The sequence below is a fragment of the Microcoleus sp. B3-D7 genome (assembly GCF_036705305.1).
Lineage (GTDB): Bacteria > Cyanobacteriota > Cyanobacteriia > Cyanobacteriales > Microcoleaceae > Microcoleus.
In genome coordinates, this window is record NZ_JAUBUE010000036.1 from 1 (window position 1) to 57,671 (window position 57,671).

Sequence of the window (57,671 nt, forward strand, 5' to 3'; positions counted from 1 at the left end):
GTTGCTCTTCCTACCTTAAATATGGCGGCAGCTTTCGTTATACTCCCTCCATTTTCCACATAATTGACTACTTTTTGCCGATAGTCTAGACTGTAAGCCATTTTTTTCTAATTAACTACTTTTATCGATTTTATCATGATCTTACCTCTGTCTCACATTTATTTGAAATGACTATAATTGCTGACTAATGACTACAGTCCGAGACGCAAAAACTGGGATTACTCAAGAGAATTGAAACTGAAATGCCCAATCTTCAGTTAGGCTTTCTTGCAAAATTGTTTGGGTCTTACGCGCCCAACTAATACAGCATTTTTATAATCTTATGACTTGCGTAACGAGCTATTTAAAACGCGATCGATCTTCTTCAGACTGGCATTCTCCGCCCCGCATCTATATTCTTTTGGCAATTGTCAAAGCTGAGATTGGTGCCGCATCCCCATCGCATCGACCTACCACGGGGGGATTACCCCTACCAAACACTATCTCATCACTAATGATTTATTACTAAGTAGGTGGAAATAAACATGGCTTGGGGGAGGCAGAGCTTTGGATTAATAATAAAGTGGTGGCTAGTATAGATCATTAGCTTACCAGCCCCTAAAATATTTTATTTTTGGTTGCGTATGCCTACTTTTTAACTAATGACTTTTGACGAAAGCCGCTTCTTCTCAATATATTGCTGGTGGTAATCCTCTGCCATATAAAATTCACCAGCAGGTTTGATTTCGGTGGCAATGTCTTTGTCGTATTTACCGGAAGTTTGCAATTTTTGTTGGGAGAGGCGAGCTGCTTTTTCTTGTTCGGAATTGTGATAAAAAATTACCGACCTGTACTGTTCGCCTCTGTCAGGGCCTTGGCGATTGATTTGGGTGGGATCGTGACAGTTCCAGAATACATCTAGCAGTGCTTCGTAACTCACCTGCGATCGATCGTACTCTACGAGCACGGCTTCAGCGTGACCGGTGACTCTGGCGCAAACATCTAGGTAGCAGGGATTCGGCCAGTGACCTCCTGTGTAGCCCGCAGCAGTCGAGACGACACCCGCAACGGCGCGAAACTTGTGTTCAACTCCCCAAAAACAACCGGCGGCAAATGTGGCTTTTTCCATTGTGTTACTCATCGTATTGCGCTCAAAATCGGCACTAAATTATGCTTGACATATTCCCATTAGTGTGCATTCCCAAACCAATCGCGGCTGTACGTAGTTTAGCAAATATTGTCGTGCTTTCTCCAAGGGTTCTAAGGGCGATCGACTAATTTCCCCTGCCAAAAATTGCTGCCAGTAACAGTGTTGTAAATAATCGATTAACCACAACTGAGATTCAGTATCTAAAGTTTTATCAATTTCCTTGGCCAATTCCAAAGCAGACCGCAGGTTTTGAGGCAACTGCTTCACCTTTTGCAGCAAATCCTCGGGTATTGATTGCAGTTGCTGCCAAATAGAAATTGCCTCCCCAGGACTTCCTTGAGCCATCCCCATTACCTCGGGATGATCTAAAATCTCCGCGAATCCCGCTTGCTGCAAAACTTGTGCCATTGCTTGGGGATTCAGCCGAGAAAACTGGATTTTTTGACAGCGGGAAATTAAAGTCGGCAGCAAAGCTTCCACAGTCGGAGCAATTAAAACGAGCGCTGCTTTTCCCGGTTCTTCTAATGTTTTCAACAAGCCGTTAGCGGCTCCCTCACCCATTGTTTCTGCTTGTTCCAAAACTACGACTGAACGCGCAGCTTCTAGCGGCGGTCTGCTGAGAAATTCACCGATTTCTCGAACTTGTTCTAAGCGAATTTGTGGCGGTGCTTTCCGCTTTAAACCGGCTTCCTCTGCTTCCTTTGGCGACAGCCGTTTGCCTTGGTTCATGTAAGTTGGTTCTACCCAGAGTAAGTCTGGATGATTCCGCTGCCGCACGCGAGTTTGCACGGAGGCTATTAATCGGGTTTCGGCAAGATTGGCTGAGAATAAAAGCTCGATGAAAGACTGAGCGGCTAAACTTTTGCCTATGCCGTTAGAGCCGACAAATAAATAACCCGGAGCAATTCGGTTGCGCTCGACTGCTTGTGTTAGCAATTCTACTGCTTGCTCTTGTCCGATTAATGAGGTGAAATAATTCATGTGACAGTTGACAGTTGACAGTTGACAGTTGACAGTTGACAGCTTGCCCGAAGAGCGCAGTCGAAGGGTTGACAGTTGACAGTATTCAGTTGACAGAAGGAAGTTATTGTAGGGTGCGTCAGGGGCGCTGAATGTAATGACTACCTATTCAAGAATTTTGCCCTGATAGCTACCCTATGGTGAGTTAGTTACAACGAAAAAACCGGGTTTTTCCTCGAACTTGAGGATTTTTAGCAAATATTTCGTAAAAAACCCGGTTTCTGGCTATCTATGTAAGCTTACTTTTCAGAATTGGTATTATTTAAATATCCCCAAGCTTCTAACCTGCTAGTTACAATAGTTTGAATTTCCTGAGCGACTTCATATTCAGGGCGATCGGCATTTATCCGGACAATTCGAGATTTATTTTCCTGGGCTAACTCCGCAAAACCTTGCTGCACAAGGCGGTGAAACTTCAAATCAGCTTGCTCGATCCGATCGCACCCTCCCCGGGTCCTTACCCTCGCCAAACCCGCTTCCACATTAATATCCAGCCACAAAGTCAGATCGCTTTCCAAGCCTCCGGTGGCAATGTCATTCAACTGCTTAATTAAATTAAGCTTAAGACCGCGGCCGTAGCCCTGATAAGCAATCGTAGAGTCAGTAAAGCGATCGCATAAAACAATCGTTCCCTTGGATAACTCGGGTTTGAGAAAAGTTTCGACGTGTTGAGCGCGATCGGCAGCGTACATGAGTAATTCTGCTCGATCGGATACAGATTCGCCCCCATCTTGTTTCAGCAGCAGATGTCGCAGTCCCCTTCCCAGCTCAGTACCCCCCGGTTCGCGAGTAGCCACCAAGCGGACTGTCAGAAAGCAACTTGCTTGCAGGAACTGTATCAAGCGCTGCATTTGCGTAGTTTTACCGGCACCTTCCACTCCCTCAAACACAATAAGTTTGCCTTTCATTGCCCTAACTTTCCACCTGAATAAAATAAATTCATATTGTTCTGTGCATCTGTTCTAGGTTCGGTATGATAATAAAGTCTCAATGCCTCACGGCTGGAGTTTTTTATGGCTCGCTATACTGGTTTTTTTATCGTTGCCGTTCCCATCGACCGTCTCCGTCAGTCCCTGATTGAAATTTTAGAGTCCTGCAATCTTGATATTATCTACAATACAGGAGACTCCGTAATGGCTCGCGAGCTTCCCGGTCAAGTTTCCCTTGCCAAACTTGTCACCGCAGAAGTCTTAATTGAGAAAAACACGGCTACCGACTCAGAGGTTCGCATGAACTTCGTGATTAAAAACGAGGAACTGCCCCTGCAAACCAACAACCACTGTCGTCAAATGTTCGAGCTAGTGAGTCGTTCAATTATGAACAACAATAATTGGCGACTCTTGGAAAGTATGGCACTCTAGCCATCAGTCAGTTGATTGTACATTGTAGATTTTAGAGTGACTCCACAGATAAATCTGGGGCCTCGAATTAACGTCGAAACTTCTTTGGTCTCGACTCATGGTGTGGGGGGCTTGTATCCCTCTTGGGATGAGGTCATTAGTCATTAGTTTCTAGCTAATGACCGATGACCTCCGACTTTTATCTGCAATTCCTAAATTTAAGCTCGAAATCCGCGTCGCAGCAGCAAAGAATTTGTAACCACGCTAACAGAACTAAAGGCCATAAATGCTCCGGCCGCCGCAGGACTGAGTAGAATTCCGGTTGCAGGCAGCAAGATACCCGCTGCCACGGGAATTCCCAGAGTATTGTAACCAAAAGCCCAAAATAAATTTTGGCGAATCTTATTAAAAGTAGCGCGCCCCAGCTCGATCGACTCAACAACATCCATCAAAGCATTTCGCATCAGCACAATTTGAGCTGTCTCAACTGCGACATCAGTACCGCAGTGCAAACCGATACCGACATCAGCTTGAGCCAAAGCCGGGGCGTCATTGATGCCATCCCCCACCACAGCCACTTTACAGCCTTGGGCTTGCAAAGCCGCGATCGCCCTCGCCTTCCCCTCCGGCCGCACCTCTGCCAAAACATCAGCCGCCGTCAAATCTAGCTGCTGCGCCGTCGCCGCCGCCGCAGACGCCGTATCCCCCGTCAGCATCATCACCCGCAATCCCATGCCCCGCAAACGTTCCACCGCAGCCTTAGCATCCGGCCTCAGAGTATCTTTTAGCCCGATTACCCCCAGCAAAACGCCCCCAGAAGCCACGTAAACCGCCGTTTTGCCTTGCAAAGACCCCGACAATTCCGTCGCCACAGCAACACCCTGCTGCTTCATCCACTCAGCATTCCCCGCGAACACCCGTCGGCCCTCCACCAAAGCAGAAACCCCGAATCCCGGTTCCGTGCAGAAATCCTCAGCAGCTAGCAGCGGCAAACCTTGTTGTTGAGCTTCCAGCAAAATCGCTGCGGCGATGGGATGACAAGCGCCCCTTTCCACCGCCGCCGCAATTTGCAGCAGTTTTGAGTCAATTGTGGAACAGGCATCTTGCCTGTTGCCAGAAGCCCCATCAATTGTGGAACAGGCATCTTGCCTGTTGCCAGAAACTCCCTCAATTGTGGAACAGGCATCTTGCCTGTTGCCAGAAACTCCCTCAATTGTGGAACAAACATCTTGTTTGTTTCCAACATTAATATCTGAGTTCAAATCCCACTCCGAATTCTGGAAAACCGGCAAATAATCTGTGAGTGTGAGATTTCCGGTTGTCAGAGTGCCAGTCTTGTCAAAAACTACCGTATCTAATTGATGCACCCGTTCTAAAACATCACCACCGCGAATTAAAAGTCCGCGCTCCGCCCCGATGCCAGAACCGACTAAAATTGCAGTTGGGGTAGCCAGTCCCAAAGCGCAAGGACAAGCGATGACTAAAACTGCGATCGCCAATTTCAAACTTAACAGCAAAGGCGATTGGTAATGAGTAATTGGTAATTGGTAATCGGTAATTGGTAATTGATTTCCCATGCCCCATGCCCCATGCCCCATGCCCGAGGCCCCATGCCCCATATCGTGTCCTAAAAGCACAGAAGGCCAAATATGAGTGCCGGCAAAATACCAAAATAGGAAAGTTAAAACCGATATCGCCATTACCCCATAGACAAAATATCCCGCGACAGTATCAGCTAAATTTTGAATCGGCGCTTTGCGAGTTTGGGCGGCCTGCACCAAAGCCACCATTTGAGCTACAGTTGTTTCCTTACCAGTGCGAGTTGCGCGCATCACAACTGCCCCGGATTTGTTGATAGTTCCGGCGGCAACTGTATCTCCTGGTTGCTTCAAAACCGGCATCGATTCGCCAGTCAGCATCGACTCATCTATTGTTGTTTGGCCTTCGCAAATTTCGCCGTCTACCGGTATTTTTTCCCCGGGCAAAACTTGCAGCCATTCTCCGACTCGGACGCGATCGGCAGGAATTTCAATGTATTGTGGATCGTAGACCTCTGATGTCGAGTTTAAAGGCAATTCTTGCGATCGCAAATCTAAACTCGAAAGTTTAAAATCAACTAAGCGGGCTTTCGCCGGTTGCAATGCGATTAAAGCTTGCAAAGCTGATGCAGCGCGGCGTCTGGCTTGCTGTTCGAGAGTTTTGCCCAACAAAATAAAGCCCAGCAGCATCACCGGTTCGTCAAAAAAGCACTCCCATCCCATGAGTGGAAACAGCAGGGCCGCGTTGCTAGCCGTGTAAGCTGTGACAGCGCCTAAAGCTACCAAAGTATTCATGTTGGGTGCATTTCGCCACAAACTGCGGCACCCGTCAACGATAATCGGGCGACCCGGTAGCAGCAAAGCTAGGGTGGCGAGTCCCCAGTGAAACCAAATATTGCTGAGAATTGGGGCTTTTGTGCCGAGTACGTGACCTAAACCGGATAAAATAATTAGGATAAGGGCGATCGTCAATTGCTTGATTTGCTGTCGAATTTCTTGTCGCCGCCGTTCAATTGTTGTCGCTTCTGCTTCCCACTGATTTTCACCTGAACGAGACTGAGAGGGAAATCCATTATCAGTCAACTTTTTCGCTAAAGCCTCTGCATCGACCGTCCCCGGTTGACACTCAACCGTTGCGACTTCTACGGCCAAGTTAACGCAAGCTGAAATTACGCCTGAATACTGCATGAGTTGGCGTTCCACAGCTTTCGCGCAGCCGGCACATTTCATACCGCCGACATCGAAAGTAACAAGTTCTGGCGGTGATTCTTTAACTGATATGATTTCTGGTTGAATTTCGGGGATTGTTTTGGGCAAAAATTGCATGGTTTTGGTTGGTATTGATTAGAATATTTCGGTGCTTGTGAAATGGTTTAATGAACTGTTTAGACAAATGTCTATATTTTTATCATAGATAAATTTTGTGGCATCTTCCGAAAGTGTTAGTTTTTTTTAATTCTTATTAGTTGCAGGCGGTTAAATCCGCAGTCCGGGAGGGGTTTCAACTACTGTTGGACGGCGAGTTTAATGCTAAGACACACTTGGGACACGGCATTGCCGTTTCCCTATTTGATATAATGAGCCAATTGCCTAGTTAGTATCAAGCTTTTATTTGACGAATTTAGCTATGACAGAAACACCAAAATTTTATATTGTCAAACGTCCTGCGGGGAATTGCGAAATTTTGCCGTTGGCGGAGCCCTCGCAGAGGATCGCGCAACTTGAAGAACAAAACCCCAGTATTATTGAAAAGTGGGGTCCTTACGATTCTGCCGAAGATGCCATTGCCCGCCGCATCGGATTAATTCGCGCCGGCAAATGCCAGCCGCAATGACGAATTACTATTACTTTCCTCCGCATCGCGAAAGCTAACGTGATATCAAATCTGTTAGCAGCCGAATTCTTCCGATATTTCTTCTCGACATCTGCGTGAATCTGCGTCAATCCATTGTCATCTGCGGTTTACATTCTCTTCTTTTAACCGCAGATGAGGGCAGATAAACACAGATTAACGCAGATGAATTATATAAATTTCGGTTGCACCGGACGAATTGCCAAAAACAGCGAAGCATTCGAGTTTAAAATCTTGGCTTTTAGCCGTAAATCTTCCCCCGAATGCTTTTTTTAAACTGGAACCTTACACAGGTTTTCTACTTAGATTTAGAAGGTGCTGCACTCGGTTTTGCCTGCGCCGCATTCGGTTTAGGGGGCGCTGCATTCGGTTTCGACTCCGCCTTATTGTTCCCTGTTTTACCAGTAACTTGCTGTGCCAAAACTTCCATAGCTTTTGCGTACTGCGGATCTGCCGTTGTAGCGATTTTATCGCGATCGCGCCTCAATTCCTGTTTTTGAGCCTCGGTGAGTTCTACCTTAAAATCCGGTTCAATCCCGGCCTTGTTGATATCAGTGCCCTTGGGAGTAAAATACTTGGCAATTGTCACCGCCAAACCGGCACCATTTCCCACGCCGCGTACTGACTGAACTAAACCTTTACCAAACGTCTTTGTTCCCACCAAAACCGCGCGTTTGTTGTCTTGCAAAGCACCGGATAGAATCTCGCTAGCACTTGCTGAACCGCCGTCTACCAGTACAACTAACGGTTTGTCTGTGAGTTCTCCCTTATTTGCCGTTTGTTTATCGGCCTCACCGACTCGATCGACCGTCGAGACGATCGTACCTTCTTTGAGCCACATCCGAGCAATTTCAATACTTCCGTACAGCAACCCGCCGGGATTGGAACGCAAGTCTAAAATATAGCCCGTTACCTTTTTCTGTTCCAAATCCTTAATTGCCGTTCGCATTTCCGATGCAGCATTCGCACTGAACTGATTTAAGCGAATATAGCCGACTTCTCCGATCGGAGTTTTCTGCACCGACTTCCGCACGGGATGAATTTCTATTTTAGCGCGTTTCAGCTTAAATTCTAATTCCTTGCTTCCCCGCAAAATAGTTAGCGTCACCTCAGTATCCACCTGGCCGCGAATCAAACTTACCGCTTGATTCGTATCCATGCCTTCTGTGCTCTTGCCGTCAATCTTAGTAATGATATCTTTTGCCAGAATACCAGCAGTAAAAGCAGGGGTATCTTCGATCGGCGAAATGACCACCAACTTTTTGGTTTCCTCATCTTGAGTCAACTGAATCCCAACTCCTGTCAGTTCCCCAGAAGTGTCAACCTGCATATTTCTGAACTCTTGAGGGTCCATAAACCGCGTATAAGGATCGTCCAGCTTCTTCAGCATTTCCCGAATTGCTTTGTAAGCTTCCTCGTCGCTGGTATAAGTCCGGTTCAAATATTCATTCCGCACCGCTTTCCAGTCAACCTGGTTAAAAGTGCCATCTACATAACTTTTGTCAATAATTTGCCAAACTTCATCAACCAACTCTTTAGGGCTTCCCCGAAAAGAAGCCAGAGATTTAGAACTGCAACCAGTGTTCGCAAGAGTTACAGCAGTGAGTACCACTGCTGCTGCACTTAGAACAAGCCCTCGTTTTGTTATAACCATTTGTCTGACGCGCGGGAGGAAAAGAGTTCAGAATAATTACGCTCAATCTAACACAGGCAAGGCCGGCTCGCGTTTGGCGTACATATATTATTCCACTTTGCCGAGTTTTGTTCCCTTTCGCCACAGGCAAGATGCCTGTGCCACAAAAAACTCTTGTGGGGTGGGCATCTTGCCCGCCACAGGCAAGATGCCTGTGCCACAAAAAACTCTTGTGGGGTGGGCATCTTGCCCGCCCCCAAACTTCAAAACTAAATCCAGCAAAGCCTACTCTGGTTCAACCCAGCGATCGTCCGATTTAATCAAATCAATCAATTCTTGTACACCTCGGTCTTCCGGCACTTTTTTAATTTCTTCCCGGCCCCGGTACAGGGAGATATAACCAGGTTGCTTCCCGACGTAGCCGTAATCAGCATCAGCCATTTCTCCTGGCCCATTGACAATACAGCCCATTACTGCTATATCCAAACCCGTGAGATGCTTCGTCGCCTCTCTCACTTTGTGTAACACTTCTTCTAAATTAAACAAAGTGCGACCGCAGGAAGGACAAGCGACATACTCAACCATCGTTTTCCGCAGTCCCAAGGCTTGCAGAATGCTGTAGCAAACGGGAATCTCCTTTTCAGGGGCCTCTGTCAGCGAGACGCGGATGGTGTCGCCGATGCCGTCAGCTAACAAAGGTGCCAGGCCTGCGGTGGATTTGATGCGGCCGTATTCGCCGTCTCCTGCTTCCGTGACGCCCAAATGCAGCGGGTAATCCATGCCGAGTTCGTCCATCCGGTGCACCATCAAGCGGTAAGCAGCAACCATCACCGGCGCGCGGGAGGCTTTCAGGGAAATTACGATATTTCGGAAGTCTAGGGATTCGCAAATTTTGATGAATTCCAGGGCGGATTCTACCATGCCTTCGGGGGTGTCGCCGTAGGTAAACAGCATCCGTTCGGCGAGGGAACCGTGATTGACGCCGATTCGCAAAGCTTTGCCTTGGTCGCGCAGGGAAATCACCAGAGGTTCCAGGGTTTCGCGGATTTTTTCGCCAATTTCGGCGAATTCGCTGTCGGTGTATTCGCTTCTGTCGGCTTTCGGCTTCTCGAACACGTAAAGTCCGGGATTGATTCTCACTTTGTCTACGTGTTTGGCCACTTCCAGGGCAATTTTCATGCCGTTGTGGTGGACATCGGCCACGAGGGGCACGGGTTGGTAGGTGGCGTGCAGTTTTTGCTTGATTTCGGCTAATGCTTTGGCGTGGGCCATGCTGGGCACGGTGACGCGGACGATTTCGCAGCCAATCTCGTGCAAGCGCCGAATTCCTGCGACTGAACCGTCGATGTCGAGGGTGTCTTCGTTAATCATCGACTGTACGACGACGGGGTTGCCGCCGCCGATGGTGACGCTACCGACTTTGACTGGTCGGGTTTTGCGGCGTTTGATGGTGGTGTCGAAGATGGGTTGGCTAGATGCGCTTTTAGTTGGATTTGGTAGAGTTTGCATAAGTGATTGCTAGTGTTCTGTTACCAAGCTCTATAAAATTCTGTTTCCTATTTTTCAGGTTGCCATAGAAAGCGTCTGTTTGGACAAAGAGGTTTTGGGATTTAGGAATTGGGATAAAAATGCTCGCCTACCTCCCACTCACATGATGTCTGTTGGGTTCGTCGTGTTACGCAGGCATCACCGGGAACGCGAAGATAGGTTAATGAAGATTTTGGCTGCAATTTCTCGTTAGAATATAAGTTAGAATATGACAAAATTATATAAATACTTTGGAGTTTTCAGCAGTTATGCCAGATGAAACGATTAGGATTGTGAGCAGCGATATTCCGGGCGAGTCGCCTCAAATTGAGCCGGATGTTCCCCTCAAATCTGAGCGGGGAGTAGACTACACTAAGTTGCGCGATTTACTGGCAACTCGAAAATGGAAAGAGGCGAATCGGGAAACGGAAATAAAAATGCGGGAAGCAGCGGGGGGTCCATATCTCGATCGATTGCCCTGTGAAGACTTACGAACTATTGACCAACTTTGGGTAAAATACAGTAACGGACGTTTCGGCTTTTCGGTGCAGAAACGCATCTATGAAAGTCGGTGGAGGCATCGATGGGATAAGGAGCGAGAAATTTTCGAGGAGTTCGGCTGTATAATTGGTTGGGTTTGGTGGCATCCTAGTTGGGTCGTCACCTCAGAGATCGAGGATGGAACACCTCCGGAACACATCCTGGGGGGACACCTCCCAACATACTACATAGAGGAGTACAGTTTCAAAGAATTAAGGCAGCGCCTCGAGACTTGTAGAGTTTAACATCTAAGCGTTTCAGGTTTTCATAAAGATTTATTACAAAGGCAAAAACCATGAAACCACGCCAGTTCTACGTTTCCGATACCTGGCACTGCTAACCGGACTCGGCTAAAATGCTACCAGCAACTTGTGGGTTGTAACAATTAGCGAAGATAAATTTTTCTGCCACCGCCAAAATTTCTGGGTCTTCCGCCTCCCACTCTCCCCAAGGCAAACTCATCTGTCCCGGTGAAGCCTTTTTCGACTTTCCCTTAACTTTCAACCCCACTAACAAACGACTTCCCCAATGATTTTTTGACTCAGGTTTCGGTTTTGGGCGATACTTCTTGCAAAATTTGCGGTAGGCTGCGGCACATTCATCTAAAGTTTTACCCAAAGCCAAAAACGCCGGATGCCATTGAGTAATCCCATCATCACTAAGCCTGTCGTGAATGCCATAATTGCTGAAATCATAAAAAAATCCTTGCTGCATTCCGGCCGCTTTCGGATTAGCATGAATGTAGCGCAAAGTATTTAAAGCTCTACGCTTGTCAGTATTAGCAAAACCTGTACTGTGATAGCGTTTTTCCCAGAAATGTCCTGTACGGTTGAGCATCCGGTTAAAACACATAGCAGTGTACCAATTTAACCAGTGCATAATTTTAGGTAAATCTCCCGGTAGTGTTGGTTCTAGGAGATAATGAACGTGATTGCTCATAATGCAGAGAGCATAGAGTTTAAAACTGTATTTGTTTTGAGCTTTCTTGATAGCATAGAGGAAAACTTGGCGGCATTCGGAGCGAGTTAAGCGAAACTCGCGGTTATTGCAGCGAGTAGTAACGTGGTAGGAGTATTGGGGCTGGAGTTGACGAGGTTGGCGAGGCATTGTCTGAACAGACTACTTTATGCAAATATGTTGAAGTTTAACTTAGAAACACAATTTGTAGTTTGCATTAACAATCAAGATTATCAAGCATCATTGGAAGTGCGAAAAATCTACCAAATAATACCGGATAATCACGCTGGGGAACATCAATTTATCCGAGTTATTGATGAATCCGGCGAAGATTATTTGTATCCAGTCGCATATTTCGTGCCGATAGAATTGCCGAAAGCCGTAGAAGCCGTATTTGCCTAGGATAAATTAACAATGATATCTGTATGAAAATTCCCAAGTTGCGGCGGTGAAATAGTTAGAAAAGAAGTGGATAAACTTTTAGGAGGTGGCAAGCAGACTGCTATATTAAAAGTATCCGCTGAAGTTTGCCTAAGCTGTGGAGAACGGTTGTACTCTGTGGAAACAGTTAGGAAATTTGCCAAAATTAGACAGCAGCTACAGCGAGAAGAGACTCAAGAATTTCAAGCGATGGGGCAATCTTTTCGAGTAGGATAAGTTAGACGGGGATAATTTGTTTAAAAAGATCGATCGCACTTTCCAATCATCCATCAAAAATCAAGGCGCGTTAGCGAAGCCCTCGAAGAGGATCGCACTTCACTCCAGAAATCTATCTCGCGGATGATGCGATGCCCGCCCTCCCCAGCAAAACTACAAAATGTACTGGCAAATCCCTTCACATACCCAGGCTCAGCAGTTAAATAATCTGAGGTTTTCCATTGGACGATCGCACCAACCAACCAACCACCGCAGCTAACAACCGCCGACCTCTAATTATCGCAGGAATTCTCCTCGGTATCGGTCAATCCGGCTTTTTTGACGGCATTGTACTGCACCAACTCCTGCAGTGGCACCATATGTTTAGCAGCGTTAAAACCGATGCTACTGTTGCCGGTTTAGAATTAAATACCCTCGGAGATGGATTGTTTCACGCTGCTGATTGGTTGGTAACAGTGGCGGGAATCTTCTGTTTGTGGCGTGCGGTGAAGCGCAAAGATGTTCCTTTGTCAACTCAAACTTTTTTGGGTTCCATATTAATTGGTGCTGGATTGTTTGACTTTGTTGAAGGCATTGTTGACCATCAAATTTTGGGAATCCACCACGTCAAACCCGGTATCAACGAGTTAGCTTGGGATTTAGGATTTCTCGCCCTCGGTCTTATTTTAGCGTTCTTAGGTTGGATGCTGCTACAGAGTGAAGTTCCCGCAGATACTAAAGTTTAAATGAATGCAGAGATTGGGAATTTTACCAAATCCGCGTTACAAATCTCCCACTCTCTTTTTAACTCATCAGTGCATCCCGCCGCAGACTCCAACCACGCGATCAAATCCTCCTTACTCCTAAAATCCAACAAAGCTTCTCCCCAATCATCTAACTGTTCCGCAGATAATCCCTGGATGCGAGTTTGAACTTCCAGTGTAACATCACCCACCCGCAGCACGATCTGACGCATAATTAATCCTATTTTCGCCTCAATTTTACCCCTTTCGATTACTTGTTCGATTCCTTGGCGGCAATGTTGAGTACCTGAATTTCCACAACCACGGTTTTGTTGCCGATCATCTTGGCCTTGACATCCAGGTAAGTGTCTTTCAAGCCTGTAAAGCTTCCTGCTGAATAAGGGTCAATGATTTGTATTTCTTGGATGGTTGGTTCTCCGTTATACAGCATTGCATTTAGGAAGCGGATTAAAATTTCAGGATGTTCGGAAGATTAGAATATTCTTTTGAATGCAAAGTCTGCTTTGGGGCTGATGAAACGCATCTTGTAGAAGGAAGAAGGAAAATGCAATATCTTAAGGATTTTTAGGTTGGTAGTTGCGCTTTACCACCCTTAGCGCAACTACGAAGTTTTTCAATTATCAGCCTGTTGCTTCAGTAGTAGTTGCAGGCGACATAACTAGCTTTCCAGTTATATCCATCGTCGCTAGCTTCAGCACTTCATTAAAAGCTAAACCCCGAATTTTGAGTTCCCACCGAATGCCTTTTGCTTTCATTCGCTTGGCTTTCCGCATATCGACATCAGCAGCTTTTTGATGCAAGAGCAAATATTTCATTGCTGCTGTAGCTTCTACTTTTGTGGGAAATGCAATATAAGTGATAAATCCGCCGTCCCAATGATTGGCGTTGCGGACACTGCTGATAGTCGCAACTCTCGGACTAAAGCGGTTCCAGTACAAGTCGCCGTAGCCGATCGACTGTGTATTAACTTGGAGTTTGTTTGCCATTTGACTTAACTCCTATAACCTTGTGTGCGGGGTTAGCAGCACCAATTTGCTGCTATTAACTATTATAGCAAATTACTGAAAAAGTGGTAATTGTTGGCTGTTGGCTTTGGGCTGATGCCTAAAACCTCAATTCATATTCGGCAGTGACGCGATTGTCTCCTTGAAAATTACTCGAACTTCTGAGTAAAATTTTATCGCTCAATCGATAACGCACAGTAAATTCAGTCGGTTGATTTGCTGACAAAACTCGAATGATTGAGGCTGAAATATTGCGCGTGATGTCAAACCCAACTTCTAAACCTAAACCGAGAGAACCCGCACCCGAACTGGAACTAGCTGTTTGTGCTTCGTTGCCTCTAATGCGAGTGGGAAATAAGCGAAATTCGCTCAATCCTGTGGCGTTAGTAATCGCAGATTGAAGGTTATTCAATAAACCCGCACCCGCTAAATTTGCGATCGCCAGTGTACTGTCTCCCTGTCCCAAAGTCTGCACGAAACTGCCGCCCAAGAGCGCTACAATCTCTGTTTCCGATCGACTCGGAGAACTCCTCAACTCCAGACTTTCCGCCAACTGAGAAGCCCTTCCCTGCACTAACGCTTGAATTCGGACACTCCGCACATTGCCGAAACTTGTCGGTTCGTCTGCGATTTCAGAGGCTACAGATGTGCCGGGAGTGCGGAACCGCGTTACTTCCTGCACCGAAGTTGCTAATCTCACATCCAGCGTCGGATCGAGTCCTTGTGTTGGTACAAAGATCGCAGTCTGTGAGTATCCTCGATCGAGTCTAAACTCTGTCGTAAACAAATTCACCGACCCGGAAGTCAACCGAATCGTACCCTCTGGGCGAAGGTCATCTAAAGTTCCATTCACCGTCAAGCCCCCAGTCGCCTGAAAACTCAATATCGGCGCACTTGTGACCCGAATTCCCCGGCCCAAATTCAGCCGCAAATCGTTCAATCCAACTTCAAAGGAAGGGGAAGTCGCAGTCGCAGGAGAAGGAGAAACCTCAGTTGTAGGGGAAGCAGAAACGTCAGTCGCAGGGGAAGCCGAAGATGTAGAAGGAGAATCGGAAGCAGAAGAGGAAGAAGCTAACTCAGTTGTGCCGCCGCCGGGACTCCGGAGAAATACTTCACCGTTGTAGAGTTCAATATTACCGCTCAACTGCGGGCGTCTAGCCGTGCCCCTTGCCTGCACTTGACCGACAACGCCGCCGCTGTACAATCCTCTGAGGTTCACTGCTAACTTGTCGAGATTCACAGCCAGGGGATTATCCGCATCGACATCGCCCTCCGCAAAGGGCACAGACAGCGGAATTACACCCTGGGCCACAACTTGTCCCTGACTCAACTGTCCCCGAATTCCCTCTACTCGAATACGATCGCCCTCGAAGCGCACCGTCCCAGTTAGCCCTGTCAGCGGTTCTGGGAAGGCTTGCGCGCGGACAGTTGCATTTTCAAAATTTGCAATTCCTTGCGCTATAGGGTCTTGCAGCGTTCCTCCCACGCGAATTTGCACCTGTCCCTGACCGCTGACCCACGCCACTTGCGGAGTCAATACATTAATAATTGCCAAACCTTCATTTTGCAAATTCGCCCTCACATCAATTTGATTGCTATCAGCTTTCACGGCTGCAAACGGCAACTCAAAAGGCAAACTTCCCTGCACTTCAATCGGTTCGGTTTGAGTTACCAAAGCGCTGCCGCCAAAATTCAGGCGGGCATTGCTATAACTGAAACTGCCGTCGGCTTGCTTAATCGGTTCTCCGTTTAGCGTACCCTCAAGCAAACTCAATTCTCCCGTGGCTTGCGGGTTTTCCAAACTGCCGGCCAAATTCGCCCGCAAATTCAAATTTCCCGTGACATCCACAAAAGGCAATTCCACCAGTTTTGCCAACTCTTCCACGGGGACATTTTCTACCCGCAACTGCCCGGATTGAGCTTTTTGCCCGAGTTGTCCCGAAAAGCCGATCGCACTTTTGCCCGATCGAATTTCCAAAGGCAAAACAGTTAAGATCCCCTCCTGAAAACTGCCTTCAATGCTGAAATTTTCAGCGACATATCTTCCCCACTGCCAGTTATCGCCTTTCACGTTAAATTGAGCTTGCACACCCGTTTGCAAAGAACCGGCGACAGCAATTTCCGCGCCAAAAGTGCCTTGCAATTGAGATAAGGGAGGCAATTTTTCTGATGATTTAACTGCCTGCTGCTGCTGCAAAATAGTTTCAATTTCTGCCAAGCGGCGCAACTGTACAATTAGCGGGGCTTCTGGTTCTCCCACTGCTACAGTTTGCACGTCGCCGCTGTCACCGTAAACAGGAGGTTTTAAGCCTCTCGCCAAGTCGCCTAAATTGAAATATTGCAAAGCGGCTAAAACCTGCTGCAAATTGCCTTGCTGGACGTTAACTTTCCCGGCAAATTGCGGGTTGGCGCCTGTTTGAACATTGCCGGAAATTAAGTATTGACCGCTGCCTTGGCGGAATATGCCATTTGTGAGAGTGGCGCTGCCGTTAGCGTAGCTGAATTCGCCTTGGAAACTGTCACCTTTAATGTAGCCGATCGCCGGTTGGGCGATCGCAATTTGTCCGCTTGCTTGCAAAGTCGCCGGATTTAACGGCATCTTCCAACCGGGCACATTTACTTGTCCCGAAACCGTACCGGTTATCGGCCCCAAACCGACCTCTTTACCGGGTGATAGATTCAAAGCAGCGAGGGGAAAATCGCTTAAATTAACTCGCAAAGTTTCTCCCTCGGTTTGGCCCCTAGCCACGGATTCCCCGCGTTGAATTAAGAAAGATGTCGGCAGAAAAGATTGATTTAAAGCTACTTCAATTTTGTCGCTGGCGCCGGCCAAACGCAAATCTACACTTTTCCCAGCATCCGCATTCACACTCCCCGCCAGTACCGGGTCAAAAGCGATTTGATTTACTGCTAAATCCCGCACTTCCACGTCGCCAACTAAGCTGAGGGCGGCGAGGGTTCCGGTGAGGCTGCCGGTAAAATCGACATTGCCGCGCAGGGGTGGGCTTTGCTGTGAGGAATTTTTGTCCCCAATTGCAGACAAAAATCCTAGTTGTTCTGCGGGTAAGGCTTCCAGGTTAAAGTTGGCGAGTTTGACATCCAAATCTAAGTTGGAAATTGACGGCCCTCCTTTACCTCCGAGTTCGACGTTAACAAAGCCGTTTGCTGTCAAACCGGGAGTTGTGGCGTTCTCAATTTCCACCCGTTTGCCGTCCCAATTAAATACTGCCTCAAAAGGTTGTTTCAAAAACGGCAATTCCGAGATGCGGAAACTGCCACCGGCGCGAACATTTTGTAGGGGCGGTGCCCCCGTGCCCGCCCCAATCGGGCCGGATAAATTGATATTGCCGTTAAACAGTCCTACAAGCTGGGGGAGATTTTGGGAACCAGAGACTCCACCTCCGGTTTGCAAGCTTTGTCGCTGCGACTCAAAGGCTTGCTGGAAGCGACTTAGAGCAATTTGCTCGCCCTCGATTGACGCGCGCCAATTCCCCGATGCGGCGCTGCCTTTAGCATTGACAATTCCTCCGCCGTTGGCGAGTCGAATTTGTCCGTCCCCATTGGCGGTGATGCCGTTGGCGGTTAGATTATCTACTGTTCCCAAAATGCGAACTTGGCCGTCGAGGGTTCCCTCAATTTCTGGCGGTAAATCCGCTGTCAGCAAACCTGTTTGTTTGAGGGTTTGTTCTAAATTACTGACGGCAATTCCGTTCGTTTCCAGCAATGCTTGCAAGTTGCCGTTTTCCAATTTTGCCGTAGTATCGATCGCCCCGAGTCGATCGACCACAATCACTCCCTCTCCGCTACCACTAATGCCCTTGGCTGTCAAGTTATCCAAACTGCCCGCTGCTTGGAATTCGCCCTTAACTCTGCCGTCAAATCCTTTAGGCAAAGTCGCCGTCAGCGGAAACAGTTGGAGATTGCGAACAGTTTGTTCTAAGCGGCTGAGAATAACTCGATCGGCATCGGCGAAAGCTTGCCAGCGTCTGTCTTCTAATTTACCTCTAAAAGCAAGAGTACCGTCCCCTATATTGAGTTTGCCGCTGCTGCTGACGCCTATGTCAGCGGCTGTTGAATTATCAAGACTGCCGCTGGCTTGAATTTGATTGGATATTTGTCCGTCAAGCGATTGGAGATTTTGGATTTTGGATTTTAGATTGTTGATATTGGCGACTGTTTGGGGATTGTCAGCAGCGAAAGCTAAGCCAACATCTAACAGGGGCAATCCTAAATCTCCTAAGCGCCGGATGGAAGTGCGATCTGTTTCTGCTGTTGCTTGCCAGTTTCCCGCTACCAATTCTCCTTTTAAATTAACATTGCTGCCAGCAAGATTGAGTCTGCCGCTGCCGCTGGCATTGATGCTGCTACCCGTCAAATTGTCAAGACTTCCCGATGCTGTAATTTGACTCGATAGCAGTCCGTCAATCGATTTGAGATTTTGGATTTTGGATTTTAGATTGTTGAGATTAGCCGATTGCTGATTTTCGGGATTGAATGCTGAAGCCACATCTAAAATCGGCAGTGTCAAATCTACCAAGCGGCTGATGGAAGTGCGATCTGTTTCTGCTGTTGCTTGCCAGTTTCCCGCTACCAATTCTCCGTTTAAATTCACATTGCTGTCGGCAAAATTGAGCCTACCGTTGCCACTAACATTGATTCCGCCAGCAGTCAAGTCGTCAACATTTCCCGAAGCTTGAAATTTACCTGCTAGCTGTCCGTTTAACGTTTTAAAGTTTTGGATTTTAGCTTCTAAATTCTCCCGATTGGCGGGCGTTCCCCGTGTTAATAACGGCAACCCAATATCAATCAATTGATTGACAGCAACTTTTTCAGTGTTGCCAAAAACTTGCCAGCGGCCCGATTCTAGTTCGCCATTAACATCAACAATACTGTCAGCAATATTCAGCGTTCCTTTGCCCGTCGCAGCGATCGCATTTAAACTCAAATCGTCTAGAGTTCCCGCAGCTTCGGCGGTTCCGCTGACCAAACCCGCTAGTTCAGGAGGCAAATTAAGGTCTGGCAGAACTTGCTGCAAACTGTTGAGGGCAACGCGATCGCCCTCGATGATAGCTTGCCACTGACGGTCTTTTAGCGCAGCATCCACGTTAACAGAAGCGTCGCCAATTTTCACAACTGTATTTTGCAAATCCGCCGAATTCCTTGCGGCTCGAATTTCGCCCGCTGCGGGAAAAGTTCCTTGCGGTGCTTGCCATTGAACTCTCGCTTGAATGTTGTCTAACGGGCCGAAAATTTGAGCTTTTGCGGAGACACTGCCAATTGTAACAGTAGCAGGAATTGGGAGAGCGTAAATTTGGGCGAGATTATCTGCAGGCAAGTTTTCAGCTTGCAAGTCAAACACCAAACCAGATGGATAATTGCTACTTTTTAAAGCAATATCAACTTGACCTTTACCGCCAAGTTTACCCCCCGCCGCCGGCACTACCAAAATATCGCTCAAAGTCAAAGCTAAAGAGGAAAAAGGGGGAATAGAAGATTGAGAATTGGGAGTTGGGGTTTGAGCCATTCTCCCGCGTTCCAATTTGAAATTAGTGCTAATATTGTTTAATTGCAGCCGATAGACTGTAGCGGGTTTTGTCGAGGCGATCGCACCTGTCACCACCGGTTGATCGACGGTTCCAGTTAGCTTGACATCCGCCTTGACTTCCCCGGCAACAGCAACGGGTAATACTACTTTCTGCCCTAACTCTGTCTCCACCGCACTGACAACACTTGCAAAAGCCACTGGTTGCACGCTCGTTGCCAGATTGAAGCTAGCGTTCTCCAAATTAAAATTAGTTCCAGTTGCAACTGTTCCTGCTATTCTCAGCGGAATTAGACCGTAATTAGCCGCCAGACTATCGACAATCACATTAGTTCCCTGAAACCGCAACTGACCGCTGCTATTTTGTACGATTTGTTTCAAGGGAGAAATACTCGCTTGCACTCCTGCAAAACTAGCGGTTCCGGTAATTCCCGATACTTTATTCTCTCGCACTTGCACGGTCAAATTGCCATTAGCAAGACCTTTTTGTAAAGAAATGCCGGAAAGTTTCAGCAAGCGAGCGAGGTCGGACAAAGGCAAATTTTGACCTTGCAACTGCAGGTTAGTTTGAGCTGCAGGTAACATAGAATCAGCTTTAAGTATAAAATTATCGCTGTTAGTAAACTGACCGTTTACTTCGTAGAGAACGCGCTGGTTTTGGTCGCGAAATAGAGCACTGCCATTTTTCATATTTACAGAAATAGGAGCCGAAGTTGTCTGCCCGACTGCGGGGCGCGGTACCAAAACTGCGACGGTATTTTCAGCTCGAATTGCTTCAACTTCAGTTTTAAATAAACCCGGAGATTTCTGCTCCGCAGTTGGAATATTAACCCAGCGGCCTTTAGCATCCTGTTCGATATAAGCGCTGGCTTTAACTAAGGTAATATCTAATTTGAGATTGCGGGTGAACAGCAGTTGCAAAACCGAAAACTTTACTTCAACTGCTTCTGTAGAAGCATAATCCGGATCGGTAGGAGTTGCAGGTAAAGTCGATCGGCCAAACCGCAAACTTGTGGGAGAAAATCCCTCCAAACGTCCGAGTTGCACGGGCCGCTTCAGCAACTGACTGACTTCAGTTTCCACCAAAGGAGCTAACTTTTCCCGCACCCACTGGTATCCTACCGCCGCCGCAACCAAGGCGAGAATACCCAATCCCGTACCGCTAAGCAGCAGCAGACGCCACCAGCGGCGGTGGGGACGGGGTGCGAGTTGATTTTTGTTATCGTCGGAGTTAGTCATGGGTGTTTCTCAGAAATCAGAGAATTCAGGAATTAAGGGAATCAGCCGATTTTAGACAGGTATAATTTCTGTGATTCGCCAGCGTGGCTTCTGCCTTTGGTAGACTCAGAATTTAGGTCGGAAGTGCCGATCATCGGGCGCAGCGAAGGTCGAAGGCACGCCCCCACTCCAGGGTAGACTCCAGAAACCTTTACCGAACTTAATCAAAACACGCAACATCGCCTAAAACCAAGTCCTCCAACTCCCCCAAATCCTCTAGGTTTCCCCCGCTGTGCAGGATCGGCGGTCAATCTAAAATCTCAAATATCAAACCAAGCCGTCCAAATGCCCCTATTCCTTTCGATCCCGCCAGTGCAGGATCGCTGGTCAATCTAAAATCTAAAATATAAAATTTAAAATCGGTTGCCCGATCGCTTCTAAGATAAAAAAACGGTGGTTAAGAAGGTCTTTAAAACTTATGCGAGTGTTCGTCTTACTCTTCAATGCCCGCACCGAGAATGAGGGAATTCATACCATTCAACTCGGCGATCGCAATAAAGTTCTGATGTTTGAGTCAGAAGACGACGCCACCCGCTTTGGCGTGATGTTGGAAGCTCAGGATTTCCCAGAGCCCACTGTCGAGGCGATCGACGAGGAGGAAATTAAGGATTTCTGCAACAGTGTTGATTATGATTGGGAACTCATACCGGCGGGGGCGCTGGAGATTCCGCCAGAAAACAATGTAACACAAACTCAGTGGCAGCCGGAGCCGGAGCCGGATCTCGATCTGGATTCTGAGGTGTCCCAAAACGAACTGGATTCTATTCGCCGCCGACTCGAAGGACTTTTGTAAAAGGAAGGTTCGGGAACGGATTGTGTAGCGGAGCTAACGGATGGATATTGAGATTCGAGGCTCGATGTGAAGAAGGAAGAGGGAAGAAGGATAAATTTCATCTCTTCCAGCGTACTCAATCAAGGGCTTCATTTGTAGATACAGGCTTGCAGGCTGAACCTGGGAGTCTGTATGTCTCTTGACTTCGCTTGAAGACCGACAACTGACAATTAACAACTGAGAAAAAATGAAGAATTTGGAAGAACGGGGCCATCTGCTGACTGAACAGGTGAATACCAACAGCGAGAATTTAGACCAACTCAGTTCGATCGAATTAGTGGACTTGTTCAACCGGGAAGACGCCCAAACCTTAAGCGCGATCGCCCGTGCCCGCGAACAGTTAGCCCAAGCGATCGACATTGCAGCCGAGTCTCTGCGTCAAGGAGGTCGCCTGTTTTATGTCGGTGCGGGTACTTCCGGGCGTTTGGGGGTGCTGGATGCGGCTGAGTGTCCCCCCACCTTCTGCACGCCGCCAGAACTCGTACAGGGCATAATTGCCGGGGGTGCGGGGGCTTTGGTGCGGAGTTCGGAGGATTTGGAGGATCGGGCTGAAGATGGGGCTGAGGCGATCGCCCACCGTCACATTACCAACTTAGATGTGGTTGTCGGGATTACGGCTGGAGGTACGACGCCGTTTGTCGCGGGCGCTTTGCAGGCGGCGCGCCAGCGGGGGGCGAAAACTGTGTTTATGGCCTGCGTACCCGTCGAACAAGTGAATTTTGAGGCTGATGTTGATATTCGGTTGTTGGTTGGCCCGGAGGTAGTGGCGGGTTCGACGCGCTTGAAAGCGGGTACAGTAACAAAAATGGCTTTAAATATCATTTCGACTGGGGTAATGGTGAAGCTGGGGAAGGTTTACGGCAATCGGATGGTTGATGTGGCGGTGACTAATAAGAAATTGCGAGATCGGGCTGTGCGGATGTTGCAGGATTTGACTGATTTAAGCCGGGAGGAGGCGGGTTTTTTGCTCGAAAAAAGCGGCAAGTCTGTAAAATTAGCTTTGATGATGCACTGGACTAATTTGGAGAAGGAAGAGTGCGATCGAATTCTGGGCGAGTTTCAAGGGAATTTGCGATCGGCTGTAGCATCAATTAGTCAGTAGTCATCAGTCATTAGTGATTAGTGAGAGGTGATTTGTTAGCACAATGTTTTTCGCCGATTATGCCCCATGCCCCATGCCCCATTCCTATTCCCAAGTCATTAGTGATTAGTCTTTTGCACCATCGATTCAAAAAATTGTGAAATCTTTTCAGTGGACCTGATGTGATAAACACTTTTGGTATTTTGAGCGCGATCGACATACTCGCGATATCTGGGAGTCAAATACTTGTGACACAACCAAAGAACACGGTAACTATTAATTGAACTCTTCAAGATCGGACTCTTTTGGGGCCAGCCTTCTGGCGGTATAAACTTACCTGTAATCAGCCGTTTAGTCACCCACCAGAAATGCACGTATAGGGGCAGATCGACAAAAACCAGAGTATCTGCCTCGTTGAGTCGAAGCCATAGGGTTTCCATGCAACCAAACCCGTCAATAATCCATCGGTCAGTCGCCAAAATTTTCTCATGGGTATGCTTATATTCTTCATTGGGAACCTCAGCGCCCCCAGATTGATATTGAATTTTATCCAAGGGGTAAAGTGGCAAACCAGTGATTTCCGATAATCTCTTGCTGAGAGTTGATTTACCACCTCCAGCGTTGCCAAACACCGCTACTTTTTTCATAGTTACCCTTTTAGTAATTTAGTTATTAGTCATTAGTTATTAGTTATCAGTAGCGGACTCAAAGCTGAAGGTAGAGCGAATTTGTAGCTTTCAAAAAAGTCAATTTCGGTGATTTTTGACGTGGATCATTGACGTTTTTTAGAAATGCGATTAGGGTCAGTATATATATTTGTTATTTGGCGATCGCTTGGATATTTTATCACACAAGCGGTCGCGGTTCGGTATTGTCGATCGATTTGTAAAATATCGGTCAAATCTAAGGCGATCGCTCCTTAGTTAAAAAAGCCGTTTCTGAAGCCAACGCACCTAGTACGAGACTGCTGGATACTCTACCCACTTTAAATTCTCAAACCGAGTCATATGCAACCAAAGCCTAACCTTAACCTATACTCATCCTTGGCGCATCTCCCCGGGCTGAAAAAAAGCTACACTGCCAAAATTATGGTGGTTGCATTTTTAGGCACGCACGTTCCTTTGCTAACCTTAATGGTCTGGTTTCTTACCTCAAACGCTTACTCTGTAGAGACATCAGTCCGGGTTCTGCTGATTGCTCTGCTGGCGACATTAGCAGGTACGGCAGCAACGCTTTCTACGCTACGCTACCTCCTGGTTCCGGTAATCTTAACCTCGGAGGCTCTACAAAACTACCTCGATACAAGAAGATTGCCGAACTTACCCACAGAGTTTACTGATGAAGTCGGTACGCTGATGGCAAATTCTTCACAAACGCTTTACAAACTAGATGAATTGATTCATTACATTACCCACTACGATGAACTGACTGGATTGCCAAATCGTGACTTATTCTGCGATCGCCTGAATCAAACCCGATCTCAAAATCACTCACCCTTGGTCGCAGTGCTGGTATTGGGTATCGACGATTTCACAGGGATGCGCCATGCGTTGGAGCCTGGGATATGCGACTTACTAATTAGAGCAGTTTCCCAACGGGTGGTACAGTGCATGGATGGGTCAGATGTCTTGGCGCGTTTGAGCGACGGTGAGTTTGCGATCGCTCGCAGCGAACTCCACTCGCTGGAGAGTGTGGTCAAGCTATCCCAACTGCTGCTGAGTACGCTAGCAAAACCTTTCTCTGTAGAGGGTCAACCGATCCACCTCACCGCCAGTCTTGGCATTACATTGAACCATTTAGAAAATACCAATTCTCCAGAGCAACTTCTTCAGCAAGCTCACTTCGCACTTCATCAGGCAAAGCAGCAAGGGCGGAGTCACTATCAGTTTTATTCACCCGAAATGAACGTTCAGTTACAGGAGCGACTGGCCCTAGAAAATAGCCTGCGCGGAGCGCTGGATCGTAACGAACTACTGGTTTACTATCAACCGCTGATCGACTTGCACGGCGGACGCGTGACAGCAACGGAGGCGCTGGTTCGCTGGCAGCATTCTACAGAGGGTTTGGTCTCTCCGGCAAAATTTATTCCGATCGCCGAAGCCAATGGCGAGATCGTCTCCATTGGTGAATGGATCTTGCGAACGGCTTGCGCTCAAAACCGTCGCTGGCAACTGGCAGGGCTGCCAGCCCTGCGGATTTCGGTGAATCTGTCGGCTCGACAATTTGAGCAGGCGAATCTGGTTGAGATGGTTCGCCAAATTTTGGCAGAGACCGAACTCGAAGCTGCGTATTTAGAACTGGAAGTGACTGAAAGTGCATTGATGACTGACATTGAGCGATCGGTCAAAACCTTAACGCAACTGCGAGAACTTGGCGTGTCCCTCGCCCTAGACGACTTTGGCACAGGTTATTCTTCCCTCAACTACCTGCAACGGTTTCCGGTTAATATGCTCAAGATCGATCGATCCTTTGTCAAAGATGTACTGTCTAACCCGGACAGCGCCACCATTACTGATGCGATCATTGCTCTGGCAAAAAGTCTGCGGTTAACGATCACCGCAGAAGGCATTGAAACCAAGGAGCAGCGTGACTACCTGCAAGCGCGAGGCTGCGATGAAGGTCAAGGGTTTTACTTCAGTCGCCCTGCTAACGCTGATACAATCACCAAACTGCTAAAGGACTCGTTTCAGTCTGATGCAGCATCTATCGCTCTTGCCACCCACTTTTAAGCTGAACCAGTCAAGAACTCGCCGTCAACCCGAAGGGTATGACGGAAGCTTGCAAAAAGCTCTGACTTGACCGGATTAAGTTGGCTTTCACCGGTAATGCGATCGTCAACTCAGTACCCATGCCTGCAGTTGAGTTGACGGCGATCGTAGCGCCGTGTTTTTCCGTCCACGACTGTATAACAACCAATCTCTCAAAACAGCCACCCCGATTATTCTCTCAAAGTTAAACGTAAAGCGCTCTCGTTTTTAGATTCCTGACTTCTCCAAGAAGTCGGGAATCTGGGTATGCTGTTTTTTAGGCGTTGACAAAAACAGAAGATGTAAGCTGACTTTCACTTACACCTTGCACGATGCCCAAATAATTGTTCCCCGACTTAATCGCCGTAGAAGCGACACTTGCCCCTCCATCTAACTGCAAACTCACAGCTTCAAAAGTCAAGTTTGCAAACCCGATACCGTCCGTCAAACCAATTTTATCCCCAGCCCCAAAATCGACGATTACGTCTGCACTTATTAAAGTAGCGGCCGCAGACAAACCTCCTGCTAGGATAAACGTATCATTTCCAGCACCGCCGGTCAGCATATCTTGCCCGCGATCGCCCGCCAACAAATCGGGCCCGTTACCGCCAACCAAGACATCATCTTCTTTGCCGCCGCGAATAGTATTGTTACCGTCCGATCCGATTAGTCGATCGTTATCGTTATTGCCGCTGATAAAATCATTGCCAACACCGCCCTCAATTGAATCCGACTCTTTGCCGCCCGATAAGCTGTCATTGCCGCCTGCGCCATTAATTGTATCCGCACCTTGCATTCCATTAATGCTATCAACACCTTCTCCCCCAGTGATATTGTCTTTGCCGGAAAGGGCAAAAATTGGCAATCCCGCAGCATTTGTTGGTATTTGAGTATCGGCACTATCTGATAGGAAATAATTGCCGTCGCTGGCTGTATTTTTGGGTGCTGTCGTCGGGCTGCCGTCCCCTATAGCATTGGGTATTGGCGAAGTAATCGATACCGATGTGTTCGGAGTTGGTGTGGGTGTCGGTGTCGGTGTCGGTGTCGGTGTCGGTGCGGGATTGACACTACCGTCAAGAGAAGTCGCAAAAACTTGCGTCCAATAGTGATTCCAATTTTCTGTGCCCGTATCGTCGGCTAAGAAATAGTAACCGATGCCAATTTCTTTGAGATTCGGGTTAAGAATGTTAGCGCGGTGGCCGCTGCTGTTCATCCATGATGATACAACTTGTTCGGGTGTAGAAGAGCCCGCAGCGATGTTTTCTGCTGCTGCTGAGAATTGATAGCCCGTTGCACTAATCCGACTTCCTAATGACGAACCATCTTTTCCAGTATGGGAAAAGAAGTCTTGCAGTGCCATGTTTTGGGTGTGATTTTCCGCCGCATTTAGTAACTGAGTATTTAAGGTTAGCGGGGACAAACCTAGTTTACTGCGTTCGATATTGGTAAGTTCTAAAACTCTATTAATAAAGTTTTGATTGGTTGGGCTTGGTGCTACTTGAGAGGCCGATCGCTCTCCTGTTAAAGTGTCCAAGGACTGAGAACCGGAATTTTCTAGTTGTTCAAGCATGGGGATGATCGATAGTTTTAAGACTTGGTTTTGCTGGTAGATGGCTTACCGTCTTAACGATAGTTTCCCCGATTAGTAGCTAGCTGGGCAACATTAAATACTTGTATTAATCCCTGCCGCTGCTTTATCTATCTTGATTATAGCTGTTGTCAAAGTGCGGATGTCAAGCTCCCGGCTCTGGTTGGGAAAGGGAAGAGTACGCTCGAATTTAAGGATAGTTTCAATGGAATTTGCGATCGCCCGTCGCATCAATACAATTTTAAATTTGAGATTTAAGATGTGAGATTTTTCCTGATTAGTAAGGTTGGCGCTACCCAACCAGCCCGCTGGCTGGCTGGCTAGAAACCCGGTTTCTACAAGTTTTGCAGACAGGAACAATAAATATAGGAAGAAACCGGGTTTCTGAATTCTGTGTGGGATCGCGAACGGAGTTTTTAGTAGAATCCTCACAAAAAATTCTAAATTAATTCACAATTCACAACCGCGCAGGGTTGTTCGTACTCAGCAAAGCAATCTCAAGATTTCAAACTATTTTCTTGTCCGGCTTTAGCCTCCTGAGCAACTTGTTCAACCTCATCTTTGGCGAGAATTTCCAAAGCCACCTCTGCTTCTTTACCGCCCAACCGCCGGAGAGCTTGGGCGACTCTGTAACGGATTTGCCAATCTGCATTGGAAGCGTAGGGAAGCAGCAGCGGCAGCGCCCGTCGATCTCCCAATTCACCTAATGCGCTAATCGCAATAGTTTGGATCAATTCATTTTCAGAATTCAGGGCATTTTCTAACATCGGAAAGGCTTTCGGATCTCCCATTTCTCCCAAAGCCGCGACGATGCTGAGTTGCACCAGCCATTCAGATGTACTGCTGTAAACTTGCTGTAAATCTTCTAAAGCATCGGTTAATTTCAATGCGCCCAAAGCATCGGCTGCTGCTGCTTGCACGTCAGGTTCGGGGTCGTTGTTCAAGCAGTTTCGCAATACCTCTAAAGCGTTCGGCAGATTCTGCGTGCCGAGGGTTGATAATTGGCTGACTGCTGCGTAGCGAACCCGGACGTTGTTGTCGCCGATCGCAATTTGAATCAGTTGATAGGCGATCGCGGGTTCTAGTTGTCGCAGTTGGTTGACTGCTCGCAGTCTTTCGCCAAAATCCTCGGAATTCAGCAATTGTTCGACAGACTCAGGGGTAATGCTCATTCGATTTTAAATTTGATAATTGGTAATTGGGAGGAAGGAAGAAGGAAGAAGGAAGAGGGAAGAAGAAGAAGCAAGAAAGAAAAAATAGCTCTGCGTCTATTCCTAACTTCCGTGTCGTGAATCTAGATAATTGGTAATTGCAAAAAGTCAGCGAGATTGAAAGAGCGATCGACTCATTTTCTGATACAGTCCTGGAACTGCAACAGTTAATTTAAGATTCGGCAGCCATCGATCGGATAATATCTCCCCTAGTGAGGATGCCGATTACTTTGCCGGCAGTATCAAGCACGGGCAATCGGTGGATACTGCGATCGTGCATCAGTTTGGCAGCTTCTTGGACAGATTTGTCGGGCCCGATGGTAACGGGTTCTGTACTCATCGCTTCTCCTACTGTTTGTCCTAAAGCCTTGTGCAGATCTCGCTCGTAACGAGAGGGATTTTCTAAGTAAATCACGCTGTCGAGCACCATGATGTAAGCGGGGGGAGTTACGCCGGTTTCCCGCCACATCAAGTCGGTTTCGGAGATCACTCCTACCAACACGTCATTCTCATCTACGACGGGAAGACCGCTAATGCGTCGATCGGCTAAAATTTTAATCGCTTCGTTCAAGGGCATTTCGGGTCGCGCCAAAATCGGCTCGCGGCTCATTACATCGGCTACTGTTTTTGGCATGATTAGCGGTTGATTGAGTTGTTGCTCTAAATCGATCATATAGGGAAATCGTGACACAGACTGAAGAAAGGCAGCTCTGCTGAAGGGATTAGTTAGAAGGTAGAAGGAAGGAAAAAGTTTGAATGCCAGAATTTTGCTGTTTTTGTCGATCGCACTATAAAATTCTGCCGTTTGCCTCCCTCCGGCGAGCGATCGGCTTGAGAAGATTGTTAAGATATCTTAAAGAGCGGATAAATCCTTACCAATGCCAGAATCTCCAGCCCGAGAACCAGACTCCCAACCAGAAGCGCGCTGTGTATTGGTTTGCCAGTATCAATCTTGCCTGAAAAATGGTTCAGCAGCAGTGCTAGCTGCTTTTGAAGCTCAACAAGTTGCCGGGGTGAAAGTGGAGGCCTGTAGTTGTCAGGGACAGTGCACCACTGGCCCGACTGTACGAGTTACCCCAGACGAAATTTGGTATTGTCGAGTTAAACCGAGTGATGTACCGTTAATTGTGGAAGATCACCTCAAAGAGGGGAAACATGTAGAGGCGCTGTTCAATCCGAGAATTCATGCGCGTTATTCTTATTAAGATTGACTTGATTCGGTGAAACTTCCAAGATCGGGCGCATCTAATTTTAATAGTTATTGTTAAGGAACTGGCACTTTGAAAATCCAAGGAATTGCGCTGAGTTTGTTAGTCCTAATTCTGGGGCGTCCGTTGGCGGTTGCTGCTCAAACGTCGGCGGTTTCTGGGGATATTTGTCCTGGGGAATTGGGGGCGCAAGTAGATGCGATCGCCAATCGTCCCGAATTTAGTCGATCGCGCTGGGGCATTTTGATTCAACCTCTATCTTCTACTACTACTCTCTACAGCCGCGACGCCCAAAAATATTTTATTCCAGCATCAAATGCCAAGCTGCTAACCACAGCCGCTGCTTTGCAGAAACTCGGTGCAGATTTTCGGATTAAGACTTCGGTTTACAGCGGCGAAAATGGGAGTTTGTACGTTGCTGGCAGGGGAGATCCGAGCATTGCTGAGGCTCAGTTGAAATCTTTGGCGCAGCAGTTGAAGCAGCGGGGAATCAGTCAAGTTAACCAGTTGATTGGCGATGACAGCTATTTTCAAGGCAGTGCAGTCAATCCGAATTGGGAATGGGAAGACGCGCAAGCTGGCTACGGAGCGCCGATTAACAGTTTAATTTTCAATCAAAACGCGATCGACCTTCTCTTGTCCCCGCAGGCGATCGGGCAACCTCTGAAAGTTACTTTTGCCGAACCAAAGCTGGCAAATCAGTGGCAACTTCAGAACAATACTGTTACCGTCGCTCAAAACGAATCTGAGTTTATTGAAGTTGGCCGGGAGTTCGATCGACCTATAATTCGAGTGAGCGGACAGTTGAAAGTTGGTGGCGAACCTGAATCAGCTTATGTGGCAGTTGTCAACCCCGCTAATAATTTTTTGCAGTATTTTCAACAAGCCCTGGCGACTGAGGGGATTCCTGTTAAACAGGCTTTAGTTGCATCGGCTTCTGGCAATTTAAATCAAGAATTAGCGACCGTTGAATCGCCGCCGCTGGCGGAATTGGTGAGAGAAACTAATCGGGAAAGCAACAATCTTTATGCAGAAGTTTTATTGAGATTGCTGGGAAAAGTTACAGGCAAGATGCCTGTGCCACAAGAGGATACAGGTGAAAGCGGTTTGAAAGAGCTAAAGGCAGTTTTAACTCAATTAGGAGTAAATCCAAACAGCTACATATTAGCCGACGGTTCCGGCTTGTCTCGGCACAATTTAATTACTCCAGAAGCCTTAGTGGAAACTTTGAGATTTATGGCCAATTCACCTGCTGCATCGATTTACCGCCAGTCACTGTCGATCGCTGGGGAGAGCGGCACTTTGAAAAATCGCTTAAATAATACACCAAATCGCGTAATTTTGCAAGCAAAAACAGGAACTATGAGCGGAGTTTCGGCGCTGTCGGGATATATCGAAGTTCCGAATTACGAGCCGCTGGTGTTTAGCATTATCGTCAATCAATCTGACCTATCGACTGCAAAAATGCGATCGGCAACGGACGAAATTGTGCTATTATTGAATCGCCTGCGCCGCTGTTAAAACAATACATTTAAGGTGATAAACTTGAACTCAGTAGTTACACCTAAAACACAGGACACCCCAAAACCCTACAAGTTTTAAGTTTAATTAGATTGCAGCGGCGGGGATCGAAAAGCAGCTACAATAAAAGTAGAAAAATTAACAGCATTGGGCCGTTTCAGCCTGCTACCAGTCGGCGGGTTGTGTACTTCCCGAAAATAAGTCTAACTTTCCAACTATGAATTCTTTCGATTCCGAACAGCAACACATCTTTGTCGAAACCAATAACATCCGCCTGCACTGCGTTTCTCAAGGAGAAGGCGAGCTCGTTCTCCTCCTGCATGGGTTTCCAGAGTTTTGGTACTCTTGGCGTCATCAAATCCCTGCTTTAGCGCGTCATTTCAAGGTTGTGGTGCCGGATTTGCGGGGCTACAACGATTCCGACAAGCCGGAAAGCGGCTATGATTTAGATACGCTGAGCGCGGATATTCGCGGTTTGATTGCGAGCCTCGGTTATACAAAAGCTCACGTTGTAGGTCATGATTGGGGAGGAGCGATTGCGTGGCACTTAGCTCAAAAATTCCCCGAACAACTCAACCGCTTGGCAATTTTAAACGCTCCGCACCCGCAGCGATTCGTGCAGGAAATGGCGAGCAATTTAGATCAAATCCGCCGCAGTTGGTACGTTTTGGCGTTTCAGGTTCCCGGCATTCCCGAATGGTTGATCCGGCAAAACTTGAAAGATTTTGTACACAATGTTTTTCAAGGACAAGCTGTTCGCAAAGGATCTTTTAGCGCTGAGGAAACTAAGATTTATCAGACTGCTTTAGAAAAGCCGGGAGTATTAGCCGCAGCTATCAATTATTACCGGCAGATGTTTCACCCGCAGAGGCTTTGGAATTTGGGGCAGAAATTAGAACCTGTGACAGTGCCTACTTTGGTGCTTTGGGGAGAAGAAGATGCGTTTTTGAGCCACAAACTTGTAGAAGGTTTAGACAGATTAATTACTGCTCCGTTTAAGTTGAAATTAGTTCCTCACTGCGGTCACTGGATTCAGCAGGAAGCGCCGCAAACGGTGAATCGAGAATTGCTGAGTTTTCTAAGAAATTCTTCTCGTTCTGTGGCTGTGGCATAGAAGGTTTTAAACATTGCAAATGAAAACCCGGTTTTACAGCTAAACCGGGTTTTCATCTGTCTAGGGATAGGTTTTTTTTAGGGTGCGTCGTGCCTAGAGTTTCTGGATTACCAGAGAATTCAAGCTAGCTGACGCACCCTACTTATTTATTAGTCCCAGAGCAAATTTTCTTGGATCAGCAGTGCAATCATCGCAGTTCTGGAACACACACCGAGTTTGATAAAAATCCGCCTCACGTAAGTAGCAACCGTCCAGTGACTGATGTTTAAATTTTTGGCAATACATTTGTTGGGCAGCCCTTGGGCTACTAATTGTGCGATCGCTCTTTCCCGTGGACTCAGGCTAATTTCCGGTTTGTAACTTTTGCTTTGCATACTTTTGCAGTGAGGTAACGAGTTAAAATCTAATCAATTAAGGGTAGAATTCCGAGTTTTTCTCGAACTTCAGATAAAGGAGTTTCCCAATCAGATGCAACGTCCCAATTAATTAGCCGAGTGGCTAATTTTCCGTGTTTTAAGCCTTTGATAATTTGTCCGATCGCGCATTTGCCGCTGATCAGTCCAACTAACACTAAAATCGCACAAGAAGGACGAAATACTTGAGCGCGAGTAAACGCTTGAAGTACCAATTCATCTTCTGTTGAAGCTGAAAGACCGGTCAGAACGTGCCAAACGTCGTGGTTTCGCTGAATCCAGTCTCCCGATGCGATCGGCTCAAAGCCTTGTTCGTCTAGAAATCGCGCCACTTCGCACCCTAATGTTCCTGCTGGCAGTTGGCGCAATTTTGCCAAGTCTATTTCAAAATGTCGATCGCTCTCAATTTGAGGATTAATTGTTTGAGCCATCTTTAATATAACTCCTAATTGACCGTCAGCCATAATTTATTCTCCCTTCAACAATGATTTAAGTTTCGAGCAAATTAATTTATGTTGGTCAAGTTCATTTTTGCGCTGAATCAATACGATTTTTTTACGGACTGAACTTAGAAATCGTATTTTCTGTCAAAGCAATCGGCTGTCAGGAGCTTTTACATTTCTTTACAAGCATTCTTAGATTTGAAATCTGCTACCTGTAAAAATCGCCCTAGTGTTTGGAATCCCAACTTGACTCACCGGGAAGTACCAGTAAAATCCACAGTATTTAGCGGTGATTGGAACCCCCTTACTTACGTATATAAATTTATTCTGCTGCTAATTATTGGAACCTGCAATGAGTCAGAAGTTGAAGCTTGCAGACCTCGTGATGCAGGTGCATACAAGTGAAGAGAGTTGAAGGGAGCTGAAGTAAGGTGAAGTTATGCAGAGTTGATGTTTCGGAATTACGCAGTAGTGCCAATCCCCCGTGGTTGCCGAATTTGTCCTAGCAATCATGGGGGGTTGCCCGTATGTCGTTAGAATGTAGCTCAAATGAGTCACCCTCATTTGAGCGACTTGTCAAATATCTTCACCAACAGCTACAAATAAAGTAGAGATTCATATCATACAAGGTGTTGCTGTGAAAAAACTTTCTATTTTGTTATCCACAGGAGTTGTGTCATTGATTTGGTGCACTGCTGCTAGCGCTACGACTTATGTTAATCCTAACGGTAAAACTACTTTAAACCTGTCAGAAAAAGGGAACAATCGCAGCGGTTTTTACATTACCAAAGTAGGCAATCGGGAATTTTTGGGCAATATTCAAATTACCCGTTCCGAAGGAGCAGCAGGCTCTTACTATTACAATGGGACTTTCAAAGACAGTGCGAGCGGCCCTGGCCGAAAAATTGTTTGTTCTGGGGATATTACCATTGTTAGGCGTCAAGTTGGAAGGAGCAGCCAATTGGGAGCCGAAGTTACTTGGAAGGTGAAAGGAGGAGAAAATTGTCCTTCTATGGGCCAGACATTTAAAGTAAATTTAGTTGAAGCTTTACCGCGTCCTAATGCAAGTGGTGACTATACTTCTAGCAATGCTAATACTTGGCTGGGCCAAACTTCTGGCTTAGGAACTTGGCCGTCTTGGCGAGTCACCTCGCGGGATGGAGAACTCAACTGTCGCCAGACTCCCAATGGAGCAATCAAACAAGTTTACCGCGCGAATCAAGATCCAATTGCTGCTGAACTCAGGGGAACAAATGCAATTAAAATTGAGAATGATCAACCCTGGCTGCTGACAACAAAAGGCTGTTATGTGCGGGCTAATTCTCAATACGTTCAGCCAGTTTCTATGCCACAGTAAGTGACCAAAGTGATAAATAAACTGCTGCTCATCTCAAAGCATGACTTCTTAAATAAAGAAGTCATGCTTCTGGGTGTTCTGTTTTTTTAACTTGTTCTACTTAAAACCTAATTTGCCATTTAGTGGCCCAGCAGCAAAGCTTCTTCTGCCAAATCTTGGCTTTCAATAACCTTTGGTTCCTTCAGGATAAAAACACAAAGGAAGCACACAATTACAGCCGCAATTCCGAGTAGCTCAAAGAAGCTGCGGTTGCCTGCCACTGTTTGGGGCAGAAAGCTATAAATGGTCGCATAAATTACAGAGCCGACACTGCCGTAAGCACCGATGTTGCCGGCAATTTGACCAGTTGCTTCTGGTTTAATTAAGGGGGCGATGCCAAAAGTTGCGCCTGCTGCGGCGAAGACAAAGAAGGCACATAACATGGTCATGATAATCACAATTGCTAAATGCCAGTTGGCGCTAATTTGGCTCATTATTAAATACCCCAATCCCACTCCGCCCGTCATGACTGTCAGCGTCCACTTGCGGCTGCCGATTTTATCAGAAATTAAGCCTCCGGCTGGACGGCTGACCAAGTTCATCAGCGGATAGCTAGCAGCTAGAGGCCCGGCGATCGCATGATTTAGATTAAAGGTGTGTTCAAAAAATTCCGGTAACATGGAAACCACAGCGAGCTCTGAACCAAAGCTGACTGCATAAGCTAATTCTAATACGAATACTTGACTGATTTGATAGCGTTCTTGAGGTGGGTAATGTTTTTGACCGGTGACAACTTCTCGGTTAACTTCCCAGGCTTTGTAAGCCTGAATTAAATAGAGTGCTGTCAAACTAATCCAAACAGCGTACATCACATTTGCCGTCAGAAAATTTGCTTTCTGCAAGCGCCACACAATCAAAGCTAAGGCACCAAATAGAGGAATATTGGTCATCGACAGTGCCCAAAAGCTTTTGGCGCTGGTGACTTCCATTGCGCCGTTGCGGGCGGGGCGCTGATAGACTTTGCCGGGAGGAGTGTCTTGAACGTTGCAGTAAAAAATGACTCCGAAAACTGCTGTGGCAATTCCAGTAAGGGCGATCGCCAGCCGCCAATTTGTGTGTCCGACTGAGAGAAAAGCTGTTCCTGCCGCGATCGCCGGTAACGCTGCTTCTGCGGCAAAAGAGCCAAAGTTGCCCCAGCCTCCATAGATACCTTGAGCGAAGCCGATATCTTTTGGGGGGAACCATTCGGCAACTAAGCGAATGCCAACTACGAATCCAGCGCCGACAATTCCCATTGCCAAACGGCTCAAAACCAACTGATTGAAGTTTTGGGCAAAGGCGAATGCCAGTGTAGGAAATGCTGCATACACCAGGAGTGAAGAGAAGGTGATGCGAGGCCCGAAGCGATCGAGCAACATCCCGATAATAATACGTGCAGGAATTGCGAAAGCTAAGTTACATAAACTGATGATTCTGGCTTGCCCAACTGTCAATCCCAAATCGTGCTGCACCGTTGTGCTGAAGGGTGCGTAGTTGAACCACACTACGAAAGTTAAGAAAAAAGCCAACCAACTCAGGTTCAGAATCCGAAAAGGTCCTCTGAACGATAAAAGCCCTTGAAGCATATATAACAACTTGTCCTAATAAATAATACAGATTATTAATTTCGAGTTGACTTTCTAACTGTTTGGGGTAACGGTTTATTTACTTTCGCGCTTTTATCCGTTGCGTTCCAATTCAAGTGGATGTCCAGAGGAAAAATTGTATACAAAGTTACTGTTTATCCTCAAAACGCCAGTTCGCGCATCGAATTGATGCGGCTATTGCATTTAAGTCTAAATTTAGTAATAAATACTTATTGCGTTAAAAATCAAAAAAATGTATATTTGAATACAGAAATTAAATTTATTTTAATAACAGGTAAGTAAAAATGCTTGTACGTTTAACCGAAAGAGAAACCCAGCAAGGCGATCGCCACTCAACCAGTGCCATGAACAACGGATTAAAGGTTAAATCAAGACTTTTTAGTTTTCTGACAGTATGTGTAGCAGTGGCTGGATGCTTGGGAACTGCTCCTGGGGCGATCGCCCAGGAAGCTCAACCGCAAGTAAAAGCACAGGCGATCGAGCAATCCAATCAGCAGACAGTCAACAGCACGACAAGTCAACCTACTGCTGCGCCTCAATTCGATGCAGCAGCGCAAGAAGAAATTGCTCAGATGTTGCTGGGATTTATCTATTTTGTGTTGCCAGTGGGTGTGGGCTTAACTATTTTTCTGCACGACAAATATGCTCAGAAGCGCTCTGCTACTCTCAACCAGCAGATAGAAGTTTTAGAGATTTCCTTGCACCAAACTCCTCAACATTAAACAACGTCGTGAAATACTCTTCTTTTAGAACCCCGACTTCATCGAAGAAGTCGGGGTTATTTGTATTATCTCAAATGCTTTAGCCCGACATCTTAAAAAAACAGAATAAACAGAGCCCCGACTTCTTTAAAAAGTCGGGACTCTAACAGCTATCGGATTTATTAACTAAAAGATTTAGATTTCTTCCAAATCCTCTACATCTTCTACATTGTTTAGATCTTCTACATTGTCTAGATCTTCTGCATCCTCATCCTCATTGTCAACAGGGGCAACAGAATTAGCAGAAACCACAGCACCAGTCTCAAGTTTCTTTTTAACTAGCTCCTCAATTTCATTTTTGAAGTCGGCATTTTTCTCCATGTGTTGGATCACTTTGTCTCGTCCTTGAGCTATGTTTTCGCCGTTATAGCTATACCAAGAACCTTTTTTGATAATTACTCCCATTTCGTCTGCCAAGTCAGTAAGACAGCCTAAGGTAGAAATGCCTTTGCCAAATACAATGTCAAATTCGGCAATGCGGAAAGGCGGAGCAACTTTATTTTTAGCAACTTTAACTTTCGTGCGGTTGCCGTACTCTTCTGTGCCTTTTTTCAAGGTTTGAATCCGGCGGATGTCGAGTCGCACGCTGGCGTAGAATTTGAGCGCGTTACCGCCAGTTGTGGTTTCGGGGTTGCCGTAAGTTACGCCGATTTTCTGCCGCAATTGGTTGAGGAAAATGACGGTACAGCCAGATTTGCCGATATTACCAGTGATTTTCCGCAAAGCTTGGCTCATCAAGCGCGCTTGCAAACCCATGTGGGAGTCGCCCATGTCGCCTTCGATTTCGGCGCGTGGGACGAGGGCGGCTACGGAGTCAATTACTACGATATCGACGGCGACGGAACGCACGAGTTGATCGACAATTTCTAGACCCATTTCACCGGTATCCGGCTGGGAAACTAATAGATTTTCAATATCGACGCCTAAAGCTGAGGCGTAGGTGGGATCGAGGGCGTGTTCGGCATCGACGAAGGCTGCGATACCGCCGGATTTTTGGACTTCGGCGATCGCGTGGAGGGCTAGAGTGGTTTTACCGGAACTTTCGGGCCCGTAAATTTCAATGACTCGGCCTTTTGGCAAACCGCCGCCCAAAGCAATGTCCAGTGTCAGGGCTCCGGTGGAAATGGTTTCTACCCTCATGCGAGTGGAGTCTCCCAATCGGACGATCGCCCCTTTGCCAAAGCTGCGCTCGATTTGGGAGAGTACGGAAGTTAGAGCTTTTTGCTTTTCTGAGTTTTCAGTGGAAGTTTTTATAGACGTATCTCTTTTTGCCATTTGCGGTACGCGGGTAGACCCCTTGCGGAGCTTGTTGATTAACTGTACAACACGTATGTTAGCAGTTATTTTTAGGGTCTGGAGGTTCTGCGGGGATTTGGTTTAAGATTCTTGATTTTGGGGGTGGTTCAGCCTGAGCCAGCTTTCAGAAGGCTCTAATCTAGAAGGTATTCGGCATCCGGCAGAGGGTAGAATTATTGTCTGTTGGGGGATGTAGTTGGTATCGATCGCTCTCGGAGTGAGGTTTAAGATGGTCTACAGTTCCAAATTCCGTGAAGCGTAGCTATCCCGGAGGGAATCGCCACAATTAGGACAAGCATGGGATCTACAACACATCAAGACACATCTGTTAATACCAAAAATTCCCGCTGGCTGATGAACTTATTGGCGATCGGCATTTTACTAGGTATCGGATTTCGCTTTTTTGAGATCGATCGCAAACTGTACTGGCACGACGAAGCTTACACATCAATCCGCGCCGCTGGTTTCACCCGCCAAGAAATTGACGACGAACTATTCCAAAACCGGATTGTTCCCGCACCCGAATTGCAAAAATATCAGCGGATTAAACCGGGAACTACAGAAGCAGACACAATTCGTTCTTTAGCACTAGAAGACCCGCAGCATCCGCCTTTATACTTTCTCATAGCCCGTTGGTGGATGCAGCAATTTGGCAGTTCTCTAACAGCATCTCGCAGTTTGCCAGCAGTATTGAGTTTGCTGTCGCTGCCTTTGATGTACGCTTTAGCTCAGGAACTTTTCGCCTCGAATTTGGCGGCGTTATTAGCAACAGCACTTTTGGCTTTATCTCCCTTTGACCTCTTGTTTGCTCAGACAGCAAGGCAGTACAGTTTGCTGACAGCGACAGTTATTGGCAGCAGTTGGCTGCTGCTAAGAGCAGTGCGGTTGCGGGGTTGGCAAGATTGGGTATTTTACTCGCTGGCGATCGCCTTTGGTTTCTACACTCACCCTTTCTTCAGTTTAACACTCATTGGACACGGAGTTTTTATAATTGCTTACTGGTTGTTTGTCAAAAAAACAAAATTGCCAGGTCACGTAACTAATTCCCAATTTTTCTTAGCAGTAACAGCAGCTTTAATATTGTATATTCCCTGGATTTACGTGCTGGCGACAAACCTGGAACGAGCATCAGCTACGACAGATTGGACGCGAGTATCTCCGGGTTGGCTGTATCTTGTCAAATTGTGGACACTCAGCTTTACAGCCTTATTTTTTGACTGCGACTTCGGGTTTGATAATATTTGGACTTATCTGCTGAGATTGCCATTTTTGCTGTTAATTGCGGCAGCCCTTTACATAATCTGCCGCAGGGTTAGCACTTCAACTTGGCTGTTTATTGTAACATCAATTTTTGTACCTTTTTTGATACTGGCATTACCGGATCTCATCCTAGGTGGCAAACGTTCTGCCGTCAGCCGCTATCTGATTTCCTGCTTTCCCGGAGTGCAGCTAGCAGTTGCTTACTTGCTCGCCAGTAACGTGAAAACTCAGCAGCGGTTTTGGCAAGTCATTTTAGCCTTGGTATTTACAGCAAGTGTAGCCTCTTGTACGGTCAGCGCTTTTTCTGATACTTGGTGGAGCAAAGACTTGAGCTATTTTAATGCTGAAGTTGCGAAAATTATTAACAAAGAGGCGATAGCTAATCGGTCGATTAAAGATACAATTGTAATTAGCGATCGCGGCAACGATTTTACGAACATGGGAGATTTGCTGTCTCTGAGTTATTTGCTCGACAAAGACGTGAGGCTGATGCTGATGAGCCAGTCGCCAGATATGGAGATGCTGAACAAATATTCGGCTCCCCTGGTGTTCCGCCCTTCGGAAAAATTGCGATCGGCACTCAAGCAAAATCAACGCCGCTTAGAGCCAATTTTGCAGTATGCCAGACTTTTTCGAGCGCGGCGAGCTTCTTAGAGCAGATTGACAGAAATGGAAGATCGTCCCCGGTAGGGTACGTCAGTCGATTGTAGATTGTAGATTTTAGATTTTAGATTTATTCCACAGATGAATCTGGGAGATTAAACTTTGGTCTACAATTTTTGGAGACTCACGACAGGAGTAAGTGGCACAGTATCGGTTTTTGGGCGGGGTCAGAAAAAACTGTTTGAGTTGCCTCAAATATTTCGACTGACGCACCTTAAATCACTATTTGGGCATTTTTGTCAATATTCCCGGTAAGGTCCGTCAGAAAAAAAACTGTGTGAGTTGTCTCAAATATTGGGGCTGACACACCCGACATCATCAGCAATAATTATTTGAATACTTAGGATAAAAAGCAATGCAAGAGTTAAATAATTCATCTTCCGAATCCGCGCAGAAGTTTCGGAATCTTCAGACCGAATTACGCGAACGTTGGCGAGCGATAGAAGAATTCGACAGCGGAGATTGTGACATTATTATCATTCCTTCTGTCAGCTTAGATCAGCAAGAAATGCGGAAAATTGAGGGTGCTTACCACTACGAAGAGCGGCATTTATTTTCATTGATCCGCCTGCGAAATCCCCGCACGCGCTTAATTTACATTACCTCGGAGCCCTTGCACCCGATGATTGTGGATTATTACCTGCAATTGCTGCCGGGAATTCCATTTTCTCACGCGCGCGATCGGCTTTTGCTGTTCAGTGCTTACGATGCTTCTGCAAAATCTCTCACCCAGAAAATTTTAGAGCGCCCCCGCTTGATGGAGCGCATTCGTCAAGCAGTGCGGCCGACAAAATCTTATATGGTTTGTTATAACTCGACGCCCTTAGAACGCGAGTTATCTGTTAAATTGGGGATTCCTTTGTGGGCCAGCGATCCCGATCTGTTATACTGGGGAACAAAAAGCGGCAGCAGGCAAATTTTCCAAGAATGTGGCGTGCCTTATCCTGACGGTTCCGAGTTGGTTTGGAATGCGGAAGATTTAGCAGAAGCTGCCGCTCAATTGTGGGAACGGCAGCCGGATTTGCAGCGGATGGTAATTAAGTTAAATGAAGGATTTTCGGGGGAAGGAAATGCAATTCTAGATCTGCGTTCCGTGGCAAGTAAAGCGCCTCACGAAAGAGCGAAGGCAATTGGGGATTGCTTCCATAATTTGCGCTTTCAATCCACAGGCGAAACCTGGGAAAATTTTAGCAGCCGCATTCCCGAATTAGGGGCAATTGCCGAAGCATTTATCGAAGGAGAAGAAAAGTTCTCGCCCAGTGTTCAAGGCAGAATTATTCCCAGCGGGGAAGTAGAAATCCTCTCCACTCACGACCAGATTTTAGGAGGCCCAGACGGCCAAATTTTCTTGGGTTGCCGATTCCCTGCGGACGAATCTTATCGGCTGGCGTTGCAAGAATTGGGATGGAAAGTCGGGCAAAACTTAGCTAAAAAGGGGGCTTTAGAGAGATTTGGAGTAGATTTTCTCGCTGTAAAGCAATCCGATGGGAAATGGGATCTTCAAGCAATAGAAATTAACTTACGTAAAGGAGGCACAACTCATCCGTTTATGGCTTTGAAGCTGTTAACAAACGGTCGGTACGAGCGTACTAACGGATTATTTTACAGCCAGCAGGGCCGTCCGAAATATTATGTTGCTTCGGACAATTTGAAAAAAGAGCGCTATCGGGGATTATTACCGAACGATTTGATGGATATTATTGCTGACAATCAACTGCACTTTGACAGCGGTACAGAGACGGGCAGCGTGTTTCATTTAATGGGTTGTTTGTCGGAGTTTGGCAAATTGGGACTGACGAGTATCGGCAATTCGCAGCAAGAGGCAGAGGAGATGTATAACAAAGTGGTGAAAGTGCTCGATCGCGAAACATCGTACTAAATTTGCTGGAATGGCAGCACGATCGGAAGTTAAGCCAATTTTAAATTTTGACCTTCATTAATCTGTAGTAGTAAGGTGCGCCTAGCGCACCCTACTGAGGGTTGTAGCTAATTTTTAGCGGGATAAAGGGGCGTGGGGTCGATCGAACCTGTACGGTTGAGTGGCCAAAAACGCACAATTGCCCTACCGATAATATTTTGCTTGGGCACAAAGCCCCAATAATGGCTGTCACAGCTTGCGTTGCGGTTGTCGCCGAGCACCAAGTAAGAATTTGGAGCTACAACTACAGGCCCGTAGGGATACTGCGGAATTTCTTCAATATATTTTTCCTGTAGCGGCTGCTTGTTAATAAAAACTTTTCCCTCTTTGACTTCCACACTGTCCCCCGGCAGTCCGATCACTCGCTTGATATAGGCATCTTTGATCGGTGGCGGCTGTCCCGTACACAAACTAGCCGGGTCAGGAGGCATAAATACGATAATATCTCCTCGCTGGGGCTCTTGGAATCGATAGCTTACCTTATCTATAATTAATCGATCGTTAATTTGTAAGGTAGGGAGCATCGATCCCGTGGGAATGTAGCGTGCTTCGGCAACCAGGGTGCGGATACCAAAGGCTAAAAAGGCTGCTAAGCCGATCGTCTTAATTCCTTCGATCCAAGGATTTTCGGTGTCTTGCGGAGGTTTTTCGTCGGCTGACTTGTCTAGACGAGTCATAGGGTATTGTAGTGACTGAGCTGGATACGAATTATAAACTTAATAATGCTTCCATGCTAGCACGCTGTTTACTCAATTAATGGTATCTTATGACTCCCAAATCAAGTTTGTTAATCCGTCGCGCTCGCATTCTTTTGCCCAATGGTGAGTTTTTGGTAGGAGATGTGCAAATCTGCGATGGCAAAATTGTCAAAGTTGCTGCGGAAATTGTCGAATCTGGCGATCGAGAAATAGATGCCAAAGGCTTAACTCTGTTACCCGGAGTAATTGATCCCCAGGTACACTTCCGGGAACCGGGTTTAGAACACAAGGAAGACTTATTTACCGCTAGCTGTGCTTGCGCTAAAGGCGGCGTGACATCGTTTCTGGAAATGCCGAATACGCGACCGCTGACCACAACTCAAGCTGCCTTAGATGATAAACTAAGTCGCGCTGCCGAGAAGTGTTTGGTGAATTACGGCTTTTTTATTGGTGCAACGCCCGAGAATTTGCCGGATTTGTTGAATGCGAATCCGACTCCGGGAATTAAGGTGTTTATGGGTTCGATGCACGGTCAGCTTTTGGTCGATGGAGAAGCAACTTTAGAGGCGATTTTTGCCAAGGGCGATCGACTAATTGCGGTACACGCAGAAGACCAAGCTAGAATCAATCAGAGGCGTCAGGAATTTGCCGGGATTTCCGATGTTGCCGTACACTCGCAAATTCAAGACAACCAAGCAGCTTTATTGGCTACTCAGCTAGCATTAAAACTTTCTAATAAATATCAGCGCCGTCTGCACATTCTGCACCTTTCAACGGGGGATGAAGCTGAGTTGTTGCGTCAGGAAAAACCGAGTTGGGTGACAGCAGAAGTTACGCCGCAGCATTTGCTGTTAAATACCAGCGCCTATCAAAAAATTGGCAGTTTAGCTCAGATGAATCCGCCTTTGCGCGAACCCCGCGATAACGAAATACTTTGGCAAGCTTTACTCGACGGCGTAATTGATTTTATCGCCACCGACCATGCGCCGCATACATTAGCAGAAAAAGCTCAAGATTATCCGAATACGCCGTCTGGAATGCCGGGAGTCCAAACTTCTTTGCCTTTGATGCTGACACAAGCAGTAGAGGGAAGATGTACAGTTGCTCAAGTTGCTAATTGGATGTCGGCGGCAGTTGCTAAGGCTTATAAGATTCCTAACAAAGGGGCGATTGCTCCGGGTTTTGATGCCGATTTAGTATTAGTAGATTTGGATAATTATCGACCTGTGCTGCGAGAAGAAATGGTGACAAAGTGCGGCTGGAGTCCCTTTGAAGGTTGGAATTTGACTGGGTGGCCAGTTGTAACTGTTGTTGGAGGAAAAGTTGTTTTTGAGAATGGTAAATTGGATACAAATGTGAGGGGAGAAGCCTTGAGATTTGACGCTGAGCAAGCATGAATTTAGCTCAAGTGTTATAATTGGGTATTCCTGCATCGCAAAGGCGATTTTACCCATTCTCCTCGAAGAACTAGAAACACAACTCCTGGCCTTAACTCCGACTGAGAAAGCTGAAGTCATCCGGCTTTTAACCCAAAGTTTAAACAATAGTTGGCCAGGAATTACCAAAACTCCTGACGTTTGTGGTGGCGATGCTTGCATTGCCAAAACTCGCATCCCAGTTTGGCTGCTTGAAAGTTTTCGCCGTGAAGGTTCAAGCGATGCTGAACTTCTACAATTTTATCCCCATCTCAGCGCGGCCGATCTAGTCAATGTTTGGACTTATGTTGATGCACATCTGGAGGAAATCGAAGAAGCAATCTGCAAGAATGAGGAAGCCTGAGTCATGCTGAATTTGTATGCAGACGAACAATTTCCTTTGCCCGTTGTGCCATTGCTGCGCGCTTTTGGTCACAATATCCTGACTGTTCAGGAAGCAGGAAAAGCAGGACTTGGGATTCCCGATCCAGAGGTGCTAGCATTTGCTATAAGTAAAGATAGAGCTGTTTTCACATTAAATTGGTTTGATTTTATCGGAGTGCACAACCGACAGCCAGACCACTCTGGTATTATTGTTTGTACCAAAAATCGGAATGTAGAAATGTTGGCAATACGCATCAATGATGCTATTGCTGGTGAAGAAAGTTTGAGAGGCAAGTTAATTCGTGTCAACCGTCCGCAGTAAGTACGCGCGAGCGAAGCTATCTTCCCGCAGAGGTTCCCGAAGGGTAGGGAATCGCACTAGCTCAATTTTCCCATTGCCAATCCAATAACTCGCCATTACCAATTACTTCAGCTTGCCGCCCGTTATCGAGATAACTTAAAGAAATTTGCAAATAATTTTCTGGTTTGTACTGCAATCTTTCCGCCCATTCGATCGCCACAATTCCCAAATCCCTTTCTAATCCGTCCCAATAACTTTCTAAGTGCAAAGCCTCGGCTTCTTCGGGTTCTAGTCGATACAAATCTAGATGATACAGCGGAATTCGTCCTCCAAAATACTCGTTAATCAGTGTAAAAGTAGGACTCTCAATCGAGTCTGAGATTCCTAAGCCTTCAGCGATACCTTGAACCAAGGTAGTTTTGCCTGCACCTAAATCTCCTTGTAATAAGATTACAGTGCCGGGGGGGAGCGATCGACCTAACGCAACACCAACGTTGCGCGTAGCCTCAGAATCGGGAAGCAAAGTTTTCATTTCAATAATTAGTCATTAGTCATTTATTATTAGTTATTTGTTATTTGTTATTTGTTAGTCGCTGGCGGCTGCCAATAACCAATAACTAATAACATTAGTCAACAGTAAACCTTCAACAGTCAGCAGTCAGCAGCTTAAATGTTCTGCGCGCGGCCGTACCAACGCAGCAACATCCCCGCCAACCTTTGAGAATTGTGGCGAATTAAACCCGTATTTTCATCTTCATCCATGACATTGGCGATGACAACTCGCCGCCCCAATTGCGTTACGGCTTCTCGATCGAGCACAACCGGATAAGAATTCTCCTGAGAATAGCGGATCAAAGCCTTTGCAGAAGGGACTTTTCCTTGAACGACTACAGCATCGAACAGCGGCCTGCCGCAAGCGCGGTCGATCGCCCGAATGTGGTCTGCAACACTGTATCCGTCAGTTTCCCCCGGCTGAGTCATAATATTGCAAACATAAATGCGCGGAACTTCGCTGTTGGCGATCGCATCAGCAATTTCCGGCACCAACAAATTCGGAATGACACTCGTATAAAGACTCCCCGGCCCAATAATAATAAAATCCGCTTCCCGAAGCCCTTCCACAGCCCTAGGTAACGCCGGAGGATTAGCAGGAGTGCAGCCTATTTTGAGGATTTGCCCGTTTGCTTTTGTAATGCTGGACTCCCCCTCAATCCTGCGACCGTCAGCGAGTTCTGCCCACAAAGAAACGTCGCTCAGAGTAGCCGGCAGCACCTCTCCCCTCACTGCTAAAACTTTAGAACTCGCCGCGATCGCCTGTTCCAAATCTCCAGCAATATCGCTCATCGCCGTCAAAAACAAATTCCCAAAACTGTGACCCACCAAACCGTCACCAGCCCGGAAACGATATTGAAATAACTCAGTCAATAACTTTTCCTCATCTGCCAAAGCCGCCAAACAATTGCGAATGTCTCCCGGTGGCAATACCCCAATTTCCCGCCGCAGCCGCCCGGAAGACCCGCCATCATCTGCCACGGTGACAATAGCAGTGATTTTGGCGCTGTAATCCTTCAATCCCCTGAGCAAATTAGAAAGACCCGTACCGCCCCCAATTGCCACAATTTTCGGGCCGCGGTTCAAGCGACGGTGGTTGAGGAGTCGATCGACCAGTTCCTCGTTGCCTTCGGGCATCAGCACTTGGGTAATAGAGTTCAAACTGCGAGTTTGTCCCCAAAGAATTAATAAAATCCCGCCAGCAATGATGATCGGGCCTGACACGTAATTGGGAATAACTTCCGCAATCCACGCCAAAAAATTTCTCAATAATTGCAATAAGAAGAAAATGGGAGTCATCCCAGTCCAAATTGCTAAACCCAAAGTGGCAAGTACCACGCCGCTGGCACTAATCAGCAGCCACCGTTTCACTAACAGTCCGGGGGCTAACCACTTAAACCACTGGTGAACTCGCCCGTTCCGCAAAGAAGGGGGGTAAGGATTTCTGGATTGGGCAAAAACCTGCTTGGCTTTAGCCAAGACGCGGAGGGCTTTAGGAAGTGAACTAATTGACATGGTTAATTAGTCTTAAGGGTATTGGAACAGCTCGAGCTGACAAATTTACAATACAAGAGAGTTTTGATTCTGGCAGTCAATTGAAGTAATTAGTGATTAGTCATGAGTCATGAGTCATGAGTCATTAGGTAGACTGATGACTGAGGACTGACAACTTATTGATAACATCCTATGGCAGAGCCACTAATCGAACTCAAAGGGGTAAGTAAGTCCTTCGGCCAGAACCCGATCCTCGATCGAGTCGATCTGAGGATTTATCGGGGAGAGGCCCTGGCAATTATTGGTCCTTCCGGGACGGGGAAATCTACGATTCTGCGGATAATTGCGGGTTTGTTGGCCCCGGATGCCGGTGAGGTTTTTGTTCAGGGACAGCGCAGGGTCGGATGGGTGGACGACGTGGCAGATCCGATCGGAATTGGGATGGTTTTTCAGCAAGCGGCTTTGTTTGATTCGCTGACGGTGGAGGAGAATGTCGGTTTTTTACTTTACCAGCATTCTAAGCTGCCGCGCCGCCGCATTCGGGAATTGGTGGAGGAAAAGTTGGAGATGGTGGGTTTGCCGCGAATTGGCGAACGCTATCCGGCGCAGTTGTCTGGGGGAATGAGGAAGCGGGTAAGTTTTGCCCGCGCTATCATGGCGAATCCTGATAATGACAGGGATAATCCAGAGGTTTTGCTGTACGACGAACCGACGGCGGGTTTAGATCCGATCGCTTCGACGGTAATTGAAGATTTAATCCGTGAGTTGCAGGCTGCCCAAGGTGTTTGCAGCACTTATGCGATCGTCACTCACCAAGACAGTACCATCCGCCGCACTGCCGATCGCATCGTGTTTCTCTATCGAGGGCAAGTGCAGTGGGAGGGAACTGTCAATGACATTACATCGACAGATAATTTACTGATCAGACAATTTTTTAGCGGCAGTGTTACTGGGCCAATTCAAGCGCTTGGATAGTCAGCCAGTTTTAGATTTTAGATTTTAGATTTTAGATTGAAATGACCGATGATGAATGACTAATAACCAATGACCAATGACTAAGGAGGTAATATGCGATCGCGAACTGTAAGAGAAGGTTCTGTCGGGTTCTTAATTTTAGTAGGAATCGGTTTATTTGGCGGCTTAGTGCTCTGGCTGCGGGGCGTGCAGCTAGGGAACCGCAGCTACAAATTCGCCGTAGAATTTGGCAGCGCCCAAGGAATGCAAATAGGCACGCCCATCAGGTATCGCGGGGTTGCAGTCGGTAAAATTACCGCCCTCAAACCGGGTTCCAACGGCGTAGACGTGACGCTGGAGATTGCCCCCGGTACTTTAGTGATTCCCAGGGATGTTACGATCGAAGCGAATAAATCGGGTTTAATTGGCGAATCGTCGATCGACATTACCCCCAACTCGATTTTGCCAGAATCGTTACTTACCGCCAATCCCGTTAGTGCCGACTGTCCCCCGGAGATAATCTGCCAAAATGCGCGCTTAAAAGGTCAAGCTGGAGTCACTATCGACGAACTAATTCGATCCACAGTCCGCCTAGCTAATTTCTACACCGACCCCGCGCTGTTCAACAATATTAAATCCCTCGCCGAAAATACAGCCAACACAGCTAAAGGTGCAGCTAAACTCACTCAAGATTTATCGAATTTAACTCAAACTGCCCAAGCCGAAATAAAAACTTTGAATCAAGATGTAAGGCGAGACATTGGGAGCTTAAATCAATCTGTAAAAACCGAAATAGCAAGTTTAAATCAATCGTTAAAGGGAGAAGCCAGCAGTTTAAATCAATCATTAAAGGGAGAAGCCAGCAATTTAAATCAATCGCTAAAAGCAGAAATATCCGGAGTCGCCACTGATATTTCTAAAGTAGCAGCTACGGCGGACACTTCCACAAAAGCCGTATCTGCCGCTGCGATAAATTCTGCTAATTCAGTAACTCAAGCAGCAAATCAAGTTACATTAACAGCCAACCAACTCAATTCTTTAGTAACAACAAACCGTGCCAGTTTAGTCTCTACTCTGAATAACATCAATCAAAGCAGTCAGGAACTGCGGGTAGCTGTCAGCAGTTTGAGTCCAACAATTAATCGCATCAACCAAGGACAATTGCTGAACAATTTAGAAGTTTTATCAGCGAATGCTGCCCAAGCTTCTGGTAATTTGCGAGATTTATCCAGCCAGGTAAACAATCCCGCCACTTTGCTATTATTGCAGCAAACTCTAGATTCTGCACGAGCTACATTTCAGAACGTGCAGAAAATTACTTCCGACGTGGATGATTTGACAGGAGATCCGGCTTTCCGCAACAACATTCGCAGGCTGTTTAACGGATTGGGAGGCTTATTGGGTTCGACAGAACAACTGCGACAGCAAGTGAAAGTGACTCAAACATTAGCTCCTCTTTCTGAGAAAGTAAATGAGAGTACAATTGCCAGAAATCAAGCAGTAAAGCCGGGATTTCCCAGCTTGCAAAAACAGCCAAAATTGCCTGTTATACCTTCTCAAACTGCAAGGTCATCAGAACAAGTTGCTCCCGCAAATACCCATTAAAACAGGGTATCATTGAATAACCGCAATTATTGCAAAACAATATTCGCGACTTCCGATAGTTAGTAATCTGGGCAATAACCACCAAGATTACAGCTAGTTAATAATGTGTTTTTCGCACCAGAGATTAAAGTTATTGTCCAAATCCTATTAACAAAAAACTATTTCAATCTAAACAAGGAAAACCAATGACGGAAACTTTGTCGAAACCGGACGCAACCAAAACCCAGTATACTGTAACTTGGGAAAAATTGCCAGATGACTTTAAATTACCCGACGATCCTGTGGAAAACATCGACCAACCACTTTTAGCCGCCGCCCTGCGAGAAGCCTTGGATATGGCAGGATTTATCCTAGCTTCAATGCTAATAGCTTCCAATTTTGGACTAGGTGCCAAAGTTAACGACAAAACAGTAGTAAAAGCACCAGATTGGGTGTTCGTTCCCTCGGTATTGCCAGCAGAACCAGGAGAAGTTCGCCGTAGTTATACGCCCAATGCTGAGGGAGAAGTACCTGCTGTAGTGATGGAATTTTTATCGGATACTGACGGTAGTGAATATTCAAATAAACCGACATATCCTTACGAAAAATGGCGGTTTTATGAGCGAATTTTGCAGATACCAATTTATGTAATTTTTGAACCAAAATCGGGAGTATTGGAAGTGTACAGACTCTCGATATCGGGAGAGGACGAACTGCAAGAACCGGATGCTAATCAGCGATTATGGATAGAATCAATGGGTTTATTTCTGGGGGTTTGGGAAGGTGAAAAATCTCAGAGAACCGGTTATTGGTTGCGCTGGTGGGATGAGAATGGCAATTTGCTGCTGTGGGGTGCCGAACGGGTCGAAGAGGAACGCCAGCGCGCCGAAGAGGAACGCCACAGGGCCGAAGAGGAACGCCAGAGGGTCGATCGACGAATGGCATACTTGAGAAGTCAGGGCGTCAATCCTGATGGCATTTGAAGGTGTGGGAGGTCGATCGACCTTTCGGCCCTTAATCCAATCCCATTTTGATTGCACAATCAAGTCAGCAAGGAAGTTTGATATTTAAAATAACCACAATTAAGGAGCGATGGGGATGACTGCAACAACATTAGAAGAAAAATTAGATCGGCCGTTGCTATTTCCAGGGTTAACGTGGGAACAATTCAAAACCTTAGAACCGATGCTGGATATTCCAGGGGTTCGGCTGTCATTTTTAGATGGGATACTGGAGATTCAGAAAATGCCTGGAAGAAAACACGAAACAGCGAAGGGACGTATCGGTGCATTGGTAGAAACTTACATGATGGCGGCAGGGATCGATTTCACCCCTACGGAGTCTCTGACATTAGAAAATGAATCGCGACTGGTGAAGTGTGAAGCCGACAAGTCTTACGAATTGGGTACTGAGAGAGAACGTCCCGATTTAGCGATCGAAGTTGTCGTCACTAGCGGCGGAATTGATAAGCTAGAGGCTTACAAACGGCTGCAAATCCCTGAAGTCGGGTTTTGGGAAAACAGCCGACTGTCTCTCTATGCTCTCAGAGAGCAAGGATACGAAGAGATTGCGAGTTCCCAATTGCTCCCAGAACTCGATATTGGTTTACTCGTCAGGTGTGTTAATATGCCGAGTCATGTTGAGGCAATTAAGGAATTCCAAAGGGCGATCGATCTCAATACTACCAACAGGAATATAGCTATCAATTAATTACTAAAAGTCGCCGTGAAGTGCTGCAACGGCGTTTAGAAATAGGTCGAAAACTCATCTGTTTTTATCTGAAAGATAATGGATAAAAATTACTGCTTCCTGATGAATTACCCTCAGCACTAGAAGCCGAACCCCAGCGTGCTGCTGAACTCGCATCTTTGCTAGCGCGTTACCGAACTCGGTTTGGCGAATTCCCTGAGAGTAACGGCTAAAAAGTCAGGGTGCGATCGCGCTTCACTAATTTGATCGCCCGCGTGTTATTGTCACCTAAATGTCCTTGACCAATCTCAGGTTTTGTGTATTGGGCTAGGATGGGTTTCAAATTTTAAATGGCCAAGGGCGATCGTTTTGCGATCGAACTTGGGCAATCTAGATATAGGCGCTTCTTGAGTGCCTGGAAAACAGCGAGGCCAAGAGTTAGCAATGGAAAGCACACAGAAAAAATCTAGCCCTCGTCCAGTTAATAAGGGCGATCGAATTAAGCAGATTTTTGCGTTAGTATCAATGGTTTCGTTTGGTGGTTCTGCGATTTTTGGTATTTTTAGTCTGTTCAGCAGCGGTTTGAGCAGCCAGCACCAGCAAAAGCAGACGCCTGTGGCTGTTTCTCAGGAATCTTTGCTGGCGGCGCAGGAACGGGGATATGAGACGGTTTTGCAGCGGGAACCGCAGAATCAGACGGCTCTGGAGGGATTGGCAAATGTGCGGTTGCAGATGAATAATCAGGTGGGGGCGATCGAGCCTTTGGAGAAGTTGGTGAAGCTAAATCCTGACAGAGGTGATTATAAGGCGCTGTTGCGGCAGGCGAAGGGGAAATAGTAGGCGATCGGTCAATTTTGTTTGTAAGATAGATTGAAAATCCTTAAATTGTATGTAGCTTCCTAATTTAAATACCCGACTTAATTTCACAAAACGAAGGATTGAATATGGGCATAGTACGCATGGGACCACCAATAGAAATAATCTCCCAACTAAAAGCAGCTTACGGGATTAATAATTTTATTGAAACAGGAACCTATCAAGGTCATACAGCATACTGGGCAAGCCAAGTATTTGAACAAGTTTTTACAATAGAGTATTCTCAAGACCTTTATCAAAAAGTTACCGAAAAATACGGTCATATCAAAAACATAGACTTTTTGTACGGTGATACCAGAAACCTTCTTGATAATACAGTATCACAACTTGAAAGCCCAAGTTTATTCTGGCTAGACGCTCATTGGAGCGGAGGGCCAACCTATGGAGAAACCGATGAGTGTCCCTTACTCGCAGAAATCGAAATAATCAACCGCTCCGACTGCGACCACTTTATTTTTATTGATGATGCCCGATTGTTTTTATCTCCTCCACCGCAGCCCCATTCACCTCAACAATGGTCGGATATTAGCGCAGTATTAAATTTCTTGAATTCCGGAAAAAACAGCAGGCATATTGTAATTATTGATGATGTTATTATTGCTGTTCCGGCGCAGGCAAAAGAACTAATTGTTCAGTATAGCCAAAATTTGAACACAAGTTTAGGCAATACAGGCACCGGGAAGCCGGAACAACATCATCAAAGCACTGGCGTGTCTGCTAATAATATTAATAAGGGAGAGTCTATCAATAACTATGAATTAAAAATTCTAGAAAATTTTATTGCTGCCGGTAATGTGGTTTTCGATATTGGCGCAAACATAGGTAGCTGGACAAATCAAGTATTAAACATATGCCCCGACGTTCAAATCCATTTGTTTGAGCCAGCACCGCCAATATATCAAACACTTCTACAAAACCTGGCTGAACCGATTAAAACAGGTCAACTCGTGTTAAACAACTTGGCAATAGCACACCAACAGGAAATCAGGGAATTTTATTACTACGAGAAATTTTCAGCATGGAGTACATTTCACCGCCGATTTGAAATCGAAAAACAATATAATATTCAGTCGCCTAAGCCCTTTGAAATTTTAACAGCTACCCTTGATAATTATGTCCAAACAAGGGCTATAAAGCGAATTAATTTCTTAAAAATTGATACAGAGGGCGGCGAACTAGAAGTTCTTCGCGGAGCAAGTAACCTCTTGCAAAAAGGCAAAGTAGATTATATTCAGTTTGAGTATGGCGGAACATTTGTTGATGCCAACATCACATTAAAACAAGTCTTCGAGCATTTACAAAAATTTCGTTATACAATCTTTAAAATACTGCCCAATGCTTTACAACCCTTACCCGAGTTTTTACCAGAATATGAGAATTACGAGTATAGCAACTTTTTAGCGGTGAACGAGAGGTTCACAGCTTTGATTTTTAGTCAAGCACCAAATCTGCTCGAGTTGCAGCAGCTTTGCGGAAAACATTCTGTTGCACCGCGCGGCATTATTCACATAGGGGCACACGAAGGCAAAGAAATTGCAAGATACCGAGAAATGGGGGTGCAAAGGGTACTGTTTGTTGAAGCCAACCCTGCTGTGTTTGAACGTTTGAAAACGAATATAGCGGGTTTTCCTCACGTGCTAGCGGTGAATTGTGCAGTTAGCAACATCAACGGCACAAGCACATTGTATCTAACTTCTATGGATCAAAGCAGCTCGATCTTACCATTGAAGGAGCATCAAAAGTTTTATCCAGAAATCAAGGAAGTTGACCGTGTAGTTGTGGAGTCGAGAACTCTGGATACACTTCTAGAAGAACTTCAAATTGATCCCGCCGATTTTAATATCTTAAATATTGATATTCAAGGTGCAGAGTTGTTGGCTTTACAGGGAGCAACGAATGTTCTCAGATACATAGAAGCAATAAACACGGAAGTTAATTATGAAGAACTCTATGAAGGCTGCGCTTTAATTGACGAAATCGATGATTTTCTGGAGATGTGCGGTTTCGATCGCGTAGCAACGACAACACCGTTCCATCCATCTTGGGGCGATGCGTTTTATGTGAAAAAGCCGGTAATTACAATGTCCACGCTTGGCAGAAACGGACGGTTTGCCAATCAAATATTTCAGTATGCATTCTTGAAAATCTATGCCAAAGAACATAACTTGAAAGTAGAGACGCCAGCTTGGATTGGTCAATATCTCTTTGGTTGCAATGATTCGCCCATTTCTCAAGAGTTACCCGTAGTTACCGAACCCACAAATAAATTGTCTGCAGCTAGCATCCCTAATGCGAAAGAAATCTTTAAAAATGTGAATTTTTGGGGTTATTATCAATATCACACAAAGTATTACAAACCCCACCAAGAGTATTTCCGCTCCCTGTTCAAACCTGTACGGGAAATAGAAACGAAAATGAAGGAAGCGATCGCTCGTCTGCGATCGCGCGGCAAAACCATCGTCGGTTTGCACTTGCGGCGGGGAGACTACGGCTACGAAGATTTTTTTATAGCACCGAGCGAATGGTACAAGGAATGGCTCAAAGGTCTGTGGGAAACCCTCGACGAACCAATACTATTTATTGCCAGCGATGAACCGGAAAAAGTTTTAAGTGATTTTGAGGAGTATAATCCCATCACGACCAAAGAGTTAGGTTTGGAGTTACCGGAAGCCGAATTTTATCCAGATTTTTATTTATTGAGCCAGTGCGATCTCACAGCAATTTCAAATAGCTCATTTTCCTTTGCAGCTTGTATGCTCAACGAAAAAGGCAAATTTTTCTTTCGTCCGCACTTGTCTGCGGAAAAATTAATTCCATTTGACCCCTGGGATAGCGAACCGATTTTGCCAAATTATATGCCTATTCATTTTTTTACAATAGTTCTCAACGGTGAACCTTTTATCCACTACCACATAGACGTTTTGCAGCAACTACCTTTTAAATGGCATTGGCATATTATTGAGGGAGTAGCGGAGCAAAAACACGATAGTGCTTGGATGCTTAGCTTGGGGGGAAAAATTACTGATGAACTCCATTGCCGGGGTCGCAGCAAGGATGGTACATCAGAGTATATAGATGAAATAGCACGGCTATATCCAAAAAATATTACTGTTTATCGCAAGCCAGAAGGTATTTTTTGGGATGGAAAGCGTGAAATGGTAAATGCACCGCTGGAAAATATTAAAGAGGAATGCTTGCTGTGGCAGGTGGATGCAGATGAACTCTGGACAGCGGAACAAATTTGTACTGCGCGGCAGATGTTTATCAATCATCCAGAAAAAACAGCAGCTTTCTACTGGTGCTGGTATTTTGTTGGAGAAAATCTGGTTATTAGCACTCGCAATTGTTATGCTCAGAATCCTCAACAAGATTGGTTGCGTACTTGGAGATTTAAGCCGGGAGCATTTTGGCTCTCTCACGAACCCCCAAGATTAGTTGAAGCATTGCCAAATAGTGAGTGTCGCGATGTTGCCGCAGTCAACCCTTTTCTGCATGAAGAAACTGAAAAGCAGGGTTTGGTATTTCAACACTTTGCTTATGTGACGCTAGAACAACTGCGATTTAAAGAACTATACTACGGTTATAAAAATGCAGTATATGAATGGAGTACGCTGCAATTAGAAACTAAGTGGCCTGTGCGTTTGGGCAATTATTTGTCCTGGGTGCAAGATGGCACAATGGTTGATAAGGCTGAGTTTTTTGGTGTAGCACCAATAGCACAACGTGACAAAGATAATAATGTATGGAGGTTCGTTCAGCCAGAGGAGTTGTTAAGACAAAAAGTGCGGCAAAAAGTAACCCCAAGGATTATTGTTGATGGTGTGTTTTTTCAGCTTTACAATACGGGAATTGCTCGCGTGTGGCGCTCGCTCTTAGAAGAGTGGGTGGCGCAGGATTTTGCCAAACATATTATTGTCCTCGATCGCGCCGGAACGGCACCAAAAATTCCTGGCATTGCGTATTGCCCGGTTCCTGCTTACGACTATGAGAAGACTGATAGCGATCGCGAAATGCTCCAGCAAGTCTGCGACGAACTGGAAGCTGACTTATTTATCTCAACTTACTACACAACGCCACTATCAACACCTTCTGTGTGCCTTGTGCATGACATGATGCCAGAAGTTTTTGGGGTAAATCTTGAAGAACCAATGTGGCGAGAGAAGCATAGCGGGCTTCGCCACGCATCAGCTTACATTGCAGTTTCAAACAATACTGCTTCTGACTTACTAAAATTTTTTCCAAATATCTCCTCAGATTGGGTAACCGTAGCTTATAACGGAGTTTCGAGTAATTTCACACCCAGCAGCTTAGAAGAAATTAATCGTTTTAAAATCAAATACGGTCTCTCAAAGCCATACTTTATGATGGTGGGCGCGGCCGGCGGTCATAAAAATGCACCCTTATTCTTGCAAGCTTTCGCACAACTGCCCAATCAACCAGAATTTGATATTGTCTGTACAGCTCACAGCGCTTTAACCAAGGATGAGTATGAGCCTTACACTTCAGGGCGTACAGTGCATAAGCTTCCCCTCAGCGATGAAGAGTTAAAAGCAGCTTTTTCGGGTGCTGTTGCGCTGGTTTATCCGTCCCAGTATGAAGGCTTTGGCTTGCCGATTTTAGAAGCAATGGCTTGCGGATGTCCAGTGATTACTTGTCCCAATGCTTCTATACCTGAAGTGGGGGGAGAGGCAGCTTTATATGTTAAGGATGATGATGTTGAAGCAATGACGATCGCACTTATTAACATTCAAAAGCCAGAAGTGCGCGAAGGTTTGATAGCTGCCGGAATTGAGCAAGCGAAAAATTTTTCCTGGTCAAAAATGAGCAAACAAGTCAGTTATGCTTTGATTCAGGCTAGCCTATTGCCTCTTAAACTTAGAGATATTAATTTCATTATTTTCCCTGACTGGGAGCAGGCACAAGAAACTATCTTTTCCCAAATAGAAGAGGCAATAGGGAAGGTAATAACCCACTCAGATAGTAACAACCTCAATCTCTTAATTGATACCAGTAATCTGACTGAAGCTTCAGAAATTGATGCAGATTTAGTTGTTTCGGGCGCAGTGATGAGTCTTCTGATGAATGAGGATACTAATATTAGCACGGCGCCCGAAATTACTATTCTTGGAACGCTGAGTGAATTACAATGGAAAGCTTTGTTGTCTCGAGTGCAGGCTCGCATCTCTCTGGAACGCGAAAATATACAGGCGATTGCTCATACTAAAGCACTCGCCCTCCCCCTCTATCCTGAAGAAAATTGCGAGATCAGCCGCGAGCAAGTAGAGGCTATATCGATGGATTCTTCTCGTGACTTGAAGGATAGATATACGGACTATGTTTATCATAATTGCCCTAATCTGGATGCAAATTCTCTAGCTCGTGTAACGACAATCCTTGAAAGCACCTGCTGGGAAGAACCTACCTCTAGCACAGACTTAAACAACGTTGCAGTATTAGCTTTGATCGTAGCAGAACAGTCTGAGGACTTATCAGAGCGCCAACTCTATCTCAATATGGCTTTAGAAGCCTTAAACCAAGGAATAGAGCAAGATAGCTGTCCTCTCTGTATAGCTCATTTAGCTCTCCTCTTGACGATGACTGGAGAAATGCCACAAGCTATAGAACTTGCTTTTCCTGCTTTTATCAACACCGTCCCCAATGTTTACAGTACCACAGAGAAGCTCCCCTCTGCACTGGTTTACCTACCTTCACCGCGCAACAGTTTGGTTAATACTCTGCCTGAGCAATTGACACATTTACTTCAAGCCAGAGATGCTTATACTCAGGCATTTTTCCTTTTAAGCGAGGTGCTATGTCGAACTCACCTTGTATTTTATGGAGCAGGTGGACTCCGACTACTGAATCTAGCAGAGAGGATTTTACCAGATTCGAGTTCCATCAAGTTTAAACTAGGAGTTTCGTGCAT

The 57,671-nt window shown here is 46.2% G+C and carries 49 protein-coding genes and 1 pseudogene (1 of these 50 running past the window's edge); 25 read left to right on the top strand and 25 right to left on the bottom strand.

All coding sequences use genetic code 11. The annotated features are described in order from the left end of the window. From QUB25_RS21335 to tmk, 4 genes are all read right to left on the bottom strand, one after another. The coding region (locus tag QUB25_RS21335; RefSeq protein WP_333185941.1) for an IS630 transposase-related protein at positions 1-101 on the bottom strand (101 nt) is incomplete at its 3' end. A gap of 533 nt (positions 102-634) precedes the next feature. Next, positions 635-1,120 (bottom strand): peptide-methionine (S)-S-oxide reductase MsrA, encoded by a 486-nt coding sequence (msrA, locus tag QUB25_RS21340; protein WP_445251976.1) that lies wholly within the window; start codon positions 1,118-1,120, stop codon positions 635-637. A gap of 27 nt (positions 1,121-1,147) precedes the next feature. Continuing rightward, a complete protein-coding gene (locus QUB25_RS21345; RefSeq protein ID WP_333185805.1) occupies positions 1,148-2,110 on the bottom strand; it encodes a DNA polymerase III subunit delta' in 963 nt (320 codons plus the stop codon). 278 nt (positions 2,111-2,388) lie between these two features. After that, positions 2,389-3,057 (bottom strand): dTMP kinase, encoded by a 669-nt coding sequence (gene tmk, locus QUB25_RS21350; RefSeq protein WP_333185808.1) that lies wholly within the window; start codon positions 3,055-3,057, stop codon positions 2,389-2,391. Between the two features lie 105 nt (positions 3,058-3,162). Here tmk and QUB25_RS21355 point away from each other — a divergent pair, with 105 nt between their 5' ends. Then, complete coding sequence (locus QUB25_RS21355; protein ID WP_333185810.1) at positions 3,163-3,510, top strand: hypothetical protein; 348 nt, start codon at positions 3,163-3,165, stop codon at positions 3,508-3,510. 197 nt (positions 3,511-3,707) lie between these two features. Here QUB25_RS21355 and QUB25_RS21360 read toward each other — a convergent pair whose 3' ends face one another. After that, positions 3,708-6,353: a heavy metal translocating P-type ATPase gene (locus tag QUB25_RS21360; RefSeq protein ID WP_333185813.1), complete on the bottom strand. Its 2,646-nt coding sequence runs from the start codon at positions 6,351-6,353 to the stop codon at positions 3,708-3,710. A gap of 301 nt (positions 6,354-6,654) precedes the next feature. Between QUB25_RS21360 and QUB25_RS21365 the strand changes: the two genes are divergently transcribed. Then, positions 6,655-6,861 carry a DDE transposase family protein gene (locus QUB25_RS21365; RefSeq protein ID WP_190733905.1) on the top strand — a complete coding sequence of 69 codons (207 nt, stop codon included), beginning with the start codon at positions 6,655-6,657 and terminating at the stop codon, positions 6,859-6,861. A 316-nt stretch (positions 6,862-7,177) separates the two neighbouring features. On the opposite strand, the gene ctpC is transcribed toward QUB25_RS21365, so the two are convergent. Then, the gene (gene ctpC / locus QUB25_RS21370; RefSeq protein ID WP_333185816.1) at positions 7,178-8,533 is read right to left on the bottom strand and encodes a carboxyl-terminal processing protease CtpC; all 1,356 of its coding nucleotides are present in this window, start codon (positions 8,531-8,533) and stop codon (positions 7,178-7,180) included. A 264-nt stretch (positions 8,534-8,797) separates the two neighbouring features. Continuing rightward, positions 8,798-10,021: a (E)-4-hydroxy-3-methylbut-2-enyl-diphosphate synthase gene (gene ispG, locus QUB25_RS21375; protein WP_333185818.1), complete on the bottom strand. Its 1,224-nt coding sequence runs from the start codon at positions 10,019-10,021 to the stop codon at positions 8,798-8,800. Positions 10,022-10,308: 287 nt separating this feature from the next. On the opposite strand from ispG, the gene QUB25_RS21380 reads away from it, so the two are divergent. Continuing rightward, positions 10,309-10,824, top strand: coding sequence for a GUN4 domain-containing protein (locus QUB25_RS21380; protein ID WP_333185821.1), 516 nt, complete (start codon positions 10,309-10,311; stop codon positions 10,822-10,824). 91 nt (positions 10,825-10,915) lie between these two features. On the opposite strand, the gene QUB25_RS21385 is transcribed toward QUB25_RS21380, so the two are convergent. Continuing rightward, positions 10,916-11,686: a transposase gene (locus QUB25_RS21385; protein WP_333185824.1), complete on the bottom strand. Its 771-nt coding sequence runs from the start codon at positions 11,684-11,686 to the stop codon at positions 10,916-10,918. Between the two features lie 27 nt (positions 11,687-11,713). On the opposite strand from QUB25_RS21385, the gene QUB25_RS21390 reads away from it, so the two are divergent. The 3 genes and pseudogenes from QUB25_RS21390 to QUB25_RS21400 all read left to right on the top strand — a co-directional run bounded on the left by QUB25_RS21390 (position 11,714) and on the right by QUB25_RS21400 (position 12,918). Further along, positions 11,714-11,938: a hypothetical protein gene (locus QUB25_RS21390; RefSeq protein WP_333185827.1), complete on the top strand. Its 225-nt coding sequence runs from the start codon at positions 11,714-11,716 to the stop codon at positions 11,936-11,938. A gap of 45 nt (positions 11,939-11,983) precedes the next feature. Next, a pseudogene (locus QUB25_RS21395) lies at positions 11,984-12,193 on the top strand (YgiT-type zinc finger protein); the annotation flags it as partial. Between the two features lie 221 nt (positions 12,194-12,414). Beyond that, the gene (locus QUB25_RS21400; RefSeq protein ID WP_333185830.1) at positions 12,415-12,918 is read left to right on the top strand and encodes a DUF2243 domain-containing protein; all 504 of its coding nucleotides are present in this window, start codon (positions 12,415-12,417) and stop codon (positions 12,916-12,918) included. On the opposite strand, the gene QUB25_RS21405 is transcribed toward QUB25_RS21400, so the two are convergent. The 4 genes from QUB25_RS21405 to QUB25_RS21420 form a co-directional block, all read right to left on the bottom strand. After that, the gene (locus QUB25_RS21405) at positions 12,915-13,148 is read right to left on the bottom strand and encodes a DUF4351 domain-containing protein (RefSeq protein WP_333185833.1); all 234 of its coding nucleotides are present in this window, start codon (positions 13,146-13,148) and stop codon (positions 12,915-12,917) included. The genes QUB25_RS21400 and QUB25_RS21405 overlap by 4 nt on opposite strands. 38 nt (positions 13,149-13,186) lie before the next feature. Then, the gene (locus QUB25_RS21410) at positions 13,187-13,366 is read right to left on the bottom strand and encodes a hypothetical protein (protein ID WP_333185837.1); all 180 of its coding nucleotides are present in this window, start codon (positions 13,364-13,366) and stop codon (positions 13,187-13,189) included. Between the two features lie 190 nt (positions 13,367-13,556). Then, a complete protein-coding gene (locus QUB25_RS21415) occupies positions 13,557-13,922 on the bottom strand; it encodes a hypothetical protein (protein ID WP_333185839.1) in 366 nt (121 codons plus the stop codon). Between the two features lie 118 nt (positions 13,923-14,040). After that, positions 14,041-20,721, bottom strand: a complete 6,681-nt coding sequence (locus tag QUB25_RS21420) for a translocation/assembly module TamB domain-containing protein (RefSeq protein ID WP_333185842.1) — start codon at positions 20,719-20,721, stop codon at positions 14,041-14,043. 457 nt (positions 20,722-21,178) lie between these two features. On the opposite strand from QUB25_RS21420, the gene QUB25_RS21425 reads away from it, so the two are divergent. Together QUB25_RS21425 and murQ are read left to right on the top strand one after the other, a co-directional pair. Next, positions 21,179-21,553 carry a DUF3110 domain-containing protein gene (locus QUB25_RS21425; RefSeq protein WP_190660024.1) on the top strand — a complete coding sequence of 125 codons (375 nt, stop codon included), beginning with the start codon at positions 21,179-21,181 and terminating at the stop codon, positions 21,551-21,553. Positions 21,554-21,779: 226 nt separating this feature from the next. Then, a complete protein-coding gene (gene murQ, locus QUB25_RS21430; RefSeq protein WP_333042206.1) occupies positions 21,780-22,694 on the top strand; it encodes an N-acetylmuramic acid 6-phosphate etherase in 915 nt (304 codons plus the stop codon). Positions 22,695-22,792: 98 nt separating this feature from the next. Here the strand turns inward: murQ and QUB25_RS21435 are convergent, their stop codons facing one another. Continuing rightward, complete coding sequence (locus tag QUB25_RS21435; protein ID WP_333185845.1) at positions 22,793-23,320, bottom strand: adenylate kinase; 528 nt, start codon at positions 23,318-23,320, stop codon at positions 22,793-22,795. A 441-nt stretch (positions 23,321-23,761) separates the two neighbouring features. Here QUB25_RS21435 and QUB25_RS21440 point away from each other — a divergent pair, with 441 nt between their 5' ends. Continuing rightward, complete coding sequence (locus QUB25_RS21440; protein ID WP_333185847.1) at positions 23,762-25,402, top strand: bifunctional diguanylate cyclase/phosphodiesterase; 1,641 nt, start codon at positions 23,762-23,764, stop codon at positions 25,400-25,402. 10 nt (positions 25,403-25,412) lie between these two features. On the opposite strand, the gene QUB25_RS21445 is transcribed toward QUB25_RS21440, so the two are convergent. The 5 genes from QUB25_RS21445 to QUB25_RS21465 all read right to left on the bottom strand — a co-directional run bounded on the left by QUB25_RS21445 (position 25,413) and on the right by QUB25_RS21465 (position 28,892). Further along, a complete protein-coding gene (locus QUB25_RS21445) occupies positions 25,413-25,589 on the bottom strand; it encodes a hypothetical protein (protein ID WP_333185850.1) in 177 nt (58 codons plus the stop codon). 108 nt (positions 25,590-25,697) lie between these two features. Further along, complete coding sequence (locus QUB25_RS21450; protein WP_333185853.1) at positions 25,698-26,990, bottom strand: CAP domain-containing protein; 1,293 nt, start codon at positions 26,988-26,990, stop codon at positions 25,698-25,700. A 93-nt stretch (positions 26,991-27,083) separates the two neighbouring features. Then, on the bottom strand, positions 27,084-27,440 hold the full coding sequence (locus QUB25_RS21455; protein ID WP_333185856.1) for a hypothetical protein: 357 nt from the start codon (positions 27,438-27,440) through the stop codon (positions 27,084-27,086). Between the two features lie 65 nt (positions 27,441-27,505). Then, a complete protein-coding gene (nblB, locus tag QUB25_RS21460) occupies positions 27,506-28,180 on the bottom strand; it encodes a phycobilisome degradation protein NblB (protein WP_333185859.1) in 675 nt (224 codons plus the stop codon). 211 nt (positions 28,181-28,391) lie between these two features. Beyond that, positions 28,392-28,892 carry a CBS domain-containing protein gene (locus QUB25_RS21465; protein WP_333185862.1) on the bottom strand — a complete coding sequence of 167 codons (501 nt, stop codon included), beginning with the start codon at positions 28,890-28,892 and terminating at the stop codon, positions 28,392-28,394. 205 nt (positions 28,893-29,097) lie between these two features. On the opposite strand from QUB25_RS21465, the gene QUB25_RS21470 reads away from it, so the two are divergent. From QUB25_RS21470 to QUB25_RS21480, 3 genes are all read left to right on the top strand, one after another. Next, positions 29,098-29,424, top strand: coding sequence for a (2Fe-2S) ferredoxin domain-containing protein (locus QUB25_RS21470; RefSeq protein ID WP_333185865.1), 327 nt, complete (start codon positions 29,098-29,100; stop codon positions 29,422-29,424). A 75-nt stretch (positions 29,425-29,499) separates the two neighbouring features. Continuing rightward, positions 29,500-30,948 (top strand): D-alanyl-D-alanine carboxypeptidase/D-alanyl-D-alanine endopeptidase, encoded by a 1,449-nt coding sequence (dacB, locus tag QUB25_RS21475; RefSeq protein ID WP_333185867.1) that lies wholly within the window; start codon positions 29,500-29,502, stop codon positions 30,946-30,948. Positions 30,949-31,165: 217 nt separating this feature from the next. After that, positions 31,166-32,062, top strand: a complete 897-nt coding sequence (locus QUB25_RS21480) for an alpha/beta hydrolase (RefSeq protein WP_333036913.1) — start codon at positions 31,166-31,168, stop codon at positions 32,060-32,062. A gap of 149 nt (positions 32,063-32,211) precedes the next feature. Here the strand turns inward: QUB25_RS21480 and QUB25_RS21485 are convergent, their stop codons facing one another. After that, a complete protein-coding gene (locus QUB25_RS21485) occupies positions 32,212-32,436 on the bottom strand; it encodes a helix-turn-helix transcriptional regulator (protein ID WP_333036912.1) in 225 nt (74 codons plus the stop codon). Between the two features lie 29 nt (positions 32,437-32,465). Further along, positions 32,466-32,939: a Coq4 family protein gene (locus QUB25_RS21490; protein ID WP_333036911.1), complete on the bottom strand. Its 474-nt coding sequence runs from the start codon at positions 32,937-32,939 to the stop codon at positions 32,466-32,468. A gap of 616 nt (positions 32,940-33,555) precedes the next feature. On the opposite strand from QUB25_RS21490, the gene QUB25_RS21495 reads away from it, so the two are divergent. Beyond that, positions 33,556-34,275: a hypothetical protein gene (locus QUB25_RS21495; RefSeq protein WP_333185872.1), complete on the top strand. Its 720-nt coding sequence runs from the start codon at positions 33,556-33,558 to the stop codon at positions 34,273-34,275. Positions 34,276-34,394: 119 nt separating this feature from the next. Here QUB25_RS21495 and QUB25_RS21500 read toward each other — a convergent pair whose 3' ends face one another. Then, positions 34,395-35,879, bottom strand: a complete 1,485-nt coding sequence (locus QUB25_RS21500; protein WP_333185874.1) for a NarK family nitrate/nitrite MFS transporter — start codon at positions 35,877-35,879, stop codon at positions 34,395-34,397. A 305-nt stretch (positions 35,880-36,184) separates the two neighbouring features. On the opposite strand from QUB25_RS21500, the gene QUB25_RS21505 reads away from it, so the two are divergent. Then, the gene (locus QUB25_RS21505; RefSeq protein ID WP_333185877.1) at positions 36,185-36,622 is read left to right on the top strand and encodes a hypothetical protein; all 438 of its coding nucleotides are present in this window, start codon (positions 36,185-36,187) and stop codon (positions 36,620-36,622) included. 174 nt (positions 36,623-36,796) lie between these two features. Here QUB25_RS21505 and recA read toward each other — a convergent pair whose 3' ends face one another. Then, a complete protein-coding gene (gene recA / locus QUB25_RS21510; protein ID WP_333036907.1) occupies positions 36,797-37,936 on the bottom strand; it encodes a recombinase RecA in 1,140 nt (379 codons plus the stop codon). 318 nt (positions 37,937-38,254) lie between these two features. On the opposite strand from recA, the gene QUB25_RS21515 reads away from it, so the two are divergent. Together QUB25_RS21515 and QUB25_RS21520 are read left to right on the top strand one after the other, a co-directional pair. Beyond that, complete coding sequence (locus QUB25_RS21515; protein WP_333185880.1) at positions 38,255-39,871, top strand: glycosyltransferase family 39 protein; 1,617 nt, start codon at positions 38,255-38,257, stop codon at positions 39,869-39,871. Between the two features lie 364 nt (positions 39,872-40,235). Then, positions 40,236-41,759 carry a peptide ligase PGM1-related protein gene (locus QUB25_RS21520; protein ID WP_333185882.1) on the top strand — a complete coding sequence of 508 codons (1,524 nt, stop codon included), beginning with the start codon at positions 40,236-40,238 and terminating at the stop codon, positions 41,757-41,759. A 107-nt stretch (positions 41,760-41,866) separates the two neighbouring features. On the opposite strand, the gene lepB is transcribed toward QUB25_RS21520, so the two are convergent. Further along, positions 41,867-42,475, bottom strand: a complete 609-nt coding sequence (lepB, locus tag QUB25_RS21525; protein WP_333063294.1) for a signal peptidase I — start codon at positions 42,473-42,475, stop codon at positions 41,867-41,869. Between the two features lie 89 nt (positions 42,476-42,564). On the opposite strand from lepB, the gene QUB25_RS21530 reads away from it, so the two are divergent. The 3 genes from QUB25_RS21530 to QUB25_RS21540 are packed head-to-tail and all read left to right on the top strand — an operon-like array spanning position 42,565 to position 44,617. After that, positions 42,565-43,893 carry a dihydroorotase gene (locus QUB25_RS21530; protein ID WP_333185885.1) on the top strand — a complete coding sequence of 443 codons (1,329 nt, stop codon included), beginning with the start codon at positions 42,565-42,567 and terminating at the stop codon, positions 43,891-43,893. Positions 43,894-43,948: 55 nt separating this feature from the next. After that, entirely contained in the window at positions 43,949-44,275 is a 327-nt protein-coding gene (locus tag QUB25_RS21535) for a DUF433 domain-containing protein (protein WP_333185942.1), read from the top strand. Positions 44,276-44,278: 3 nt separating this feature from the next. Beyond that, positions 44,279-44,617: a DUF5615 family PIN-like protein gene (locus QUB25_RS21540; protein ID WP_333185888.1), complete on the top strand. Its 339-nt coding sequence runs from the start codon at positions 44,279-44,281 to the stop codon at positions 44,615-44,617. Between the two features lie 61 nt (positions 44,618-44,678). Here the strand turns inward: QUB25_RS21540 and tsaE are convergent, their stop codons facing one another. Next, positions 44,679-45,128 carry a tRNA (adenosine(37)-N6)-threonylcarbamoyltransferase complex ATPase subunit type 1 TsaE gene (gene tsaE / locus QUB25_RS21545; protein WP_333185890.1) on the bottom strand — a complete coding sequence of 150 codons (450 nt, stop codon included), beginning with the start codon at positions 45,126-45,128 and terminating at the stop codon, positions 44,679-44,681. Between the two features lie 134 nt (positions 45,129-45,262). Then, complete coding sequence (locus tag QUB25_RS21550) at positions 45,263-46,663, bottom strand: gluconeogenesis factor YvcK family protein (RefSeq protein WP_333036902.1); 1,401 nt, start codon at positions 46,661-46,663, stop codon at positions 45,263-45,265. A gap of 171 nt (positions 46,664-46,834) precedes the next feature. On the opposite strand from QUB25_RS21550, the gene QUB25_RS21555 reads away from it, so the two are divergent. The 6 genes from QUB25_RS21555 to QUB25_RS21580 form a co-directional block, all read left to right on the top strand. Further along, a complete protein-coding gene (locus QUB25_RS21555; RefSeq protein WP_333185895.1) occupies positions 46,835-47,617 on the top strand; it encodes an ATP-binding cassette domain-containing protein in 783 nt (260 codons plus the stop codon). Between the two features lie 93 nt (positions 47,618-47,710). After that, on the top strand, positions 47,711-49,201 hold the full coding sequence (locus tag QUB25_RS21560; RefSeq protein WP_333185898.1) for an MlaD family protein: 1,491 nt from the start codon (positions 47,711-47,713) through the stop codon (positions 49,199-49,201). A 185-nt stretch (positions 49,202-49,386) separates the two neighbouring features. Beyond that, positions 49,387-50,163 carry a Uma2 family endonuclease gene (locus QUB25_RS21565; RefSeq protein ID WP_333185900.1) on the top strand — a complete coding sequence of 259 codons (777 nt, stop codon included), beginning with the start codon at positions 49,387-49,389 and terminating at the stop codon, positions 50,161-50,163. A gap of 115 nt (positions 50,164-50,278) precedes the next feature. Further along, the gene (locus QUB25_RS21570; protein WP_333185902.1) at positions 50,279-50,890 is read left to right on the top strand and encodes a Uma2 family endonuclease; all 612 of its coding nucleotides are present in this window, start codon (positions 50,279-50,281) and stop codon (positions 50,888-50,890) included. A 423-nt stretch (positions 50,891-51,313) separates the two neighbouring features. Then, positions 51,314-51,706 carry a tetratricopeptide repeat protein gene (locus QUB25_RS21575; protein ID WP_333185905.1) on the top strand — a complete coding sequence of 131 codons (393 nt, stop codon included), beginning with the start codon at positions 51,314-51,316 and terminating at the stop codon, positions 51,704-51,706. Positions 51,707-51,828: 122 nt separating this feature from the next. Beyond that, positions 51,829-57,671: the 5' portion of an FkbM family methyltransferase gene (locus tag QUB25_RS21580; protein ID WP_333185908.1), read on the top strand. 979 nt of this gene lie beyond the right edge of the window; 5,843 of the gene's 6,822 nt are visible here — the first part of the coding sequence; it begins with the start codon at positions 51,829-51,831; its stop codon lies off the right edge, out of view.

What these genes read in the sequence shown, in the direction of transcription:
- msrA (WP_445251976.1), bottom strand. Translation starts at nt 1,120, where the DNA reads ATGAGTAACACAATGGAAAAAGCCACATTTGCCGCCGGTTGTTTTTGG.
- QUB25_RS21345 (WP_333185805.1), bottom strand. Translation starts at nt 2,110, where the DNA reads ATGAATTATTTCACCTCATTAATCGGACAAGAGCAAGCAGTAGAATTG.
- tmk (WP_333185808.1), bottom strand. Translation starts at nt 3,057, where the DNA reads ATGAAAGGCAAACTTATTGTGTTTGAGGGAGTGGAAGGTGCCGGTAAA.
- QUB25_RS21355 (WP_333185810.1), top strand. Translation starts at nt 3,163, where the DNA reads ATGGCTCGCTATACTGGTTTTTTTATCGTTGCCGTTCCCATCGACCGT.
- QUB25_RS21360 (WP_333185813.1), bottom strand. Translation starts at nt 6,353, where the DNA reads ATGCAATTTTTGCCCAAAACAATCCCCGAAATTCAACCAGAAATCATA.
- QUB25_RS21365 (WP_190733905.1), top strand. Translation starts at nt 6,655, where the DNA reads ATGACAGAAACACCAAAATTTTATATTGTCAAACGTCCTGCGGGGAAT.
- ctpC (WP_333185816.1), bottom strand. Translation starts at nt 8,533, where the DNA reads ATGGTTATAACAAAACGAGGGCTTGTTCTAAGTGCAGCAGCAGTGGTA.
- ispG (WP_333185818.1), bottom strand. Translation starts at nt 10,021, where the DNA reads ATGCAAACTCTACCAAATCCAACTAAAAGCGCATCTAGCCAACCCATC.
- QUB25_RS21380 (WP_333185821.1), top strand. Translation starts at nt 10,309, where the DNA reads ATGCCAGATGAAACGATTAGGATTGTGAGCAGCGATATTCCGGGCGAG.
- QUB25_RS21385 (WP_333185824.1), bottom strand. Translation starts at nt 11,686, where the DNA reads ATGCCTCGCCAACCTCGTCAACTCCAGCCCCAATACTCCTACCACGTT.
- QUB25_RS21390 (WP_333185827.1), top strand. Translation starts at nt 11,714, where the DNA reads ATGTTGAAGTTTAACTTAGAAACACAATTTGTAGTTTGCATTAACAAT.
- QUB25_RS21405 (WP_333185833.1), bottom strand. Translation starts at nt 13,148, where the DNA reads ATGCGTCAGATCGTGCTGCGGGTGGGTGATGTTACACTGGAAGTTCAA.
- QUB25_RS21410 (WP_333185837.1), bottom strand. Translation starts at nt 13,366, where the DNA reads ATGCTGTATAACGGAGAACCAACCATCCAAGAAATACAAATCATTGAC.
- QUB25_RS21415 (WP_333185839.1), bottom strand. Translation starts at nt 13,922, where the DNA reads ATGGCAAACAAACTCCAAGTTAATACACAGTCGATCGGCTACGGCGAC.
- QUB25_RS21420 (WP_333185842.1), bottom strand. Translation starts at nt 20,721, where the DNA reads ATGACTAACTCCGACGATAACAAAAATCAACTCGCACCCCGTCCCCAC.
- QUB25_RS21425 (WP_190660024.1), top strand. Translation starts at nt 21,179, where the DNA reads ATGCGAGTGTTCGTCTTACTCTTCAATGCCCGCACCGAGAATGAGGGA.
- murQ (WP_333042206.1), top strand. Translation starts at nt 21,780, where the DNA reads ATGAAGAATTTGGAAGAACGGGGCCATCTGCTGACTGAACAGGTGAAT.
- QUB25_RS21435 (WP_333185845.1), bottom strand. Translation starts at nt 23,320, where the DNA reads ATGAAAAAAGTAGCGGTGTTTGGCAACGCTGGAGGTGGTAAATCAACT.
- QUB25_RS21440 (WP_333185847.1), top strand. Translation starts at nt 23,762, where the DNA reads ATGGTGGTTGCATTTTTAGGCACGCACGTTCCTTTGCTAACCTTAATG.
- QUB25_RS21450 (WP_333185853.1), bottom strand. Translation starts at nt 26,990, where the DNA reads ATGCTTGAACAACTAGAAAATTCCGGTTCTCAGTCCTTGGACACTTTA.
- nblB (WP_333185859.1), bottom strand. Translation starts at nt 28,180, where the DNA reads ATGAGCATTACCCCTGAGTCTGTCGAACAATTGCTGAATTCCGAGGAT.
- QUB25_RS21465 (WP_333185862.1), bottom strand. Translation starts at nt 28,892, where the DNA reads ATGATCGATTTAGAGCAACAACTCAATCAACCGCTAATCATGCCAAAA.
- QUB25_RS21470 (WP_333185865.1), top strand. Translation starts at nt 29,098, where the DNA reads ATGCCAGAATCTCCAGCCCGAGAACCAGACTCCCAACCAGAAGCGCGC.
- QUB25_RS21480 (WP_333036913.1), top strand. Translation starts at nt 31,166, where the DNA reads ATGAATTCTTTCGATTCCGAACAGCAACACATCTTTGTCGAAACCAAT.
- QUB25_RS21485 (WP_333036912.1), bottom strand. Translation starts at nt 32,436, where the DNA reads ATGCAAAGCAAAAGTTACAAACCGGAAATTAGCCTGAGTCCACGGGAA.
- QUB25_RS21490 (WP_333036911.1), bottom strand. Translation starts at nt 32,939, where the DNA reads ATGGCTGACGGTCAATTAGGAGTTATATTAAAGATGGCTCAAACAATT.
- QUB25_RS21500 (WP_333185874.1), bottom strand. Translation starts at nt 35,879, where the DNA reads ATGCTTCAAGGGCTTTTATCGTTCAGAGGACCTTTTCGGATTCTGAAC.
- QUB25_RS21505 (WP_333185877.1), top strand. Translation starts at nt 36,185, where the DNA reads ATGCTTGTACGTTTAACCGAAAGAGAAACCCAGCAAGGCGATCGCCAC.
- recA (WP_333036907.1), bottom strand. Translation starts at nt 37,936, where the DNA reads ATGGCAAAAAGAGATACGTCTATAAAAACTTCCACTGAAAACTCAGAA.
- QUB25_RS21515 (WP_333185880.1), top strand. Translation starts at nt 38,255, where the DNA reads ATGGGATCTACAACACATCAAGACACATCTGTTAATACCAAAAATTCC.
- QUB25_RS21520 (WP_333185882.1), top strand. Translation starts at nt 40,236, where the DNA reads ATGCAAGAGTTAAATAATTCATCTTCCGAATCCGCGCAGAAGTTTCGG.
- lepB (WP_333063294.1), bottom strand. Translation starts at nt 42,475, where the DNA reads ATGACTCGTCTAGACAAGTCAGCCGACGAAAAACCTCCGCAAGACACC.
- QUB25_RS21530 (WP_333185885.1), top strand. Translation starts at nt 42,565, where the DNA reads ATGACTCCCAAATCAAGTTTGTTAATCCGTCGCGCTCGCATTCTTTTG.
- QUB25_RS21540 (WP_333185888.1), top strand. Translation starts at nt 44,279, where the DNA reads ATGCTGAATTTGTATGCAGACGAACAATTTCCTTTGCCCGTTGTGCCA.
- tsaE (WP_333185890.1), bottom strand. Translation starts at nt 45,128, where the DNA reads ATGAAAACTTTGCTTCCCGATTCTGAGGCTACGCGCAACGTTGGTGTT.
- QUB25_RS21550 (WP_333036902.1), bottom strand. Translation starts at nt 46,663, where the DNA reads ATGTCAATTAGTTCACTTCCTAAAGCCCTCCGCGTCTTGGCTAAAGCC.
- QUB25_RS21555 (WP_333185895.1), top strand. Translation starts at nt 46,835, where the DNA reads ATGGCAGAGCCACTAATCGAACTCAAAGGGGTAAGTAAGTCCTTCGGC.
- QUB25_RS21560 (WP_333185898.1), top strand. Translation starts at nt 47,711, where the DNA reads ATGCGATCGCGAACTGTAAGAGAAGGTTCTGTCGGGTTCTTAATTTTA.
- QUB25_RS21565 (WP_333185900.1), top strand. Translation starts at nt 49,387, where the DNA reads ATGACGGAAACTTTGTCGAAACCGGACGCAACCAAAACCCAGTATACT.
- QUB25_RS21570 (WP_333185902.1), top strand. Translation starts at nt 50,279, where the DNA reads ATGACTGCAACAACATTAGAAGAAAAATTAGATCGGCCGTTGCTATTT.
- QUB25_RS21575 (WP_333185905.1), top strand. Translation starts at nt 51,314, where the DNA reads ATGGAAAGCACACAGAAAAAATCTAGCCCTCGTCCAGTTAATAAGGGC.